The following is a 55,521-nucleotide window of genomic DNA, read 5'->3' as shown; positions in this document are numbered from 1 at the left end:
AGCCACATCTTCTGCCCGTTCAGGACGTACTCGTCGCCGTCCCTGACCGCCTTCGACGTGATCGCGGACACATCCGAACCGAGCGCCGGCTCCGACATGGAGAAGGCGCCGCGGATGTCTCCCGCCGCCATCCTCGGCAGGAAGGTGTCCTTCTGCTCCTGCGTGCCGTGCTGCTTGAGCATGTACGCCACGATGAAGTGGGTGTTGATGATGCCGGACACCGACATCCAGCCGCGGGCGATCTCCTCCACGCACAGCGCGTACGTGAGGAGCGACTCACCCAGACCCCCGTACTCCTCGGGGATCATCAGGCCGAACAGGCCCAGCTCCCGGAGGCCGTCGACGATCGCCTGCGGGTACTCGTCGCGGTGCTCCAGCTCGGTCGCGACCGGAATGATCTCCTTGTCCACGAAGTCGCGGACGGTGGACAGGATCTCCTGCTGGACGTCGGTCAGACCGGCGGTCTGGGCGAGTCGCGCCATGGCTACTTCTCCGTGTTCTTTTCCGCGGGGGCGGACAGCTCAGGGCGGCCGGGCTGCTCGCCGCCGCGCTCCTTGATGTACGTCTCGGTCGGCACCATCACCTTGCGGCGGAACACGCACACCAGCGTGCCGTCCTGCTTGTAGCCCTTGGTCTCGACGTGGACGATGCCGCGGTCGTTCTTCGACTTCGAGGGCCACTTGTCGAGCACGGTCGTCTGGCCGTAGATCGTGTCGCCGTGGAAGGTCGGCGCCACGTGCTTGAGCGACTCGACCTCCAGGTTGGCGATCGCCTTGCCGGAGACGTCCGGTACCGACATGCCGAGCAGCAGCGAGTAGATGTAGTTGCCGACCACGACGTTCTTGCCGAAGTCGGTCGTCTTCTCGGCGTAGTTGCTGTCCATGTGGAGCGGGTGGTGGTTCATGGTGAGGAGGCAGAACAGGTGGTCGTCGTACTCCGTGACCGTCTTGCCGGGCCAGTGCTTGTACGTCGCCCCGACCTCGAACTCCTCGTAGGTGCGCCCGAACTGCATGCTCACGCCTCCGGAATCTCGAACGTGCTGGTGCGCCGCATGCCGGCGGCGCGCCCCTTGCCGGAGATGACCAGCGCCATCTTGCGGCTGGCCTCGTCGATCATCTCGTCGCCGAGCATCGCCGAGCCCTTCTTGCCGCCCGCCTCGGACGTGTAGTAGTCGTACGCGTCGAGGATCAGCTCGGCGTGGTCGTAGTCCTCCTGCGACGGCGAGAAGATCTCGTTGGAGGCCTCGACCTGGCCCGGGTGCAGCACCCACTTGCCGTCGAAGCCGAGGGCCGCGGCGCGGCCGGCGACCTCGCGGTACCCCTCGACGTTGCGGATCTGCAGGTAGGGGCCGTCGATCGCCTGGAGGTTGTTGGCGCGGGCGGCCATCAGGATCTTCATCAGGATGTAGTGGTAGGCGTCCGCCGGGTAGCCGGGCGGCTGCTCGCCCACGACCAGCGACTTCATGTTGATCGACGCCATGAAGTCGGCCGGGCCGAAGATGATCGTCTCGACGCGCGGGGAGGCCTGCGCGATCGCGTTGACGTTGTTGAGGCCCTGCGCGTTCTCGATCTGCGCCTCGATGCCGATCTTGCCGACCTCGAAGCCCATGGTCTTCTCGATCTGCGTCAGCAGCAGGTCGAGCGCCACGACCTGCTGGGCGTCCTGCACCTTCGGCAGCATGATGCAGTCGAGGTTGGGGCCCGCGCCCTCGACGACCGTGACGACGTCGCGGTAGGTCCACTCGGTCGTCCAGTCGTTGACGCGCACGACCCGCGTCTTGCCCGTCCAGTCGCCCTCGTTGAGGAACTTGACGATGGTGTGCCGCGCGTCGGGCTTGGCCAGCGGCGCGCACGCGTCCTCCAGGTCGAGGAAGACCTGGTCGGCGGGGAGGCCCTGGGCCTTCTCCAGGAAGCGGGGGTTGCTCCCGGGGACCGCGAGACAGGAGCGCCGCGGGCGCAGACGGTTGACGGGCGTGGTCATGCGGGGACCTCCAGGGGGTCGAGCTTGTTCGCTTTCCGGATCTCGTCGACGATGCAGCCGATGATTCCGGTGATGTCGAAGTCCTTCGGGGTGAAGACCGCGGCCACTCCGGCAGCTCGCAGCTGTTCGGCGTCACCATTCGGGATGATGCCACCAGCGATCACCGGAATGTCTGTGGCACCGGCCACACGGAGCCGCTCCAGGACGTCCGGCACCAGTTGCGCGTGCGATCCGGACAGGATGGACAGGCCGACCGCGTGCACGTCCTCGGCGACGGCCGCGTCCACGATCTGTTCCGGCGTCAGCCTGATCCCCTGGTAGACCACCTCGAACCCGGCGTCACGGGCCCGCACGGCGATCTGCTCGGCACCGTTGGAGTGCCCGTCCAGGCCCGGCTTGCCGACCAGGAAGCGGAGCTTGCCGACGCCGAGGTCGGCCGCCGTCAGGTCCACCTTGCGGCGGACCTCCGACAGGGCGGAGCCCGCCTCGGCGGGGATCGCCACCGGAGCGGAGGAGACCCCGGTCGGCGCGCGGAACTCGCCGAACACCTCGCGCAGCGCGCCGGCCCACTCGCCCGTCGTGACGCCGGCGCGGGCGCACTCCAGGGTGGCCTCCATGAGGTTGGCGGTGCCCTTGGCGGCCTCCTTCAGCTTCTCCAGCGCCTTGCACGGGCGCGGATGGTTGAAGGGCGGCTGGTAGCGGGTGTCGCGCCAGTTCTGCAGCGAGGCGACCACCCGGGCCTCGACGGCCGGGTCTACCGTCTGGATCGCCGTGTCCAGGTCGGCGGTGAGCGGGTTGGGCTCGGTCGTCTCGAAGATGTTGACGCCGACGATCTTCTCCGCGCCGGACTCGATCCGCGCCCGGCGCTCCGCGTGCGAGGAGACAAGCTGTGACTTGAGGTAGCCGGACTCGACGGCCGCCATCGCGCCGCCCATCTCCTCGATCCGGGCCATCTCCGCGAGGGAGTCCTCGACCAGCGCCTCGACCTTGCTCTCGATCACCTTCGAGCCCTCGAAGATGTCCTCGTACTCCAGCAGGTCGCTCTCGTAGGCGAGGACCTGCTGCATGCGCAGGGACCACTGCTGGTCCCAGGGGCGGGGCAGGCCCAGGGCCTCGTTCCAGGCGGGCAGCTGCACGGCGCGTGCGCGGGCGTCCTTGGAGAGGGTCACGGCCAGCATCTCCAACACGATCCGCTGGACGTTGTTCTCCGGCTGCGCCTCGGTCAGACCGAGGGAGTTGACCTGCACGCCGTAGCGGAAACGGCGCTGCTTGGGGCTCTCGATGCCGTAACGCTCGCGGGTGACCTGGTCCCAGATGCGGCCGAAGGCCCGCATCTTGCACATCTCCTCGACGAAGCGGACGCCCGCGTTCACGAAGAAGGAGATCCGGGCGACGACGTCACCCATGCGCTCCCGCGGCACCTGGCCGCCGTCGCGCACCGCGTCCAGCACGGCGATCGCCGTCGACATCGCGTACGCGATCTCCTGGACCGGCGTGGCGCCCGCCTCCTGCAGGTGGTAGCTGCAGATGTTGATCGGGTTCCACTTCGGCATGTGGGAGACCGTGTACGCGATCATGTCGGTCGTCAACCGGAGCGAGGGCACCGGCGGGAACACGTGCGTGCCCCGCGACAGGTACTCCTTGACGATGTCGTTCTGGGTCGTGCCCTGGAGCAGGGTGATGTCCGCGCCCTGCTCCTCCGCGACGACCTGGTAGAGCGCCAGGAGCCACATGGCGGTGGCGTTGATGGTCATCGAGGTGTTCATCTGCTCCAGGGGGATGTCCTGGAACAGCCGGCGCATGTCACCGAGATGGGCCACCGGCACGCCGACCCGGCCGACCTCGCCGCGGGCGAGGACGTGGTCGGAGTCGTAGCCGGTCTGCGTCGGCAGGTCGAACGCGACCGACAGGCCGGTCTGGCCCTTGGCGAGGTTGCGCCGGTACAACTCGTTGGACGCCTCGGCCGTGGAGTGACCGGCGTACGTGCGCATGAGCCACGGCCGGTCCCGCTCGTTGCGCACCTGCTGCGTCTGGCGCTCAGTCATCTCGTGAACCTCCGCTTTCCTCAGACGTTCCGGAAGCGGTTGATGGCGTCGACGTGCTGGGCGCGCTTCTCCGCGTCGCGCACGCCCAGGCCCTCCTCGGGGGCCAGGCACAGCACGCCGACCTTGCCCTGGTGGAGGTTGCGGTGCACGTCGTAGGCCGCCTGGCCGGTGTCCTCCAGGGAGTACACCTTGGAGAGCGTCGGGTGGATCTTGCCCTTGGCGACCAGCCGGTTGGCCTCCCAGGCCTCGCGGTAGTTGGCGAAGTGCGAGCCGATGATCCGCTTCAGGGACATCCACAGGTAGCGGTTGTCGTACTCGTGCATGTAGCCCGAGGTCGAGGCGCAGGTGGTGATGGTGCCGCCCTTGCGGGTGACGTAGACGGACGCGCCGAAGGTCTCGCGGCCCGGGTGCTCGAAGACGATGTCGATGTCCTCGCCGCCGGTGAGCTCGCGGATACGCTTGCCGAAGCGCTTCCACTCCTTGGGGTCCTGGGTGTTCTCGTCCTTCCAGAACGCGTAGCCCTCGGCGTTCCGGTCGATGATCGCCTCGGCGCCCATGGCGCGGCAGATGTCCGCCTTCTGCGGACTGGAGACGACACAGATCGGGTTGGCGCCGCCGGCCAGCGCGAACTGCGTGGCGTAGGAGCCGAGTCCGCCGCTGGCACCCCAGATCAGGACGTTGTCGCCCTGCTTCATGCCGGCGCCGTTGCGGGACACCAGCTGCCGGTAGGCGGTGGAGTTGACCAGGCCCGGGGCGGCGGCCTCCTCCCAGCTGAGGTGGTCCGGCTTGGGCATCAGCTGGTTGGACTTGACGAGCGCGATCTCCGCGAGCCCGCCGAAGTTGGTCTCGAAGCCCCAGATGCGCTGCTCGGGGTCGAGCATCGTGTCGTTGTGGCCGTCCGAGGACTCCAGCTCGACGGACAGGCAGTGTGCGACGACCTCGTCCCCGGGCTTCCAGGCGTTCACGCCCGGCCCGGTGCGCAGGACCACGCCCGCGAGGTCGGAACCGATGATGTGGTACGGCAGGTCGTGCCGCTTGCTGAGCTCGCTGAGCCGGCCGTAGCGCTCCAGGAAGGAGAACGTCGACACCGGCTCGAAGATCGAGGTCCACACCGAGTTGTAGTTGACCGAGGAGGCCATCACGGCGACCAGGGCCTCGCCCGGGCCCAGTTCGGGCAGGGCCACCTCGTCCAGGTGGATCGACTTGCGCGGGTCCTTGTCGCGGGTCTCCAGACCCGTGAACATCTCCGTCTCGTCCTTGTGCACGGTGATCGCGCGGTACGACTCGGGGAGGGGCAGTGCGGCGAAGTCGGCCGGCGTCGATTCCGGCGACTGGATCGCGTCCAGGATGTCCTTCACGGTCACGGTGTTGCCTCCGGCGGTGAGCGCCCTGAGGGAGGGGCGCTGAGGGTTACGTCGGTGCTTGCTGCTGAGGGTGGGTGGAACGGTGCCGTCGGTTCGGCGGAGGGTGTTTCGGCAGCGCGTGGTGGCGCGGGAGGGTGCCTGTGACGCAGGCGTCCGGGCGCGCGAACCGATGGTTTGCGGGGACAGCCGGCGTACGAATGGTCTCTGCACGCCGGCCGCCCGGACTCCTTCAACGTATGACACCGCGTGTCACCTCGCAAGGCACTGAGTGCCAGAACTTGCTCTCAGGTGAAATCTTTACGTAACAAATGAGCGATGATCGATCGAACGGGGCGTGAAAGGTGCCTGAAAAGGTGCCCTGACATGGCAAAACGGCCACCCCGAGGGGTGGCCGTCGTCACAGGGTGGCGCCGGGATCAGCGGTCCCTGAGCGCCTCCTCGATGGTCCGCATGACCTGGTCCAGCGGGGCGTCGGTGCGCGCCACGGTCACCAGCACCTCGCCGTGGGCGGACACCGTCGCGGCCGCCGGCTGTGCGCCCGGGCCGCGCCCGGCCCCGATGCCCGTGCCGAACGTCTTGCGCACGATCCCGAAGGCGTGGTCCAGCTGCGCCTCCACGTCCCCCTGGCCGCCCGCCCGCAGCCAGCGCCGCAGGACGTGGTTGTGGGCGGTGACCACGGCGGACGCGGCGACCTCCGCGAGCAGCGGGTCGTCGTTGGCGTCGTCGTCGTGGGCGTGCTCGTCGAAGTGGCCGAGGAGGTAGCGGGTGAACAGACGCTCGTAGCGGGCGACCGACGCGATCTCCGCCTCCCGCAGGGTGGGCACCTCACGTGTCAGCTTGTAGCGGGCGACCGAGATCTCCGGCCGCGCCGCGTACATGCGCATGACCTCCTTGATGCCGCGGCACACCGTGTCCAGCGGGTGCTCGTGCGCGGGGGCCGCGTTGAGCACGGCCTCCGCCCGGATCAGGGTGTCGTCGTGATCGGGGAAGATCGCCTCTTCCTTGGAACGGAAGTGGCGGAAGAACGTACGCCGGGCCACCCCGGCCGCGGCCGCGATCTCGTCGACGGTGGTCGCCTCGTACCCCTTGGTCGCGAACAGCTCCATCGCGGCGGCCGCCAGCTCACGGCGCATCTTGAGCCGCTGGGCGGCGGCGCGACTGCCCGCGGCACTTTCCGGTGCGTCGGGCGCGGCTGGCGTACGTGAGGACTTGGCGGCCTGGGGCATGACCTGAACGTACTGCATGTGCGCAGGGGGACGGGCATGGCCAGGACTTCCCCCGCCCCGCACGGGCGGGGGAGTGCCGGGCACCGGGAACGGGGCGGGCCTGCCCGGGTCGAGCAGCCCGCCCCAGTCCTCGTTCGCCCCGAACCGCTCGCCGTCGCCCGTGAACCGGTCGCCCGGTCGCTCAGCGGCGGGCATATTCGCGGAAGCCGCGGCCCGTCTTGCGGCCGAGGCAGCCGGCGGCCACCAGGTGCTCCAGCAGCGGGGCCGGGGCCAGGCCCGGGTCGCGGAACTCGCGGTGCAGCACCTTCTCGATGGCCAGGGAGACGTCGAGACCGACCACGTCCAGCAGCTCGAAGGGGCCCATCGGGTAGCCGCCGCCCAGCTTCATCGCCGCGTCGATGTCGTCGAGGGACGCGTAGTGCTCCTGCACCATCTTGATCGCGTTGTTGAGGTACGGGAACAGCAGGGCGTTCACGATGAAGCCGGCCCGGTCCCCGCAGTCCACGGCGTGTTTCCTGATCCGGGCGCAGACCTCGCGGACGGTCGCGTGCACGTCGTCGGCCGTCAGGACGGTACGGACGACCTCCACCAGCTTCATCGCGGGCGCCGGGTTGAAGAAGTGCATGCCGATCACGTCCTGCGGACGCGAGGTGGCCCGGGCGCACGCCACCACCGGCAGCGAGGAGGTCGTGGTCGCCAGCACGGCACCCGGCTTGCAGACCTTGTCCAGCGTCGCGAACAGCTGCTGCTTGACCTCCAGGTCCTCGGCGACCGCCTCCACCGCCAGGTCGACGTCGGCGAAGGCGTCGTAGGAACCGGCCGGAGTGATCCGCTCCAGGGTCTCGGCGGCGGCCTCGGCGGTCAGCCGGCCCTTGTCGACGGAACGCGCCAGCGACTTGCCGACGCGGGCCTTGGCGACCTGGGCCTTCTCCTCGCTGCGGGCGGCCAGCACGACCTGGTAGCCGGCCTTGGCGAAGACCTCGGCGATACCGGAGGCCATGGTGCCCGAGCCCGCGACACCGACGGTGTGGACCGGGCGCCCGGCCGCCCCGGCGCCCGTGGCGACCGGCGTCGGACCGTCCGGGACGACCGTGGCGGCGCCGGGGGCCTCGTAGGTGTAGAACCCGCGCCCCGCCTTGCGGCCGGTGAGCCCGGCCTCGCTGAGCTGCTTGAGGATCGGGGCGGGGGCGTGCAGACGGTCGTGGGACTCGGTGTACATGGCCTCCAGGACCGTGCGCGCGGTGTCCACACCGATCAGGTCCAGCAACGCCAGCGGCCCCATCGGCAGCCCGCAGCCGAGCCGCATCGCGGCGTCGATGTCCTCGCGGGAGGCGTACTTCGCCTCGTACATCGCGGCGGCCTGGTTGAGGTAGCCGAACAGCAGGCCGTCCGCGACGAAGCCCGGACGGTCACCGACCGCCACCGGCTCCTTGCCGAGCTCCAGCGCCAGGTCCGTGACGGCGGCGACGGCCGCGGGCGCGGTCAGCACCGAGGACACCACCTCGACCAGCTTCATCGCCGGCGCCGGGTTGAAGAAGTGCATTCCGAGAACGCGCTCCGGACGGGCCGAGTCGGCGGCCAGACGCGTGACGGACAGGGCGTTGGTGCCGGTCGCCAGGATCGTCTGGGGCCGCACGATGCCGTCGAGTTCACGGAAGACCTGGTGCTTGATCTCGTACGACTCCGGGACCACCTCGATCACCAGGTCGGCGTCGGCCGCGGCACGCAGGTCGGTGGAGGTGCTGACCCGGGCGAGGGCGTCGGCGCGCTCCCGCTCGGTCAGCCGGCCGCGCTCCACGGCGCGGGCGGTCGCGGTCTCCAGGGCGGCGAGGGCCTTCGCGGTCGCCGCCTCGCTGAGGTCGATGCCGACGACCGTGCGGCCGGCCCTCGCCAGGACCTCGGCGATACCGGTGCCCATGGTGCCGAGGCCGACGACGGCCACGGTCGTGAGCGGGGACAGAGGGGTGTCGGACAGGGGAGCGGCCATCGCGGGACTCCAGGAATGAGGGTGACGACTGGAAGCGCGCCCGGGTGCGCCGTGGGGCGCACCGGGGTGCGAGAGGAGTGCGGGTGTTTCCGGGCTGCGAGCGCACACGCCCGGTGCCGTGGTCCTGGGCGTGCACACGCCCGGAGAACGGTGGAAGCCGACCGGCCCTGTCCCGGAGCCGGGTCGTACCGCGGTACGTGAAGTACCGAACCGACCAGCACTCGCGGTGGCTGCGTCACCAGGCCACCGCAAGCAGATGCGAGTGGGTAACTCGCTCGTCTGAGCTTAACCCGTCGGTAACGAGCGCGCCAGCCCCCGAGTTTGTGATGTAGGTCCCGGGCGCCGGACCGCACCCCTAATCTCGGTTTCATGGACGAAGAGTTGCGATCGCTCACGGAGCGCTTACGGCAGGAGTCGGGTGCGCCGCCCGGCTATCACCGTCTCGTGGCCACCGGGGACCTCGACGAACTCGCCGGAGTGCTCACCGAGCCCGGGCAGCCGCTGTGGGCCCGGGAACTGGCCGCCTTCCGGCTCGGCCTCGCGGGCGACCGGCGCGCCTTCGAAGCCCTCGTCCTGCTCCTCAACCACCGTGACCCGCAGCGGTGCGCCTCCGCCGCGTACGCCCTGGCCCGGCTCGCGGACCCGCGCACCGCCCGCGCGGCGGCCACCCTCGCCACCAACGAACTGCGGGTCGCCTACGCCCTGTACCCGGTCCGGCTGCTGGTGCGGCTGCGCGCCCCCGAGTCGGTGCCGGCGCTGATCACCACCCTGGAACGGCGCCTGCGCCCGCACGACCCGTACCGGCGCGTGGCGCTGGCCTGCGTGGAGGGCCTCGGCACGCTGGGCGACGCGCGGGCCGAGGCCGTGCTCGACGAGGCGCTCGCCCACCCGGCGCTGGCGGAGGCGGCGGTGCGGGCGCTGGCCAGGATCCCGCGCCGGCGCTGAGCTGTCCCGCGCCGGCGCCGGCCCGGATCCCCCGTCAGCGCCGGGCTACAGGGCCGGTGGCGTCAGATCGCGCACGTACCGCACCTCGGGCACCGGGACGCCGTCCACCTCGTAGGGCTCCTCGGCGCCGTCCGCGCGGAAGCCGGCCCGTTCGTAGAAGCGCCGGGCGCGGGTGTTGCCCTCCAGGACCCACAGGTACACGCGGTCGTGCCCGGCGGCGGCGCAGTGCCGCACCGACGCCTGGAGCAGGGCGTGTCCGATGCCGCCGCCGTACCGGTCGGGGTCCACGTAGATGGCGTACAACTCACCGTCCGCGGTGCGGACTTCACCGTCCCGGTAGGGCCCGGTGCAGGCCCAGCCGACGACTTCGCCGTCCTGCTCGGCGACGAGGTCCAGCACGCTGCCGTCCCCCCGTGCGAGTGCGGCCCGGCGCCGCTCGGCGTCCGCCGGCACGCTGAGTCCGTCGAGATGGGACTGTGGCATCAGCCCCCGGTACGCGCTCTGCCAGCCGCGGACGCGGATCTCCGCCACACGGTCGCAGTCGGGCAGGGTCATCGCGCGGATGCGGAGGCGTTCGTCGTCCATGGCGGCACCCTAGGGGCCCGCCCCGGCGCCCGGCCTCCGGTTTTCGGTCCGCCCGGCACACGGGTGCCGGGCGGACCCCGAGGGCTCAGCCGCGGAAGCCGAGCAGCCCGTGCAGTGCCGAGCCGCGTGCCGACGTCGACGCGGTCTTCGCGCTCAGCGGCTCGGGATCGGGCAGTGTCCGGCACACCGCGTCGACCCCGTGGTGACCGCGCGGCACCGTGCCGTCGGTCAGGTACGCCGAGAGGTACCCGTCGAGACAGGCGTTGCCGCTCAGCGTGATGCCGTGGTTCCCGCCGCCCTGCTCGACCACCAGACGGGAGCGCGCGAGCATCCGGTGGACCGTCGCGCCACCCTCATAGGGGGTGGCCGCGTCGTCCGTCGCCTGGAACAGCAGCACCGGCGGCAGCTTGCCGTTGGCGATGTTCACGGGCTTCTCCGACTCCGTCGGCCAGAACGCGCACGGCGCGTTGTACCAGGCGTTGTTCCAGGCCATGAAGGGCGCCCGGTCGTACACCGCCCAGTTGTCCTTGCGCCACTGGCCCCAGTCGCGCGGCCAGGAGGCGTCCCGGCACTGCACCGCGGTGTAGACGCTGTAGCCGTTGTCCCCGGAGGCGTCGACGGCGGCGAAGTTCTCGTACGCCTCGACCAACGGGTCGGCGTTCTTGTCCTTCACGTACGCGGCGAACGCCTCGGCCAGGTAGGGCCAGTAGCCGTTGTAGTAGCCGCCCGGGATGAAGGTGTCCTCCAGTTCGGAGGCGCCGACCTTGCCGTCCGCGGGCTTCCTGGCCAGCGCGGCCCGCATGGCGTACCACTTGGCCTCGATCTTCTCCGGATCGGTGCCGAGCCTGTACGTCGCGTCGTGCTTCGCGATCCACGCCATGAGCGCGCGGTGGCGGTCGTTGAAGGCGTAGTCCTGGGAGATGTTGTCGTCGTACCACACGCCCGTGGGGTCGACGATCGAGTCCAGGACCAGGCGGCGCACCCGCTCGGGGTAGAGCTTGGCGTAGACGGCGCCGAGGTACGTGCCGTACGAGTAGCCGAAGTAGTTGATCTTCCTGGCGCCCAGGGCGGCGCGGATCGAGTCCATGTCCCGTACGGCGGCGACCGTGTTGATGTACGGCAGCAGGCTCGCGTACTTCTTGCCGCAGGCACCGGCGAAGGACTTCGCGCGCTTGAGGTTCGCCTTCTCGATCGCGCGGGTGACGGGCACGGAGTCGGGGCGGACCGGGTTGAAGTACCCCGGCTCGCAGTTGAGGGCGGGCTTGCTCGCGCCCACCCCGCGCGGGTCGAAGCCGATGACGTCGTACTGGGCGGCGACGGCCTTGGGCAGTGCGGAGGCGACGAACCCGGCGAGTGACAGACCGCTGCCGCCGGGGCCGCCGGGGTTGACCAGCAGCGGTCCCTGGTACTTCTTCGCGGTGTGCGGGACACGGGACAGCGCCAGGGTGATCTGCCGTCCGCGCGGGTTCGCGTGGTCGAGCGGCACCTTCAGGGACGCGCACTGGAGCGTCGGATAGTCGGTGGTGCCACATTTCTTCCAGCTGGGCCTCGCGGCCGGAGCGAGGTCCGCGGTCCGTGGGGCGCTCGCGTCGGCGGGGACGGCCGTGAGGGTTCCGGCCACGACGACGACGGCACCGCACAGCACGGCTGCGCGTTTTCTCAAGAAGTCCTCCCAGGACGGAGGTGTCCGGACCGCACTGTCACGGTCCCCGCCGCATAGTCCCGGAAAGCGCACCCGGAGGAACCCGTTCCGCCGATTCTTGACCCAATTGGGCCGCGCGATGCGCTCGGATGCCCCGAGATCTCCATCGGTCCCTGTCGGTCCCTGTCGATCCCCCGGGGGCCGGCTCAGATCAGCGTGAGCTGGGTGGGGCCGGGCACCGGCTCGTCGGCGGGCTCGGGCTCGGGCTCCCTGATCCGGCGCGGCATTCCCGCGCCCGCGGGGCCGATGCCGTACTCCCGTGCCAGGTCGTGGACCTGACGGGTGATCCGGCGCTGGTACCACTTCGGGGCGTAGGAGCCGTCGGCGTACAACCGCTCGTAGCGGCGCACCAGGTGGGGGTGGTGGTGGGCCAGCCAGGCCATGAACCACTCCCGGGCCCCGGGCCGCAGGTGCAGCACCAGCGGGGTGACGGAGGTGGCTCCGGACGCCGCGATCGCCCGTACGGTGGCGCGCAGTTGGGCGGGCCGGTCGCTCAGGAACGGGATCACCGGGGCCATCAGGACACCGCAGTCGACGCCGTGCTCGCCGAGGGTCCGCACCACGTCCAGACGGCGTTCCGGCGCGGGTGTGCCCGGCTCGACCGTGCGCCACAGCTCGGTGTCGGTGAAGCCGACCGAGACCGAGATGCCGATGTCCGTCACCCGCGCGGCCTGGGTGAGCAGGTCGAGGTCGCGCAGGATCAGCGTGCCCTTGGTCAGGATCGAGAAGGGATTGGCGTGGTCGCGCAGGGCGGCGAGGATGCCCGGCATCAGCCCGTAGCGGCCCTCCGCCCGCTGGTAGCAGTCGACGTTCGTGCCCATCGCGACATGCTCCCCGTGCCAGCGGGAGGAGGCGAGCTGGCGGCGCAGCAGCTCCGGCGCGTTCACCTTCACGACGATCTGGGAGTCGAAGCCGAGGCCGGTGTCCAGGTCCAGATAGCTGTGCGTCTTGCGGGCGAAGCAGTAGACACACGCGTGCGAGCAGCCGCGGTAGGGGTTGACCGTCCACTCGAAGGGCATCCGCGAGGCCCCCGGCACCCGGTTGAGGATCGAGCGGGCCCGGATCTCGTGGAAGGTGATCCCGCGGAACTCGGGCGTGTCGAAGGTACGGGTGGTCACCGCGTCCGCGCCGAACAGCGCGGCGTCGGCCGGACGGCCGGCGGACTCCGCCGTGAGGTTCTCCCAGCGCATGAGGCCTCCTCGGGTAGCACTGGCCACAGAATAGAACACATGTTCCCTTGATCGTGCGAGCGCCTGTTCTGATCGCCTGGCGACCGCTTCCGGCACCCCGATTTGGGTGGCCGGGGACCGGGGTGGTTGGCTTGCTCCCGCCCCGAGAAGCCAGGTCCTGGAGGAAGTCAATGGCGCAGGTCGAAGCCACTACGGAGCGGGTCGTCACGGCGGACGCGGAGAAGGTGTTCGACGCTCTCGCCGACTACAGCGGCACGCGCGCGAAACTGCTGCCCCAACACTTCAGCGAGTACGAGGTGCGCGAGGGCGGCGACGGCGAGGGCACCCTCGTCCACTGGAAGCTCCAGGCCACCAGCAAGCGCGTGCGGGACTGCCTGCTGGAGGTGAGCGAACCCACCGACGGCGAGCTCGTCGAGAAGGACCGCAACTCCTCGATGGTCACCACCTGGCGGGTCACCCCGGCCGGCGAGGGCGCCTCCCGGGTCGTCGTCACCAGCGTCTGGAACGGCGCGGGCGGGGTCGGCGGCTTCTTCGAGCGCGCCTTCGCGCCCAAGGGCCTCGGCCGGATCTACGACGAGGTGCTCGCCAAGCTCGCCTCCGAGGTGGAGAAGTAGCCGCAACGGGCCGGTCCCCGCGAGGCGTTGGCCACCCCCTCCGGTCCGCTCACCGGTTCGGGTGGATCTTCTCGCTGTCCGGCGTGACGCCGTAACTCGTCGCACCTGTTCGTGGTTGTCGCTCAACGCGGGAATCGTGACAGGTGCGACGAGGGGAGCGGTACGTGCGCGGGACGACTCCGGTGCAGGACGACCCGGTCACGGCGCCCCCGGATCCGGCCCCGGCACCCGCCCCGCCCGTCGTCCTCGGGCCGCGCCGGGTGCGGCTGGTCTTCCTCGCGCTGACGCTGGCGCTGCTGCTCGCCGCGCTGGAGCAGATGATCGTCGCCACCGCGCTTCCGAAGATCGTCGGTGAGCTGCACGGCCTGGACCGGATGTCCTGGGCGATCACCGCCTACCTGCTCACCGCCACCGTCGGACTGCCGGTCTACGGCAAACTCGGCGACCTCCTCGGCCGCAAGGGCGTCTTCCAGTTCGCGATCGTCGTCTTCGTCGCCGGCTCCGCGCTCGCCGGCCGGGCGACGACCATGGACCAGCTGATCGCCTACCGCGCGGTGCAGGGTGCCGGCGCCGGCGGTCTCATGATCGGCGTTCAGGCGATCTTGGCGGACATCGTGCCGCCCCGGCGGCGCGGCCGCTACATGGGCCTGATCGGCGCCGCCTTCGGACTCGCCTCCGTCGCGGGCCCCCTGCTCGGCGGCTACTTCACCGACCATCTCACCTGGCGCTGGTGCTTCTACGTCAACGTGCCCTTCGGCCTGCTCACACTGGCCGTCGTCACCGCCGTGCTGAAACTGCCGAAACCCGCGGTGCGGGCGCGGCTCGACCTGCTCGGCGCGCTGCTGCTCGCCGCCGCCTCCACCTGCCTCGTCCTGCTGACCAGTTGGGGTGGCACCGAGTACGCCTGGGACTCGCGTGTCGTCCTCGGCCTCGGCGCGGGCGCCGCTGCCGCCGCCGCGCTGTTCGTCCTCGCCGAGCGCTTCGCCGCCGAACCCCTCATCCCGCTGCGGCTGTTCAGGGACTCCGTCTTCAACGTCACCGGCCTGGTGGGCCTGGTGATCGGCGTCGCCCTGTTCGGCGCCGCCAGCTACCTGCCGACCTTCCTCCAGATGGCCGGCGGGGCCTCGGCCACCGAGTCGGGCCTGCTGATGCTGCCGATGATGGGCGGCATCGTCGGCGCCTCGATCATCGCCGGACAGCTCATCACCCACACCGGCCGCTACAAGGTCTACCCGGTCCTCGGCAGCGCCCTCGCGGCCGCCGGCATGTGGCTGCTGTCCCACCTGGAGGCCGACACGCCCCGGCTCCAGTACAGCGTCTGGATGGCCGTCCTCGGCGCCGGCATCGGCATGGTGATGCCGGTCCTCGTCCTCGCCGTGCAGAACTCCGTGCTCCCCGCCGACCTCGGCACCGCCACCAGCGCCGGCAACTACTTCCGGCAGATCGGCGGCAGCGTCGGCGCCGCCGTCTTCGGCACGCTCTTCGCCGACCGGCTCGCCCGCGCCCTGGCCGACCGCCTCCCCGCGGGCGCCGTGCTGCCCGACCCCGAGTCCGTCACCCCCCAGCTCGTCCGCACCCTGCCGCCCGCGCTGCGCGAGGCCTACGTCCACGCCTACGCCGACGCGATGCCGCGGATCTTCCTCTACCTCGTGCCGGTGCTCGTCCTCGGTCTGCTGATCGCCTGCTTCCTCAAGGAGAAACCCCTGGTGTCCCACAACGCCCCGGCCCAGACGACACCGGTCGCGCCCCCGAGCGCCCAGGTGCCGCAGGCACGCCCCGGGGGAACCCCCCTCCCGCCCCGCTCGCCCCATGCCGCCGGCACCCCGGTCTCCGGCACCGTGCAGCACCCCGACGGGACCGTCGTGCCGCGTGCCGCGCTCACCCTCATCGACGTCACCGGCCGGCAGATCGGGCGGGGCGCGAGCGGCGAGGACGGGCGGTACGCGCTGGCCACGCCCGGCGCGGGGTCGTACGTGCTGATCGCCGCGGCGGGCGGGCACCAGCCGCAGGCGGTCTCCGTCACGGTCGGCGAACGTCCGGTGGAGCTGGACGTCGTGCTCGGCGGCGCCGGCCGGCTCGCGGGGAGCGTGCTGACCGCCGACGGCACACCGGTGCGGGACGCCGTGGTCACCCTCACCAACGTGCACGGCGAGGTCGTCGCCGGCGCGCGCAGCGGGCGCGAGGGCGGCTACGCCCTCACCGAGCTGGTGGCCGGCGAGTACACCCTCGCCGTCGGCGCGCCCGCGTTCCGCCCGGCCGCGCTGCCGGTCACCGTGCAGGCCGCCCGGGAGACCCGCCAGGACGTCGAGCTCGCCGGCGGAGCGGTCCTGCGCGGCACCGTGCGGGCCGGTGGCGGACGGCCCGTCGAGGACGCCCGGGTGACCCTGCTGGACGCGGCGGCCAACGTGGTCGACACGCTCACCACCGGGGCCGACGGCACGTTCCGGTTCGTCGACCTGTCCTCCGGCGAGTACACCGTCATCGCCTCCGGTTACCCGCCGGTCGCCACCGTGCTCCGGATGGCGGGAGGAGGCCGGACCGAGCGGGACCTCCAGCTCGGACACGAGGACTAGCAGGGCCTGGTGGGTCTGGTGGGCCTGGTGGGCCTCCCGCTCGGATCAGGCCGGGCTGCGGGCCCCGGTGCCGCGCCGCCGCGCCGCCGCGCCGTCGTCGGTCGCCCGGGGCCCGCCCTGACTCCCCGCTCCGCCGTGCGACGCACCACACCGGCCCCCGCTCCTGATCCGGCCTGATCCGGCCTGATCCAGACGAATGCCCTGGTCGCTTCCTCGCGCGGTCCCGTGCGCCGGTGCACGCCGCCGCGGGTAATTACCGTATTGCCGCACATGGTCTCCGGCGGGCGCCGTACGGTGGTGACGGCGGCACAGATCTTGCCGAGCCGTGGGGAGAGAAAGCCTTGGCCATGGACCGTGGCACCGAGAGGGACGCGCCTCCCCGCCCCGGAGCGGAAACCGGTGAGACGACGGATGCCGCCGCGGCCGGCCGTGTCCCGCTCGCCGTGGTCGTCGTGGACCGTGACGGCCTGGTCTCCCACTGGAGCAGCGGTGCGCGCCGTCTGTTCGGCGCCGCCAGGGACGAGGCGATCGGCCGGCCGGCCGCCGACCTGCTGCCGGTCTCCGGGGTGCTCCCCGACCCGCAGGACATCGGCCGGTACGACGGGTACGCCGCCTACGACGGTCTCGGCCCCGACCTGGAGTCCTCCCTCGACGGCAGGCTGGCCTACCCGGCCGCCGGCCGCGCCCGCGTCGGCGGACCGGGGCGCGGACCACACCCGACGGCGGGCCCGCCGCCCGGCGGGACGGACCGGGTGGACGTGCTGTGGTGGGCCTATCCGCTGGTGGGCCCGGGGCGGGAGCGGCTGCTGGTCCTCGCCGCCGACGCGGGCAGACTGCGGACCGAGGACCCCGAGGGCACCGGCGCGGGTGATCAGGACGCCGGCTTCCAGCGGATCGCGCCCGCCTTCGCCCTGCACACCGACTTCCCCGGCGCCGACGACCTGGCGAGGCGCCTCCCGGAGATCCTGCCCAGCATGAGCGTCGACGAAGGCGCCCGGATCGTCGGCCAGGTCCTCGAACTGGGCTACCCGGTACTGGAGTTCAGCCAGAACGACCGGGTGCCCGTCACACCCGACTGGGGCGTGCCCCGGCGTGCGGAGCGCAGGGCCCGGAGGGAGCGCGCCGCGCGCGCCCGCGCCCAGGGACTGCCCGTGCCGCAGGACCTCGGTGACGAGGCTGAGGACCTCGAGTACGCCGCCGTGCGCGAGCGCCTGGAGTTCCTGACCGAGGTCAGCGGCCGCATCGGCACCTCGCTCGACCTGGCCACCACCATCGTCGAGGTCAGCAGGGCGGTCGTGCCGCGCTTCACCGACGTCGCGGGCACCTATCTGCGCGAGCAGGTCGTCGCGGGGGAGGGCTTCCCCGAGGGCGTGCCCGACACCACCACCATGTGGCACCGGGTGGCCCTGGAACACACCGACGAACCCGGCCGCTGGGACGACGTGGTGCCGGTCGGCGAGGCCATGCCGTTCCCGGCGCACACCCCGTTCTTCCAGTGCATGACCACCGGCGAGCCCGTCCTGGTGCCGCGCATCAGCGAGCGGATGGGACACGCCATCGCCTCGCAGTTCGAGAAGCGGGACATCCGGCCCCTCATCACGGGCCGCTCCATGCTGGTCGTCCCGCTCAAGGCGCGCAGCGTCGTCCTCGGGTTCATGATCCTGCTGCGGCACCCCGAGCGCGTCGAGTTCAACGACATGGACCGCGTCACCGGCGCCGAACTCGCCGCCCGCGCGGGCCTGGTGCTCGACAATGCGCGGATGTACACCTACCAGGAGAGCGTCGCAGAGACCCTCCAGGACAGCATGCTGCCGCACATCCCGCCGCGCATGGCGGGCTGCGACATCGCCACCCGCTACCTGCCCGGCACCCTCCTCGGGCGGGTCGGCGGCGACTGGTTCGACTCCGTCAAGCTGCCCGGCGCCCGCACCGCCCTGGTCGTCGGCGACGTCATGGGTCACGGGCTCAACTCGGCCGCGATGATGGGCCAGTTGCGTACGGCCGTACAGACCATGGCCGCGCTCGACCTCCCGCCCGCCCAGCTGCTGCGCAAGCTCGACGACCTCGCCCAGCGGCTCGGCGACTCCTACCTCGCGACCTGCCTGTACGCGGTCTACGACCCGATCGCGGGCGAGCTGGAGATCGCCAACGCGGGACACATCCCGCCGGTGCTCGTGCGTGCCGCCGATGGCCGCAGCGAGCTGCTCGACCTGCCCACGGGCGCGCCCGTCGGCGTCGGCGGGGTGCCCTTCGAGTCGCTGCGGGTGCGGGTGGCGCCCGGCGACCGGCTGGTGATGTGCACCGACGGCCTGGTGGAGGTGCGCGGCGAGGACATCGGGGTGGGTCTGGCGACGCTCTGCGAGTCCGCCGCGCATCCCGCCGCCTCCATGGACGACGCCTGCGACACCATCATCCGGGCGCTGAACACCCGAGGCGGCCGCAAGGACGATGTGGCGCTGCTGATGACCCGCCTCACCGGCATCTCACCCGGTGACGTGGCCGAATGGCGGCTGGCCCGCGACCCGGCCGAGGCCGGCCGGGCGCGCGCGGCGGTCCGCGAACAGCTCCACACGTGGGGGCTGGCCGCGCTGGCGGACAACGCCGAGCTGATGGTCGGCGAGCTCGTCGCCAACGCCGTACGGCACTCCCACAGCCGCCCCGTCGACCTGCGCCTGGTGCGCGGCGACACGCTGCTGTGCGAGGTGGACGACGACGACCCCGAGCTGCCGGCCCTGCTGAGCGCCGGCCCCGGTGACGAGTCCGGGCGCGGTCTCCGGGTGGTCAGCACGCTGGCCCGTGAGTGGGGGACCAGCCGTACGAAGGCCGGCAAGACCGTCTGGTTCGAGCTGACCCTGCCGCGGCACTGACGGGCGCGTGGGGCGAGAGGGGCGCACGACCGCGCACTGCGGGTCGAACGCGGGGTGAAGGTGTGCGCCGCGCGCTTGTCGGCGGTCGCGGGGCGCGATAGACCGTACTGGCCCGTGACGTGCGGCGGGCGGCGGTCGCGACCTGGGGAGTGGGCATGAGCGTGACGAGTCGGTACCGGGACGCCTGGGAGGGCTTCTGGCGCGAGGCCCCCGACGGACAGGGGGCCGTGTTCTGGGACGCGGAGCCGGCCCTGACCGCGGGCCCGCACCTCGCCCTCTTCGAGCCGCATCTCACCGATCCGGACCTGCCCATGGTGGACCTCGGCTGCGGCAACGGCACCCAGACGCGGTTCCTCGCCGACCGCTTCCCGCACGTCATCGGCGCCGACCTGTCCGCCGCCGCCCTCGACCACGCCCGGCGTGCCGACCCGGCGGGACAGGCCGGCTACCGGCTGCTGGACGCCGCCGAGAAGGGCGAGGCGCATACCCTGCACGCCGAGATCGGCGACGCCAACGTCTATGTGCGGGGCGTGCTGCACCAGGCCGACCCCGACGACCGGCAGCCGCTGGTGGACGGCCTCGCCGCACTCGCCGGGGACCGCGGCCGGGTCTTCCTGGTCGAATTGTCCGAGGCCGCCAAGCCCGTTCTGATGGGCCTGGCACAGAGCCCGGCGGGGCCGCCGCCCAAACTCGCCCCCGTCTTCCGGCACGGCATCGCCCCGGGCGAGGTGGCCGACGTCGTCGTCCCCGCCCTGCTGCGCGCGGCCGGGCTCACCGTCCTGGCCGCCGGCGAACTGCCCCTCACCACCACGGAGTACCGGCCCGACGGAAGCCGTATCGTGCTGCCCTCGAAATGGCTGGTGGCGGGGCGTACGGACTGACCGGACGACGGTCGCCGCCCCGGTGCGCGGGACCCGGACGCACCGGGCCCGGCGGCGTCCTGGCCGATCCCCGGCCAGGCGGGTGAGCCTGCCGGAACGGCGGGTGCGGGCCACCTTGGCCGGTTCCCGCAGCGGCGCGTAACGTGACGCAGCATGAAGATCCTCATCAGCGCCGACATGGAGGGCGCCACCGGCGTGACCTGGCCGGCCGACGTGCTGCCCGGCACCCCGCAGTGGGAGCGGTGCCGGTCCATGTTCACCTCCGACGTCAACGCCGCCGTGCTGGGGTTCTTCGACGGCGGCGCGGACGAGGTGCTCGTCAACGAGGCGCACTGGAGCATGCGCAACCTGCTCCTGGAACACCTCGACGAGCGGACCGAGATGCTCACCGGCCGCCACAAGTCCCTCTCCATGGTCGAGGGCGTGCAGCACGGCGATGTCGACGGCATCGCCTTCGTCGGCTACCACGCGGGCGCCGGCGCGGAGGGCGTCCTCGCCCACACCTACCTCGCCAACTCGATCACCGGCGTGTGGCTCAACGACGTACGCGCGAGCGAGGGCCTGCTCAACGCGCACGTCGTCGCCGAGTACGGCGTGCCCGTCGTGCTGGTCACCGGCGACGACGTGGCCTGCGAGGACGCCCTCGGCTACGCGCCCGGGGCGCTGAAGGTCGCCGTCAAGGACCACGTCTCGCGGTACGCGGCCGTGTGCCGCACCCCGGCCAGGACCGCCGCCGACATCCGGGCCGCGGCCAGGGAGGCGGCCGGGCTGGCGGTGCGGTACGAGCCCACGCCCGGCGGACCGTACACCGTGGCGCTGGAGTTCGACGCCGAGCACCTCGCCATGGCCGCCACCGTCGTGCCCGGCGTGGGCCGCGTCGGCGAGCGCAGGGTGGCGTACACCAGCGACACCATGTACGAGGGGATTCGTACCTTCAAGGCGGTCACCACGATCGTCTCGGCCGCAGTGGAGGAGCAGTATGGCTGACCGGCAGGCCCTGGAGGAGGTCGTGACCTTCACGTCCGACCTCATCCGCATCGACACGACGAACCGGGGCGGCGGCGACTGCCAGGAACGGCCGGCCGCCGAGTACGCCGCCGCGCTGCTGGCCGATACGGGACTCGAACCCACCCTCCTGGAGCGGACCAGGGGCCGGACCAACGTCGTCGCCCGGATCGAGGGCACCGACCCGTCGGCGGACGCCCTGCTCGTCCACGGTCACCTCGACGTGGTGCCCGCCGAGGCCGCCGACTGGACCGTGCACCCGTTCTCCGGGGAGATCCGGGACGGGGTCGTGTGGGGCCGGGGCGCGGTCGACATGAAGAACATGGACGCGATGATCCTCGCGGTGCTCCGGTCCTGGGCGCGGGAGGGCGTACGGCCCCGCCGGGACGTGGTGGTCGCGTTCACCGCGGACGAGGAGGCCAGCGCGGAGGACGGCTCCGGGTTCCTCGCCGACCGGCACCCCGGGCTGTTCGAGGGGTGCACCGAAGGCGTCAGCGAGTCGGGGGCGTTCACCTTCCACGACGGCGCCGGCCGACAGCTATACCCGATCGCGGCCGGTGAACGCGGCACCGGCTGGCTGAAGTTGACCGCCCGCGGGCGGGCCGGGCACGGCTCCAAGGTGAACCGGGAGAACGCGGTGACCCGCCTGGCCGCCGCCGTCACCCGGATCGGCGAGCACGAGTGGCCGCTGCGACTGACCCCGACCGTGCGCGCCGCCCTCACCGAACTCGCCGTGCTCTACGGCATCGAGCCCGACCTGAGCGACGTGGACGTGCTCCTGGACAAGCTCGGCCCGGCGGCCGCGCTCGTCGAGGCCACCGTCCGCAACAGCGCCAACCCGACCATGCTGGACGCCGGTTACAAGGTCAACGTCATTCCGGGAGAGGCCGTCGCGCACGTCGACGGGCGCTTCCTCGCGGGCGGCGAGGACGAGTTCCGCGCGACCCTCGACCGGCTCACCGGTCCGGACGTGAGCTGGGAGTTCGTGCACCGGGAGGTGGCCCTCCAGGCGCCGGTGGACTCGGTGACGTACGCCAGGATGGCCGATGCCGTGCGGGAGTTCGCGCCCGAGGGGCACGTGGTGCCGTACTGCATGTCCGGCGGCACGGACGCCAAGCAGTTCTCGCGCCTCGGCATCACCGGCTACGGGTTCGCGCCGCTGAAGCTCCCCGAGGGCCTCGACTACCAGGCCCTCTTCCACGGTGTCGACGAGCGGGTGCCGGTCGAGGCGCTGCGTTTCGGCGTGCGGGTACTCGACCGCTTCCTGCGCACGGCCTAGAGGGTGGAGGACGACATGCGGACGCTGGCCTACGGTTCCTGGCCCTCACCGGTCGACGCGGCGCTCGCCGCCGCGCACGAGGGGCACCCCGAGTACGTGGGGTTCGTCGGCGACGAGGTGTGGTGGACCGAGCCGCGCCCCGCCGAGGGCGGCCGTCGCGCCCTCGTGCGCCGGCACGGCGACGGCCGGGAGGAGTCGGTGCTGCCGGCCCCGTGGAACGTGCGCAGCCGTGTCATCGAGTACGGCGGAACCCCCTGGACGGGGGTCACGGACGAGGACGGACCCCTCGTCGTGTTCGTGCACTTCCCCGACCAGCGGCTGTACCGGTACCGGCCGGGCGGCGAGCCGCTGCCGCTCACCCCGGTGTCCCCGGTAGGCGGCGGACTGCGCTGGGCACAGCCGCAGGTGCGTCCCGCCGACGGCGAGGTCTGGTGCGTCCTGGAGGAGTTCACCGGCGACGGGCCCTCCGACGTGCGCCGCGTCCTGGCCGCGGTGCCGCTGGACGGATCGGCGGCCGACGACCGCGGCGCCGTGCGTGAACTCACCGACGACCGGCACCGGTTCGTCACCGGCGCCCGGCTCTCACCCGACGGCCGGCGCGCGGCCTGGCTCGCCTGGGACCACCCGCGCATGCCGTGGGACGGCACGGAACTCCTCGTCGCCGAGGTCGCCGCCGACGGCACCCTCGGCGAGCCCCGGACCGTGGCCGGCGGCCCCGACGAGTCGATCCCGCAGGCCGAGTGGGCGCCCGACGGCTCCCTGCTGTACGCGAGCGACCGCACCGGCTGGTGGAACCTCCACCGCGACGGACAACCGCTGTGCCCGCGCGAGGAGGAGTTCGGCGGACCCCTGTGGAAGCTCGGCCAGCGCTGGTTCGCGCCGCTGGACAACGGTCTCGTCGCCGTCGTCCACGGTCGCGGCGCCACCACCCTCGGGATCCTCGACCCGGAGACCGGCGAGGTCGTCGACACGGCCGGACCCTGGACGGAGTTCTCACCGACCCTCGCGACGTACGGTGAGCGGATCGTCGCCGTCGGGGCGAGTCCGCGCAGCGCGTACGAGGTGGTCGAACTGGACACCAGGACCGGCCGGTCCCGGGTGATCGGCGCCGCGCGCGACGACGCCGTGGACCCCGCCTACTGTTCCGAACCGCTGATCCGCACCTTCACCGGCCCGGACGGACGAGAGGTGCACGCCCACGTCCACCCGCCGCACCACCCCGGCTGCACGGCGCCCGGCGGCGAACTGCCGCCGTACGTGGTGTGGGCGCACGGCGGCCCCACCGGGCGCTCCCCGCTCGTCCTGGACCTGGAGATCGCCTACTTCACCTCGCGGGGCATCGGGGTCGCCGAGGTCAACTACGGGGGCTCGACCGGGTACGGCCGGGAGTACCGCAACCGGCTGCGCGAACAGTGGGGGGTCGTCGACGTCGAGGACTGCGCCGCGGTCGCGCTGGCCCTCGCCGACGAGGGCGCCGCCGACCGCGACCGGCTCGCCGTGCGCGGCGGCAGCGCGGGCGGCTGGACCGCGGCCGCGTCGCTCGTCACCACCGACGTCTACGCCTGCGGCACGATCAGCTACCCGATCCTCGACCTGGCGGGCTGGGCCACCGGGGAGACCCACGACTTCGAGTCGCGGTACCTGGAGACCCTGATCGGGCCGTACGCCGAGGTGCCCGGCCGGTACGCGGAGCGCTCGCCCACCGAACACGCCGACCGCGTCACCGTGCCCTTCCTGCTGCTCCAGGGCCTCGACGACGTGATCTGCCCGCCCGCGCAGAGCGAACGCTTCCTGGCCCGGATGGCCGCACGAGGCGTCCCGCACACCTACCTCGCCTTCGAGGGTGAGGGCCACGGATTCCGCCGGGCCGACACCATGGTCCGCGCCCTGGAGGCCGAACTCGGCCTGTACGCCCACGTCTTCGGGCTGAACCCGCCCGGTGTCCCGGCCTGGGAGCCGACCACGTGAGGCCCCTGCTGCGGCCGCCCCGGCTCGTCCCCGGCGCCCGCGTGGCCGTCGTCGCGACCAGCGGACCCGTGGCCGAGGAACGCCTCCAGGCAGGCCTCGACCTGCTGCGCGGCTGGGACCTCGACCCGATCGTGGGCCCCCATGTACTGGACCGGCACGGCGAGTTGGGGTACCTGGCGGGCTCGGACGCCGACCGGGCCGCGGACCTCCAGCGCGCGTGGTGCGACCCGTCCGTGCGGGCCGTGCTGTGCGCGCGGGGCGGCTACGGCGCGCAGCGGACGGTGGATCTGCTCGACTGGGACGCGATGCGCGCCGCCGGGCCGAAGGTCCTGGCCGGCTTCAGCGACATCACCGTGCTCCACCAGGCGTTCGCCGCCCGGCTCGGCCTGGTCACCCTGCACGGGCCCGCGGCGGCCGGCGTGGACTTCGTGAAGAACACGCGGGCCCGTGAGCACCTGCGCGCCACGCTCTTCACGCCGGAGTCGGTCCGCGCCCTCACCGCCACGGGCGGCGGCGCCCTGGTCGGCGGCCGGGCGCGCGGGGTCACGTTCGGCGGCTGCCTGAGCATGCTCACCTCCGACCTGGGCACCCCGTACGCCCTGACCGCCGCCCGGGGCGGGCTGCTCCTGCTGGAGGACGTCGGCGAACCGGCGTACCGCGTCGACCGCATGCTGACCCAACTGCTGCGCAGCGGCCTGCTGGACGGGGTCGCGGGCGTCGCCCTCGGCTCGTGGGCGCGCTGCGGCCCCTACGACGCGGTGCGCGCGGTCCTCGCCGACCGGCTCGGCAGCCTCGGCGTGCCCGTCGTCGAGGAGTTCGGGTTCGGCCACTGCGAGGGCGCGCTGACGGTCCCGCTCGGCGTGAGCGCCGAACTCGACGCGGACGCGGGCACGTTGACGCTGGACGAAGCCGCACTGCGCTGACGGGCGGCCGGCGCGGGCGGGCGGTGCCACGGGTCGGGATGCCATGAGGGGGCGGGGGCGGCCCGGGTGGCCGAGGCGCGACCCACGCGCCGCGGGACGGCCCCGCGGGTCCGCGGTGCCACTCGTACGGCCCAGTCTCCCGCTCCACGGACCGGCGCTCACCGCGCGGGACCGGCAGGGGCCGACCATGCTGGTCGTATGAGTCCGAAGACCTCCGGCAGCGGTGGCCGGACCGGTGAGGGCAGGCGGACCCTCACGCCCGCCAGGGTCGCCGTGCTGCTGCTCGCCGTACTCGCCCTGGTCCTCATCTTCGAGAACACCCGCGCCACCAGGATCAGGCTGCTGGTGCCCGAGGTGACGACGCCCCTGTGGGCGGCGCTGCTCGCCACCGGCGCCATCGGCGCGCTGTGCGGGGCGTACTTCGGGAGACGGCGGAGCTGAGCGCCAGGCCGGACGGGCGCCGTAAGGTGATCAGGTGCCTCATCACGCTTCCCGCTATCTCGCCGAAGGCCCCCGGGTGGGCATACGGCCCTTCACCTTCGAGGACGGCGCGGAGTTCACCGCCCGCGCCCGGGAGAGCAAGGACCTGCATCACCCCTGGCTCTTCCCGCCGGACCGGGTCGCCGCCTACACCGCGTACGCCGGCCGGCTGATCGACGACCCCGCCAGGGCGGGGTTCCTGGTGTGCGAGAAGGACAGCGGCGGCATCGCCGGGTTCATCAACATCAACAACATCGTCGAGGGTGGCTTCCAGTGCGGGGCGCTCGGCTACGGCGCCTTCGCGCACGCCGCCGGGCGCGGGCTGATGCGCGAGGGGCTGGGTCTCGTGGTGCGCCACGCGTTCGGGCCGATGCGGCTGCACCGGCTGGAGATCAACGTGCAGCCCGGCAACGCCGCCTCCATCGCGCTCGCCCGCGCCTGCGGGTTCCGGCTGGAGGGCTTCTCGCCCGCCATGCTCTTCCTCGACGGCGCCTGGCGCGACCACGAGCGCTGGGCGATCACCGTCGAGATGACCGGCCCGCGGACCTCCGGTTGAACGACGGACGCGGGCCGCGCCGGCCGGTCACCCTCTGCGGTCCACGTACTCGTAGACCGCGCCGTCCGGGTGCATCGCGATCAGGTTGCGGCCCACCGGTGTCGCGACCGGGCCCGCGATGATGCGCGCGCCCAGTTCGCTCAGCACCTCGTGGGCCTCCTCGACGTCCTTGACGGCGATCGTCGCGGCGACCTTGCGCAGCAGCTCCAGTTCGGCTGCCGGACCGCTCATCAGCAGAAAGCAGCCGACCGCGGCCACTTCGACGCCGCCGCGCTCGAAACGCAGGGCCGTGCCGCCCGACAGGCGCTCGTAGAACGGGACCGCGGTCTCCAGGTCGTCGACGCATACGCGCAGCGTGGCTCCCAGAATGTCCATGCGCACAAGCCTAGTTGGGGTGATCGGCGCGGGGGAGGAAAAGGCGTCGGGAAAGGGCGGGACGGGGAAAGGGGGGCCTCACGCGTCGAAGTGCGGGTAGCCGGACGTCATGGACCGCTTGGAACACCTGGAGCATCCGGACCGCGAACTCGTCGACGAACTGGCGCGGGTGACGCGCGAGACCGTGCGCGACGAACTGCGCGAGCAGACCCGCAAGCAACGCCGTACGGCCGCCCTGTACGCGGCGTCCGGCGCCGCCGCCCTGTACGCGGGAGCGGCCGTCGCCCTCGCCGTCGGCCTCGCCCTGGCCCTCGGCCTGCCCGACTGGGCGGCCGCACTGATCACCGCGGTGATCCTGGGCGCCGTCGCCTACGCGCTGCGCGAGGCGGCCCGGCCCGGCGGGTCACTCGCGGGACGGCTCGGCACGGGCCACGGTGCCGTCGCCGGTGACGAGCGGGGCGCGGACGGACAGCCCGTCCCGGACGGGGCGGAGCCCGCCGCGGCCACCGTCCCGGACGGGGCGGCACCCGCCGCGGCCGCCGGCGGACCGGGCGTCCCCGTCCCGCCCATGCCCTCCGTGCCGCCCGCCGCGAGCCCGGCGGCCGCCGCCCGCCCGGACGACACCGGCCCCCGGCCGCCGCACCGGCCGGCGTGACGCGGCGCGGGCGGTCAGGACGACCGAAGGCGCGGCGGGACGGTGACAACCGCCCGCCGCGCCTTTCGGATATGCGCCTCGCCCGCGCCCGCCCGGACGGCACCGCCGCGCCTTCCGGGTACCCGCCTCACCCGTGGGCACCTCTCCGGGGAGCGCCCCGCTCGTGCGGCGCGGGTGTCCTCGCGGCCGCCGGTGCGCAAACCTCACCCCCGAAGCCGCGGCAGCACCTTCGTGCGGTAGAAGTCGAAGAAGCCGCGCTGGTCGGGGCCGATCTGGCTGACGTAGATCCGGTCGAAGCCCGCGTCGGCGAAGGCGGTCAGCGCGGCGACGTGTTCCTCGACGTCGTCCCCGCACACCGCGTTCTCCCGCACCATGTCCTCGGTGACCAGCGGCTCCAACTGCTCGAAGTGACGCGGGGAGGGCAGGATCTGGGCCATCTCGCCCGGCAGTTGCTCGTTGTACCAGAGCTTGCGCACGGTACGGACGGCCTCGTCGCGGTCCGTGCCGTAGCAGACCTTGGTGCCGCCGCTCACCGGCTTGGCGCCCCCGCCGCCCTTGCGGAACTGCTCGACCATGGACGCCTCGGGCATCATCGTGACGTAGCCGTCGGCCACCCGCGCCGCGAGTTTCGTCGCCGCCGGACCGAAGCCCGAGACGTCGATCGGAACGGGCTCGTCGGGGACCGTGTACAGGCGGGCGTTCTCCACCTTGTAGTGCGTGCCGTAGTGGCTGACCTCCTCGCCCGTGAACAGTCGGCGCATCACCTGGATCGCCTCCTCCAGCATCTCCAGGCGGACGTTGGCGGGCGGCCAGACATGGCCGAGGATGTGCTCGTTGAGGGCCTCGCCGCTGCCGACGCCCAGCCGGAAGCGGCCGTTGGTCATCACGGCGGCCGTCGCCGCGGCCTGGGCCACCACCGCGGGATGCATCCGCACGGTCGGGCAGGTCACGGCCGTGCCGATGGGCAGCGACACCGCCTCCGAGATCGCGCCGATCACCGACCAGACGAACGGGCTCTGTCCCTGGGCGTCGTTCCACGGGTGGTAGTGGTCCGAGATCCACAGCGACTGGAAACCGGCCTGTTCGGCCATCCTCGCCTGCTCGACCAGGTCGGCGGGGCCGAACTCCTCGCACGACAGGAAGTAGCCGTATTCGGGCATGGGGGTACCTCCGGTGACTCCGCCGCGGAGGCGGATCGGGGGCGCCGCGGCGGGGGGCGGATCGGGTCGACGCCCGGGTACCCGGAGTCCGGGACGGAAACCGGGCCACGTTTGGGCGCTCCGGCCAGGGGGACGCGGAAGGCTCCCGAGCCATGCGACAGCGCCGGGGGCCGACCGTGAGCGGTGCACCCGCCGAGGCTCACGACCCTGCCACGCGATCCGGCGGCGCGCCGGACGCGCCCGCGGAAGGAGATTCATGAACACCGCTGAACTCGTCGAACTGGGACAGCAGTTGCGCGTGGACAGTGTGCGTGCCGCGGCCGCGGCGGGCTCAGGACACCCGACCTCCTCGATGTCGGCCGCCGACCTGATGGCCGTACTCCTCGCCCACCACCTCCACTACGACTTCGAGCGCCCCGACCACCCCGGCAACGACCGCTTCATCCTCTCCAAGGGGCACGCCTCGCCCCTGCTGTACGCCGCCTACAAGGCGGCCGGCGCCCTCGACGACAGCGAACTGCTCACGTTCCGCAAACTGGGCAGCCGCCTGGAAGGACACCCCACGCCCCGGCGGCTGCCGTGGGTCGAGACGGCCACCGGCTCGCTCGGCCAGGGACTGCCCGTCGGCGTCGGCATCGCGCTGTCCGGCAAGCGGCTGGAGCGCACCGGCTACCGCGTCTGGGTGATGTGCGGGGACAGCGAACTGGCCGAGGGCTCCGTCTGGGAGGCCGCCGAGCACGCCGGGCACGAGCACCTCGACAACCTGACCGCGATCGTCGACGTCAACCGGCTCGGTCAGCGCGGCCCCACCCGGCACGGCCACGACCTCGACGCCTACGCCCGCCGCTTCCAGGCGTTCGGCTGGCACACCGTCGAGATCGACGGGCACGACGTCGACGCGATCGACCGCGCCTACGGCGAGGCCGCGTCGACGACCGGCCAGCCGACCGCGATCCTCGCCCGCACCCTGAAGGGCAAGGGCGTCGCCGCGGTCCAGGACCGGGAGGGTCTGCACGGCAAGCCGCTGCCGGACGCCGACGAGGCGATCGCCGAACTCGGCGGCCCGCGCGACCTGGCCGTCCGGGTGCAGGAACCGCCGGCCGCACGCCTGCTGCACGCCGTACGGACCGGCGACGACGCGGAGCTGCCCCGCTTCGACCGGGACGAGGACGGCAAGGGTGTCGCCACCCGGGACGCCTACGGGCAGGCGCTCGCCGCGCTCGGCGGGGCACGCGGCGACGTCGTGGTCCTGGACGGCGAGGTCGGCGACTCCACCCGTTCGGAGCTCTTCGCGAAGGACCACCCCGACCGCTACTTCGAGTGCTACATCGCCGAGCAGCAGATGGTCGGCGCCGCGGTGGGCCTCGCGGCGCGCGGCTGGGTGCCGTACGCCGGCACGTTCGCGTCCTTCCTGACCCGCGCCCACGACTTCATCCGCATGGCCGCGGTCAGCGGCTCCGGCATCAACCTCGTCGGGTCGCACGCGGGCGTGGCGATCGGCGAGGACGGGCCGAGCCAGATGGGCCTGGAGGACCTCGCGATGATGCGGTCGGTGTACGGCTCGACCGTCCTGTACCCGTGCGACGCCAACCAGACCGCGAAGCTGGTGGCGGAGATGGCCGGCCTGGAGGGCGTCCGCTACCTGCGCACCTCGCGCGGTGCCGCACCGGTCCTCTACGGGCCCGACGAGCGGTTCCCCGTCGGCGGCAGCAAGGTGCTGCGCTCCTCGGAGCAGAACCGGCTGACGATCGTCGCCGCGGGCGTCACCGTGCACGAGGCGCTGAAGGCCGCCGACGCCCTGCTGGAGGAGGGCATCCGGGTGCGGGTCGTCGACCTGTACTCGGTCAAGCCCGTCGACCGGCCCACCCTGTGGCAGGCCGCCGAGGAGACCGGCTGCCTGCTGACCGTGGAGGACCACCACGCGGAGGGCGGGATCGGCGACGCCGTCCTCGACGCGTTCACCGACGGGCGTCCCGTGCCGCGGCTCGTGCGTCTCGCCGTCCGGACGATGCCCGGCTCCTCCTCACCGGACGAGGCGCTGCACGCCGCGGGTATCGACGCCGAGGCCGTCGTCGCGGCGGGCCGGCTGCTGGTGGAGGAGGCGGTCGTGCGGTGAGCGGGGACGACACCCGCTCGGTGCGGGCCGGGAAGCGGACGGTGCGTGTGCACCGGCCCGGCAAGGTGCTCTTCCCCGGCGGCGGGGACGCGAAGGAGTACACCAAGGGCGACCTCGTCGACTACTACCGGGCCGTGGCCCCGTTCATGGTGCCGCACCTGCGTGGCCGTCCGCTGATGCTGGAGCGGCACCCGGACGGCGTCGACGGCCCCCGTTTCATGCAGAAGAACACCCCGGACAGCTACCCGGACTGGATCACCCGCGTCGAGGTCCCCAAGGAGGGCGGCACCGTCTGCCACCCGGTGTGCGACGACACCGCCACGCTCCTGTACCTCGCCGACCAGGCCGCGCTCACCCTGCACCGCTGGCTGTCGCGCACCGGGCGGCTGGAGCGGCCCGACCGGATGGTGTTCGACCTCGACCCGGCCGGGGACGACTTCGAGGCGGTGCGCTCGGCGGCCCGGCTGCTGGGCGAGCTGCTCGACGAACTCGCCCTGCCCTCGTGGCTGATGACCACCGGCTCACGCGGTCTGCACGTCGTCGTCCCGCTCACCGGGAGCGACGACGTCGACACGGTGCGCGCGTTCAGCCGGGCCGTCGCCGACACCCTCGCCGAGGCGCACCCGGCCGCGCTGACCACCGCCGCCCGCAAGAAGGAACGCGGTGACCGGCTCTACCTCGACGTGGGCCGCAACGCCTACGCGCAGACAGCCGTCGCGCCCTTCAGCGTCCGCGCGCTGCCCGGCGCTCCGGTCGCCACCCCGATCACCTGGTCCCAGCTGGACGACCCGGACGTCCATGCCCGCCGCTGGAGCGTCGCCGACGCCGTCGAGCAGGCGCGCACCCGCCCCTGGGCCGGCCTGTCGCGCGGCGGCCGCGCCCTCGGACCGGCTCGGCGCAGGCTCGACAGACTGCGCGGCTGACCGGCCCGGCCCGGAAGGTTTGCCGACCGACATCGAGGCCACACGAAGTGGAGAGGTGACGATGTCGAACACAAAGAACACATCAAACTCTCACGATTCACAGAATGCACCCGAAGAGGACGAAGAAGGTACGGAAGACACCGTGACGGATGACCGGCCCAGCCCCATGGACGTGCTGCGCGGCGCTCGCTCGCAGCTCGCGGAGCTGACAGGCATGGAAGCCGAGAGCGTCTCGTCGTTCGAGAAGACCGCGGACGGCTGGTCGCTCGACGTGGAGGTCCTGGAGCTCTCCCGCGTGCCCGACACGATGAGCCTGATGGCCAGCTACCAGGTGGACCTCGACCGGGACGGACAGCTCACCGGTTACCGCCGTGTCCGCCGCTATGAACGCGGCCGGTCCGACGCACGCAGGTCCGGCGGCCGCTAGGCCGTCCGGAACCGCGACCACACCCACACCCGAAGCCAGAGAGAAGGAGGCACGGTCGGCATGACCGTAGTTCCGGCACAGCAGGGCGGCGGCGGAGGCGGCAGCAGCGGCCTTTACGACGTTCTTGAGCTCATTCTCGACAGGGGGCTGGTGATCGACGCGTTCGTGCGGGTCTCCCTCGTCGGCATCGAGATCCTGAAGATCGACGTACGTGTCGTCGTGGCCAGCGTCGACACCTATCTGCGCTTCGCCGAGGCGTGCAACCGGCTCGACCTGGAGTCCGGACCGCACAAGAGCCCCGGTCTGCCCGACCTCGTCGGCGAGATGACCGAGTCCGGCGCGCGCGGCAAGTCCAAGGGAGCGCTGTCCGGCGCCGCCGAGACCATCTCGGGCGCCTTCAAGGAGGCGCGTGAGGAGAGCCGGCCCGAGCCCCGGCCCCGGGCCCGGAAGTCCACGGCTTCCCGCAGGAAGGAGGAGGCGGAGTGAGTACCTACGTCTACGGCATCACGGCCGCCTCGCACCCCGCGCTGCCCGACGGGATGGACGGTGTCGGAAACCCGGCGCGTCCCGTGCGCATCCTCAAGGCGGGCGAGCTCGCGGCCGTCGTCAGCGACGCGCCGGAGGGACTGCGCCCCAAGCGCAAGGACCTCCTCGCGCACCAGAACGTACTGACCGAGGCGGGTGCCGACGCCTGCGTGCTGCCCATGCGGTTCGGCAGCGTCGCCCCCGACGACGCGTCGATCACCCAGGTGCTCACCGAGCGCGCCGAGCACTACAAGGAGCGCCTGGCGACGCTCGACGGCAAGGTCGAGTACAACGTCAAGGCCGTGCACGACGAGGAGGCCGTGCTGCACCGCGTGATGTCCGAGAACTCGGAGATCCGCGCGATGACGGAGGCCAACCGGCAGTCCGGCGGCGGCTCCTACGAGCAGAAGCTGCAGCTCGGCGAGATGGTCGTGGCCGCGGTCCAGGCCCGGGAGGCCGAGGACGCGGCCGAGGTGCGCAGTGCCCTGGAGTCCGTGGCCGCCGCCGTGAGCGTGGGGCCCGAGTCCTCGGGCTGGCTGGCGAACGTCTCCTTCCTCGTCGACCGCGACGAGGCAGAGCAGTTCCTCGCCGCCGTGGAGCAGGTCCGCGCCGCCCATCCGCACGTCGACCTGCGGATCAACGGCCCGCTGCCGCCCTACAGCTTCGTCGAGCCCGGCCCCGCCGAGCCCGCGGGCACCACGATCGGGGCGGACGCCGGCAAGGAGTGATCCCGTGGGACTGATCTCGGAGGTGCTGTTGCTGCCGTTCGCTCCGGTGCGCGGCAGCGGATGGGTGATCAAGCAGGTGCTGAGTGAGGCGGAGCGCCTCTACTACGACCCGGCCACGGTCAGGGCTGAACTCGGCCAGCTGGAAGAGCAGTTGGAAGCCGGTGAGATCGACGAGGAGACGTTCGACCGCAAGGAGGACGAACTCCTGGACCGGCTGGAGATCGGACTGCGCGGTGGCGCGGGGACAGGCGACGGGACGACACTATGAACCGAGTGGGAATGGGCCTCGCGGTAGGGGCCGGATACCTTCTGGGACGCACCAAGAAGCTCAAACTGGCCTTGGCCGTCGGCTCGATCGTGGCGGGCAAGCGCCTGAACCTCACGCCCAAGGGGATAGCGGAACTGGCCTCCCAGCAACTGCTGAAGAACCCGCAGTTCAAGGAGATCGGGGACCAGCTCCGCCAGGACCTGCGCGGGGTCGGCAAGGCGGCCTCGGGCGCGATGGTGGAGCGGCAGGTCGAGGCACTCGCCGACCGTCTGCACGGCCGTACCGCCGAGGTCCGCGACCAGCTCTCGGGCGTGGTGCCGGACAAGGGCCGCGGGTCCCGTGACGAGGACGACGACGAGCGCGACGAGGACCAGGAGCCCGAGGAGGAGTACGACGAGGAGGTCGAGGACTCCGAGGACGAGGAGCCCGAGGACTCCGAGGAGCCCGAGGACTCCGAGGAGGACGAGGCCACCGACGAGGACGAGGCCGAGGACGAGGCCGACGCGGAGGACGACTCCGACGCGGAGGACGACGAGGACGCGGAGGAGGACGAGGAGCCCGAGCCGCGCCGCAGGCCGGCGAAGAAGGCTCCGTCGAAGCAGTCGCAGGCCCGCAAGGCGCCCGCGAAGAAGACCGCGGCCCGCAAGGCCCCCGCCAAGAAGGTGGCCGCCAAGAAGACCGCGGCCAAGAAGACGGCCGGCAAGAAGACGGCCGGCAAGAAGACCGCGTCGTCGGGCGGCGCGGCCCGTGACGCCGGGCGCCGGACGTCGAAGGGAGGCGGTGAGCGATGAGTGACTCGCTCGGATCGGCCCGCGAGGCCACCGACAAGGCCAAGAGCAACCCGCTCACCGACATCGCCAAGAGCGACGCCGTGGAACGGCTGAAGGGCGAGGCGCAGGACTACCTCGCCGCCCAGGCCCAGCGCCTGCTGGTCGGGGTGGGGCACAAACTCGGTGAGACCACGGGCAAGCTGAACGACATCGCCGAGGGCAACAGCCCCGGCTTCGCGAAACTCGCGCTCGACGGCGGACGCAAGCTCGCCGAGGGCAAGGGGCCGCTGCGCAGCGCCCTGGAGGTGGGGGCCACCCGCGCAAAGGACAACGTGATGGGCGCTCTCAAGAACCTCGGCGGCAAGGGCAAGAACAAGGGCAGTTCGGGCAACAAGCCCACCGTCATCATCGAGCACATCGACGTGGGCGTGCCACTGCGCACGGCCTACGACCAGTGGACCCAGTACCAGGACTTCAGCACCTTCGCGAAGGGCGTCAAGAGCGCGAACCGCGCCGACGACGTCACCTCCGACTGGCAGATGAAGATCTTCTGGTCCACCCGCAGCTGGAAGGCGCACACCACCGGCCAGATCCCCGACCAGCGGATCTCCTGGACCTCGGAGGGCGCCAAGGGCACCACGAAGGGCGTCGTCACCTTCCACAGCCTGGGCGACAACCTCACCCGCGTCCTGCTGGTGATCGAGTACTACCCCAAGGGCCTGTTCGAGAAGACCGGCAACATCTGGCGCGCCCAGGGCCGCCGGGCCCGGCTCGACCTCAAGAACTTCGCGCGCTTCATCACGTTCAAGGGCGAGGCGGAGGACGGCTGGCGCGGCGAGATCAGCGACGGCGAGGTCGTCCGCAGCCACGAGGACGCGGTCGCGGAGGAAGAGGAGGAGCAGCAGCAGGAGGGGCAGGACGAGGAGGAGGAGGGGCAGGACGAGGCGACCGCGGAGGACGGCGAGGAGGAGGCCGCCGACGAGGAGCCCTACGACGAGGACGAGGAAGAGGAGTACGACGAGGACTCCGAGGAGGCCCCGGCCGCCGAGGACGAGACGGGCGAGGAGAGCGGCGAGTACGAGGAGGAGGAGCCGGAGGAGGAAGAGGAGCAGGAGGGCGAGTACGAGTACGCCGACGGTGGTAGCCGGCGATGAGCATGGCAGGGCGCATGCCCGAGCCCTACGGGCAGGGCGGCGGCGCCAACCTCGCCGACATCCTGGAGAGGGTGCTCGACAAGGGGATCGTCATCGCGGGCGACATCCGCATCAACCTGCTCGACATCGAACTCCTCACGATCAAGCTGCGGCTCATCGTCGCCTCCGTCGACAAGGCGAAGGAGATGGGCATCGACTGGTGGGAGGACGACCCCGCGTTGTCCTCCCGGGCCCGCCGCGACGAACTCGCCCGTGAGAACGCCGAGTTGCGTGAGCGGCTGGCCCGGCTGGAACCGGACCGGGCGCTGGAGCCGAACCGCGAGAAGAAGAAGGAGCAGGAGGAGCCCGGATGACCGGACTGCGGTACGTGTACGCCGTCTGCCACCCGCTCGGCGCGCCCCTCCAGGCGCAGCTGACCGGCGTGGCGGGCGACCCGCCCAGGCTGCTGACCCACCACGGTCTGGTCGCCGTCGTCAGCCACGTGCCGGAGCGGGACTTCGCCGAGGAGGCGCTGCACGCCCACCTGGAGGACCTGGACTGGCTGACCGACACCGCCAGGGCGCACCAGGGCGTGATCGACGCCCTCACCGTCGTCACCACCCCGCTGCCGCTGCGGCTCGGCACCGTCTTCCGGGACGACAGCGGCGTACGCGTGATGATGGAGGAGCGGGAGGCCGGCTTCCGGCGCACCCTCGACCGCCTCGCGGGGCGGGTGGAGTGGGGCGTCAAGGTGTACGCGGAGGCCGAGCCGGAGAAGGCCGCCCGGCCGGCCGCGAAGCCGGCGTCGGGCCGGGACTACCTGATGCGGCGGCGTCAGCAGGCCCGGGCCGGCGAGGACCTGTGGCAGAAGGCGGAGGAGTTCGCGAGCCGGCTGCACGGCGGGCTCGCCTCCTTCGCCGAGGACGCCCGGCTGCACGCGCCGCAGAACCCCGCGCTGTCCGGCGCGTCGGGCCGCAACGTGCTCAACGCCGCCTATCTCGTGCCGCGTGAGGGCTCCGAGGAGTTCGTGGAGCTCGTCGACCGGACGAAGGACGACGTCCCGGGGCTGCGGGTGGAGCTCACCGGGCCCTGGGCGGCCTACTCCTTCGCGGGGGACTCGGAGGCCGGGGCATGACCGTCGTGGAACGCCGGGAGATCGCCCTCGTCGACCTGCTCGACCGGCTGCTCGCCGGCGGGGTCGTCATCAAGGGGGACATCACCCTGCGCATCGCGGACGTCGACCTCGTCCGTATCGACCTCAACGCGCTGATCAGCTCGGTGAACGAGCAGGTGCCGTCACCCTGGGGGAACTGACGTGACTGACAGCCGCAACCGCATGGACCTCGAACCGGACACCGTCGAGCGCGACCTGATCAAGCTCGTCCTGACCGTGGTGGAGTTGCTGCGCCAGCTCATGGAGCGGCAGGCGGTGCGCCGGTTCGACACGGGCGACCTCAGCGAGGAGCAGGAGGAGCGCATCGGGCTCACCCTGATGCTGCTGGACGACCGGATGACGGAGCTGCGGGAGCGGTACGGTCTGCGGCCCGAGGACCTCAATCTGGACCTCGGGCCGCTGGGACCGCTGCTTCCCCGGGAGTGAATCCCGGCCCTCACCACCTGTACCAGCGACCCCTCCCTCCGGATCCGCTCGTGCCGCGGACCAGGAATCCCAGCAACCACACGACGAGGACCGCCAGGGCGATCCACCAGAGCAGCTTCACCGCGAACCCGGCGCCGAAGAGGATCAGCACCAGCAGCAGTACGAGCAGAAGTGGAATCATGATCTGAACCTCCTGCTCTCCGGGTTTCCCGTAAGCAGCGGTTCAGGCGTCCTTGCGGCAGAGAATCTCGCCGTGCAGGACGCTGAACCAGCCGTCCTCGCGCGTCCCCCACTCCCGCCAGGCCTCCGACACCGCCCGCAGGTCGGCCGCGGTCGCGTGGCCGCCCGCGGTGGCCCGCTCGGCGTACGCCGACGCCACCGTGCGGTCCGCCCACAGACCGCTCCACCAGGCCCGCTCCTCGGCGGTGGCGAAGGTCCAGGTGGCGGAGGTGGCCGTGATGTCCGTGAACCCCGCCCGCACCGCCCAGGACTTCAGCCGGCGTCCGGCGTCCGGCTCACCGCCGTTGGCGCGGGCCACCCGGTGGTAGAGGTCCAGCCAGTCGTCCATCCCCGGTGAGCCGGGATACCAGGTCATGGCCGCGTAGTCCGCGTCACGCACCGCGACGAACCCGCCCGGCTTCGTGACCCGGCGCATCTCGCGCAGCGCCCGCACCGGGTCGCCGACGTGCTGGAGCACCTGGTGGGCGTGCACCACGCAGAACGTGTCGTCCGGGTGGTCCAGGGCGTGCACGTCGGCGACCGCGAAGTCGGTGTTCGTCAGGCCGCGGCCGGCGGCCTCGGCGCGGGCCCGCTCCAGGACGTCGGGCGCGTGGTCGACGCCGGTGACGTGCCCGTCCGGGACCAGCTCCGCCAGGTCGGCCGTGATCGTCCCCGGGCCGCAGCCGATGTCCAGGACGCGCATGTGCGGCTTCAGCGAACCGAGCAGGTAGGCCGCGGAGTTGGCGGCGGTGCGCCAGGTGTGGGAGCGCAGCACGGACTCGTGGTGCCCGTGCGTGTAGACGGCCGTCTCCCGTGATGTCGGCGACGGCGTCCCCTGTGGCTCAGGCATGACCGGTTCCCCTCTCGACGTACCGGCTCGCGGGTCCTCGCGGCCCCTTCCGGCGATACGCGTCACGCTACGCCCGCATGTCGCATGATGAGATACATGTATTGTATAGTGGACTGACGCCCCGTCAGACGTGTCGCGTCCCACGCGGCGGGCGCCGAAAAGCGCTTGTCGACGGGGGCCTCCGACCGCAGACTGACTCCTTATGGGACATCTGGAAGCCGCGCACCTCGAGTACCACCTTCCCGACGGGAGGGCGCTGCTCGGCGATGTGTCGTTCCGGGTGGGCGAAGGGGCCGTCGTGGCCCTCGTCGGGCCCAACGGAGCCGGCAAGACGACCCTGCTCCGACTGATCTCCGGCGAGCTGAAACCGCACGGCGGGACCGTCACCGTCAGCGGCGGCCTGGGCGTGATGCGCCAGTTCGTGGGGTCCGTACGGGACGAGACCACCGTCCGCGACCTGCTGGTGTCGGTCGCGCCGCCCCGCATCCGCGAGGCCGCGCGGGCCGTCGACAAGGCCGAGCACGCCATGATGACCGCGGACGACGAGGCGGCCCAGCTGACCTACGCGCAGGCCCTCTCCGACTGGGCCGAGGCGCGCGGCTACGAGGCCGAGACGCTGTGGGACATGTGCACCATGGCCGCGCTCGGCGTCCCCTACGACAAGGCGCAGTGGCGCCAGGTGCGCACCCTGTCCGGCGGCGAGCAGAAACGGCTGGTCCTGGAGGCGCTGCTGCGCGGCACGGACGAGGTGCTGCTGCTCGACGAGCCCGACAACTACCTCGACGTACCCGGCAAGCGCTGGCTGGAGGAGCGGCTGAAGGAGACCCGTAAGACGGTCCTGTTCGTCTCCCACGACCGCGAGCTCCTCGCCCGCGCCGCCGAGAAGATCGTCTCCGTCGAACCCTCGCCCGCGGGCGCCGACGCCTGGGTGCACGGCGGCGGCTTCGACACCTACCACGACGCCCGGCGTGAACGCTTCGCCCGCTTCGAGGAGCTGCGCAGGCGCTGGGACGAGAAGCACGCCCAGCTGAAGAAGCTGGTCCTCAGCCTCCGGCAGGCCGCCTCCATCAGCCACGAGCTGGCCTCCCGCTACCAGGCCGCCCAGACCCGGCTGCGCAAGTTCGAGGAGGCCGGCCCGCCGCCGGAACCGCCGCGCGAGCAGGACATCAGGATGCGCCTGAAGGGCGGCCGCACCGGAGTAAGAGCCGTGACCTGCAAGGGACTTGAGCTCACCAGCCTGATGAAACCGTTCGACCTGGAGGTCTTCTACGGCGAGCGGGTCGCCGTCCTCGGCTCCAACGGCTCCGGCAAGTCGCACTTCCTGCGGCTGCTCGCCGGCGACGACGTCGCGCACACCGGCGAGTGGAAGCTCGGCGCGCGGGTGGTGCCCGGGCACTTCGCCCAGACGCACGCCCACCCCGAGCTGACCGGCCGCGCCCTGCTCGACATCCTGTGGCAGGAGCACTCCCAGGACCGGGGCGCCGCCATGTCCCGGCTGCGCCGCTACGAGCTCACCCAGCAGGCCGAGCAGAGCTTCGAGCGGCTGTCCGGCGGCCAGCAGGCCCGTTTCCAGATCCTTCTCCTCGAACTGGAGGGCGTCACGGCCCTGCTGCTGGACGAGCCGACCGACAACCTCGACCTGGAGTCCGCCGAAGCTCTCCAGGAGGGCCTGGAGGCGTTCGACGGCACGGTCCTCGCGGTCACCCACGACCGCTGGTTCGCCCGCTCCTTCGACCGCTACCTGGTCTTCGGCAGCGACGGCCGCCTCCGTGAGACGCCCGAGCCGGTCTGGGACGAACGCAGGGTCGAGCGGGCCCGCTGACCGGCCCCGGGCGGCTTCCCGTCGCGCGCGGCCGGGATGTTCGTAGAGTGGATGCGGAAGGCGGAACGCAGCCGGTCCTCCCGGAAACCGTCCGGGGAGGCGGCCGACGGCTGGGTACCCGCACCGCATGAACGCACATGACGAGCGGGACACCACCATGACCGGAGTCGACGCCAGCCGGCTGGACGACCAGCAGCTCATCAAGGAACTGGAGACCATCCACCGCACCCGCCACGACACACTGCTGCACGGGTCGAGCGGCGCCCTGCGCGCCCACAACGACCGCATGGCACAGTTGGAGGGCGAGTACCTGCGCCGCAACCCGGACCGTCCGGTCGCCGCCGGCCGTACCCGCGAAGGCGCCCGGGAACGCGGAAGCGGGGAGTCGGCGACTCCCCGCACCTGAGCCGCGCCGCTCTCTCGCCGCGCCGCTCTCCAGCCGCGCCGGCGGCCGGGCCGCCGGCGGTCAGCGCGCGCCGGCCTCCTGGGCGAACACGTCGAGGAACGCCTCGCCGAACGCCTTCAGGTCGTCCGGCTTGCGGCTGGTGACCAGCTTGTTCGGGCCGTGGTCGCAGATCTTGACCTGCTCGTCGACCCAGGTCCCGCCCGCGTTGCGGATGTCCGTCCGCAGGCTGGGCCAGGAGGTCAGCACCCGGCCGCGTACGACGTCCGCCTCGACCAGCGTCCACGGGGCGTGGCAGATCGCGGCGACGGGCCGGCCCTGGTCGAAGAAGTCCGCCACGAACGCCACGGCCTTCTCGTCCGAGCGCAGGAAGTCCGGATTGGCGACGCCGCCCGGCAGGACGAGCCCGTCGAAGGAGTCGGCGGAGGTCTCACCCACCACCTCGTCCACGGGGAACGTGTCCGCCTTGTCGAGATGGTTGAACGCCTGGACCTCGCCGGGCTCCGTCGACACCAGCACGGGCTCGTGGCCGGCGTCCTTCACCGCCTGCCACGGCTCGGTCAGTTCGACCTGCTCGACACCCTCGGGTGCGGTCAGAAAAGCGATACGCATGGTGTCAACGTCCCTTCTCGTACAGCGTGTTCACGACGCTCGTGGTCGCGGCTCGGCAGGTGCCGCGCGGTCCCGTGACCGGCGGCACCGTGCGGGTGCGGGTGCGGGTGCGGGTGCCGGTGCCGGTGCCGGTCGCCCGGCCCCGGTTCACAGGCCGCTCCTGAGATCCGGTTCGGGCAGGTCGTCCGCCGCCGCGCCGCTGTCCGGCTCGGCACGGCTGATCTCCGCGAGCACCGAACCCGGATCGTCGGCCTCGGCCAGATCGCCGAGGCTCACCATCCCGACCGGCAGCCCGTCCTCCACCACCGGCAGCCGGCGCACCGCGTGGGCGCGCATCAGGGCCACCGCGGCCGACAGGGGATCGCCGGGAGCGACGACCACGGGATCGGGCGTGCACATGGAACGGACACTCACCGTCTGCGGGTCGATGCCCTCGGCGACCGCCCGCACCGTGATGTCCCGGTCGGTGAGCACACCGACGACGCGCTGTCCCTCGGCGACCACGACGTCGCCGATGTCCTGCCTGCGCATCAGCTGCGCCGCCTCCACCAGCGAGGCGTCCGGGCGTACGGCGACCACGCCCGCGGTCATCACGTCCTTCACGAACTCGGCGGTCACCGCGGGGCCTCCCGTTCGCCGGACCTGTGCCTCGTCTCCTTCTCGGGCCGGACGCCGCCGCGCCGGACACCGGGCCGGTCACTGCCTGGCCGCATGTCACCCTCCAGTTCCTCGGGTGGCCACCGCGTACCCGAAGAGGCGACGCCGACACCGGGTCCGTCCGCCGTCCGGCGGAACCGGCCGGCGGACGGACCCGGAGCTGTTTGCCCCGGAGGGCCCGGGGCAGGCGCACGTGAGGTGCTTCGGACCGGAGGCACGCCAGAGGAGTCATCCGCCCGCCCGCACGGCCACGTCCGTCCGGCAGGGCACCGGCGCACCACGCGCGCCCCGCGGTGACCGCCCGACCCACAGCACTCCAAGGGAGTTGCGACGCCCCATGGCGACCCGAGCCGGCGCTGAGCGCCACCCGCACGACGACGCCCCCGACACCGCGCAGGACTTCCGCACCCTGGCCGCCCTCCCCGCGGGACCGCAGCGCGACACCCTGCGCGCCCGCATAGTCGAGGCATGGCTGCCCATGGCCGACCGGCTCGCGGGCCGGTTCCGCAACCGCGGCGAGAGCGGCGACGACCTGCGGCAGGTCGCGGCCCTCGGCCTGCTCAAGGCCGTCGACCGGTACGACCCCGAGCTGGGCAACGCGTTCGAGAGCTACGCCGTCCCCACCATCACCGGGGAGATCAAGCGGCACTTCCGCGACCACATGTGGACCCTGCACGTACCGCGCCGGGTCCAGGACCTGCGCAACCGCGTACGGCGCGCCCGCCAGGAACTCTCCCAGACCGTCCCGGGACGCGAGCCGACCGTCGCCGAGATCGCGGAGCACGCCCGGATGACCGAGGACGACGTCCGCGCCGGACTGGAGGCGCTGGAGAGCTTCAGCGCGCTGTCGCTGGACGCGGAACTGCCCGGCGGCGAGGACGGCTACTCGCTGAGCGACGCGCTCGGGGCGGCCGATCCCGCGCTGGACACGGTGGTGGACCGCGCGGCGGTCGCGCCGCGCCTTGCGGCCCTGCCCGAGCGGGAACGGGCCATCCTGTACATGCGGTTCTTCGCGGACATGACGCAGAGCCGGATCGCCGAGGAGCTCGGGATCTCGCAGATGCACGTCTCCCGGCTGATCAGCCGCTGCTGCGGCCGGGTGCGGGAACAGGTCATGCGGGACGCGGGCACACGGCTCTGAGCGAGCGGCGGGCGGCGAGCGGTGGGCCCGGAAGGCGGGGCGGTGGGCCGGATGCCTGGTCGGCGGGGCAACAGGGCCGGTGACCGGGGCGGTTGAGGCGACGGCTCGCGGGGCGGCGGTCGTACGACGTCGCGAGGGCGTGGGCCGTGAAGGTGTACGGGGGTTCGCGGGCTGGGCGCGGCCGGCGCGGGTTCCCCGGGGCAGGCGGGAGTCCGGCGGGACGCGGCCCTGCGGGGGCGTTCCGCGGGTCCGGCCGGGCGCGGGACGCACGGGGGACTCCCGGGGCCCGCGGGAGTCCCCCGTGCCCGAGGAGTTCCGGGGCTCGTGGGAGGCCGTCGGGTCACCCACTCGGCCGTCCCCTTCCCGCGAATGGGGTCCGGCCGCGCGCGACCCGGCGCCCGGCGGGCTGTGATGGCCGCAGGGGCACGAACGCCGTGTCCCGCAGCCGTCGGCCGAAGGAGCCCACCTCATGCGCCGCACCGTCCGTGCCCTGTCCGTCGCAGCCCTGGCCAGTGTCGTCCTGGGCTTCGCCGCCTCGGCCGCCCTCGCGGACCCGGCCGCGGAGGTCGGTCCGAGCAGCGTCCCACCCGGTGGCAGCGTCACCGTCTCGGTCTCCTGCGACGCCACGACCTCCGCCGCGCCCGCCGCCATCGACGCCAGCTCCCCGGCCTTCGAGCAGGGCACCGTCCAGCTCCAGCAGGTCCCCGGCGGCGACAGCCAGGCCCCCGCGCTCGCCTACAGCGGCACCGCCCGCATCTCGCCCACCACGAGCCTCGACGGCGACGCCGACGCGGCCGGCCGGGACTCGCCGTGGACCGTCGACGGCGCCTGCCCCGCGCCCACCGGCGGGAAGGGCAAGCAGTGGAGCGCCAGCTTCGACGTGCCCCGCGACGGCACCAAACCGTGCGCGGAGGCGGTACCCGGCCCCTGCGACACCGGGAAACAGTGCACCGGCGCGACCGCCCCCACCTGCGACAGCGACACCGGCGAGCGGTGCGCCGAGAAGTCCGGGGACGACTGCGGGGGCGCGGTGGTCCAGCGCGGGGTGCGGGCCGGCGAGGGGGGTTCCCTCACCGGCTCCGTCCCGGCCCTCGTCGCCGGTGGCCTGCTGATCGCGGGCGGACTCGGCGCCGCCGCCCACCGTCTCCGCCACCGCGACTCCGGTCCGGTCCGCTGACCATGTCCCTCGCCCGTCACCGCGACTCCGGTCCGGTCGGCTGACCCCGGCCGCAAGTCCTGCCACCGCGGCGCCGGTCCGATCCGCTGAGCCCGTCTCCGTCTCCGTCTCCGTTTCCGTCCCCGTTCGTCACCCCCCTTCGGCACCCGTGTGACCGGCACAACGCCGACCGGCGCCCATGAGGTGCCGTACGGCGGGGTACTCAGACCCCCGAGGACCCGCCTGACCCGTACGACCCACGCGATCGGCGGCCACGGCCGCGCCGGCGGTCGCGCACGGGGGACGGACGACAGCACCGCCCGCACCGGTCTCATCCCCGAAGCCGCACCGGAGGTACGGATGCCGCGGACCGCCCCCCAGGGACACGGCCCCGTCCGCTACGGCCCGCCGCTCCCCGAGGACGGGCTGCCCGTGCTCCCCGAACTGGCCGCCGTACTGGCCGAGTCCGCGTCCCGCCCGCAGAGCGAACCCGTCGGCGGGGGCCCCGCGCTGCTGGCCGCCGCGTGCGGCTACTGGGACCGGCGCGGTCTGCCCGCCGAACCCGACCGCGTGGTGGCCGCCCCCGGTGCCCCCTCCTTGTTGGTCGCGCTGACCGCGGCGCTCGGCGGTGACGTGCTGGTGCCCCGGCCCTGCGCCGCCTGGTGGGCGCCGTACGCGCGCCTGTTGGGGCGGCCCGTCTTCCACGTGGCGACCCCCGCCGAGTCCGGCGGGGTGCCGGACGCGTACGCCCTGCTGGAGACCGTCCGCCGCATCAGGACCGAGGGCGGCGATCCGCGGCTGCTCGTGCTGTCCCTCGGCGACGACCCGACCGCCACCGTGGCGCCGCCCGAGGCGCTGCACGCCGCCGTCGAGGCCGCGGCCGCCGAGGGGCTCTACCTGGTCAGCGACGAGACCTGGCGCGACACCCTGCACACCCCGCACGACACCGTGCTGCTCAGTCCCGCCGAGATGCTCCCCGACCGCGTCACCGTCGTCAGCGACCTGGCCGGCGCGTTGCTGGCGCCGGGCTGGCCGGCCGCGGCCGCCCGTTTCCCCGCGGACGAGGGCGGGGCCGCCCTGCGCGCCCAGGTCCTCGACGTGCTCACCGCGCTCGGCGCGCGGGTCGCCGCCCCGGTCGCCGCGGCGGCCGCGTACGCCCTGTCGGAGCCCGGGCCGGTCACCGCGCGCGTGGCCGCCACGGTCCGCCTGCACGCGCCGCTGTCGGCCGCCGTCCACCGCGCGGTCGTCGCGGCGGGCGCGGTGGCCCGGCCGCCCAGGTCGGGCCGCCACCTCTACGCCGACCTCGGCCCCCTGCGGGGCGCGCTCACCGCGCACGGCGTCGGCGACGCGCAGGAACTGGAGGACTTCCTCACCGCCCGGCTCGGCATGCCCGCGCCCGGCGGACACCGCTTCGGCGACGACCTCGGCGCCCTGCGGGTCCGGCTGTCCACCGGGCCGCTGCTCGGCGACACGGACGAGGAACGAGCGGAATGCCTCAGGGCCCCCGCGCCGTTGGAACTGCCACACGTGCAACGCGCGTTGATCCGACTGGAATCGGTCTTCGACGATCTCCGCGACGACGCTCAGCGATGGGAGCCTCCTCGATGACGCAGCAGTCCGAGTCGACCACCACGAGCGGCGCCACGAGTTCGGACACGGACACAACCGCCACCACCAGCGCGACGACGACCGACACGGCCATCCCGGGCACCGCGACCCCGAGTTCGCCCACCACCGGTACGACGACCACCGGCACCCCCACCACCGGCACGACGAGCACCGGTACGACGAGCACCGGTACGACGACCGTAGGCCCGCCGTCCACCGCCCCGGTCACGCACGGCGCGGGTCGTGCGCGGCCGGGGCCGGCCGCCGTGCCGCCGCTCGCCGAACCCCGGCCGCTGGGGGAGCGGCGGGTGTGGCCGCGCACCTTCCACGACCGTCTCACCGCCCCGCTGCCCGGCCTCAAGGCCATGGCCCGCTTCGCCCGTGAGGGCGCCGTGCGCCCGGGGCGGGAGGGCCTCGCCGACATTCCCCGGCTGCCCTTCGCGCCGGGGCCGCTGCCCCGGGCCGGCGCCGACACCGTCGCCGTCTCCTGGGCGGGCCACGCCAGTTGGGTGGTGCGGATCGGCGGACTGACGGTCCTGACTGACCCGGTGTGGTCCCGTCGTATCCTCGGCACGCCCGCCCGTATCACCCCCGTCGGCATCGCCTGGAGCGCCCTGCCGCCCGTCGACGCGGTGGTCATCAGCCACAACCACTACGACCACCTGGACGCCCCCACCCTGCGCCGACTCCCGCGTGACACACCGGTGTTCGTGCCGGCCGGGCTCGCCCGCTGGTTCCGCCGCCGCCAGTTCACCGCCGTCACCGAACTCGACTGGTGGGAGGGCGCGGAACTGGGCGGTGTCCGCTTCGACTTCGTGCCCGCCCACCACTGGTCCAAGCGCAGCCTCACCGACACCTGCCGCACCCTGTGGGGCGGCTGGGTCCTCACCGCCCCCGACGGGCAGCGGGTCCACTTCGCCGGCGACACCGGGTACGGCCACTGGTTCGCCCGCATCGGACAGCGCTACCCGGGCATCGACCTCGCGCTGCTGCCCATCGGGGCGTACGACCCGCGCTGGTGGCTCAGCGACGTCCACTGCGACCCGGAGGAGGCGGTGCGGGCCGCCCAGGATCTCGGCGCCCGCCGGATGGCCCCCATGCACTGGGCCACGTTCGTGCTGTCCGCCGAGCCCGTCCTCGAACCGCTCACCCGGGTACGGGCCGCCTGGGAGAAGGCGGGTCTCGCCGCCGAGGACCTGTGGGACCTGCCGGTGGGCGGTTCACGCGTCCTGCCCCGCGACGGGTCGTAGACCGGGCGACCCGGGACCGCCCGCCGAGCAGCACGTCAGGCCGCCGCCGTACGTCTACGCCCTGCCCCGGATCCCGGAGGTCCGGCGGAGCCGCCGCCACAGGCTCGGCGCCGCGCTCACCCCCACCGTCAGCAGGATCGCCGCGAGCACGCCCTCCCAGGGCTCGTCGAACAGGGAGCCGCCCAGGATGCCGATCAGCTGGTACGTCACGGTCCAGGCCAGACAGGCCGGCAGGTTCCCGCGGGCGAAGCGGCGCGGCGGCCACTCCGCCATCAGACAGGCCAGCATCACCGGGATGCGGCCCGCCGGCACCAGCCGCGACAGCACGAGGACCGCCACCCCGTGGTCGCCGAGCTTCTCCTGCGCCTGGGCGAGGCGGTCCTCCGGGGCGCGTCTGCGTATCGCCTCCAGCCAGCGCGACCCGTTCTTCGACCGCATCCCGCGCCGCCCCAGCCAGTACAGCGTGCCGTCGCCGAGGAACGCGGCCAGCGAGGCCGTCACGAAGATGAGGCCCAGGTCCACGGGTGACGTCCGGTGGAAGGCCACCACGGACGCCGTGCTCACGAGCGCTCCCGTCGGCACCACCGGCACCAGGGCCCCGATCAGCACCAGCAGGAACAGCGAGGGATAGCCGAGTGCCTGCTGCGTGTACTCGGGAGTGACCGACGCCGGGGCGATGGCGAACCAGCTCACCGCGCGACCGCCAGGCGCACGCTCTCGCCGTGCCCGAGCCGGTGCACGTCCACCCCGGGCGCGCGCTCCGCCGCGAGCCGCACGAACTCCTCGCCCGGCGCGTGGAACTCGTGCGGGCGCACGGCGTCCATCCCGATCGGCCAGTACGTGCCGTAGTGCACCGGCACCGCGCTGCGCGGCGCCAGCCGGGCCAGCGCCTGGGCCGCGCGTCCCGCGTCCAGATGCCCCTCGCCGAGATGCGGACCCCAGCCGCCGACCGGCAGCAGCGCCACGTCGACCGGGCCGACCTCAGCCGCCATCGAGTCGAACAGACCGGTGTCCCCGGCGAAGTAGGTGCGGGCCTCGCCCTCCACGACGTAGCCGAGGGCGGGGGAGCGGTGCCGGCCGAGCGGCAGCCGCCGCCCGTCGTGCCGGGCGGACACCGCCCGGACGGCCAGCGGCCCGACCGTGGTCTCCTCGCCCGGCGCCAGCTCGCTGATCCGCAGATGCGCGAGCCGGCGCAACCCCGGCACGGCCCTGGGCGCACCCCGGGGCACGAGCACCCGGGTGCCCGGCGCGAGCCCCGCCAGCGAGGGAACGTGCAGGTGATCGGCGTGCAGATGGGACACGAGCACCACGTCCGCGCGCCGGGCGCCGGGCGGCGGCAGCGCCCCGCGGCGCCGGCGCAGGTGGGCGAGCCGGCGGGCGAACAGGGGGTCGGTGAGCACACGTACGTCCGAGTCCTCGACCGTGCAGGTGGCGTGCCCCCACCAGGTGATCTCCACCGGCACCTCTTTGCCTCCTTCGCGCGACTCCCCGAAGCCTACGGGCAGGAGTAGGGTCGGCGGCGAAACCCGGAGGTGAGGGGGGACGCCATGGGACCGGTTCGCGTCACGGCGATCGCGAGTCTGACGCCGCTCGAGGAACTGGACGCCGATCCCTTCCTGGTGGACTCCCGCAGCCAGCACGCCATGTGCGCCCGTTGGGCGGCCGAGCGCGGCTACGTCGTCGGCCGGGAACTGCTGGTGCGGGGGCTGCGCCCCGACCACTGCGTGCTGTGGGACGGTGTCCGGCCCGGCCTCGACCTCTTCGTGGCGCCCAGCCGCCGCGTGCTGGAGAGCGCCCTGTCCTCCGTGGAGGAGTTCACCGCGGAGTGCGCCCGCCGGGGCGTGGGCGTCGAGACGGTGGGCCACGCCGAACCGTCCTACGACGCCCAGATGAAGGCCCGGGTGCACCGCAGACTGTCGATGCCGACAGCGGGCTACGACGGACGGTAGCCCGCCCCCCACCGGCGAGGGCCGGCCACCCCGCCCCTCGGGCCGCCCGGGGCCCCCGCCGCGCGTTGTGACAGGGTGAGTGCAGGCGCCCGCACCGACGACGGGCGGGGAGAGGTGGGCGGGGCGTGCGGGGCGTGTGGTGGCGGCGGACCGCCAGTCAGATCGGGCGGAGCGTCACGGTGTGGGCCGCCTCGACGGTCACCATGCTGGTGCTCGCCGGCATCCTGCCGGACTTCCAGATCCAGTCCCCGGACGGCGACAGCGCCACCCGGATCGCGGTCACCGCAGCGGTCGGCGCCGGCGCCTTCGGTCTGCTGTCGGCCCTGGTCTGGCCGCTGCTCGTACGGCTCCTGCTGCTGGTGCCCGCCCTCGTGCTCGGACTCCTCGTGTTCGTGCTCAACGGGTCTCTGCTGCTGATCGCCCTGCGCGTCAACCCCTCCGGACGCGGCGAGGTGGCCCCCGAGACCGCCGTCGTCGTCGCCGCGGTGATGTCCGCCGTCGCCTCCGCCACGGGTGCCGCCCTCGCCGTACGCGACGACGACCCGTACCGCCGCAGGCTCTACCGCCTCGCCGACCGCCGCCGCGGCGCCGGCCCGGCCTGTCCCACCACGCACGGCACGGTCTTCCTCCAGCTCGACGGCGTCGGCCACGACACCCTGCTCGCGGCGGCCGCCAAGGGCCTGATGCCGACCGTGGCCGGCTGGCTCGGCGACCGGCCGACCCACCGGCTCACCCCCTGGCGCACCGACTGGTCCAGCCAGACCGGCGCCAGCCAGCTCGGCATCCTGCACGGCAGCAACCACGACGTCCCCGCCTTCCGCTGGTACGAGAAGGACCGGGGCGAGATCATGGTCTGCAACCGCCCCACCAGCGCCGCCGAACTCCAGCACCGCGCCGTGCGGCGGACCGGCGAGGGCGGGCTGCTCGCCGTCGACGGCGCCAGCCGCGGCAACCTGTTCAGCGGTGGCGCCGAGGAGCAGGCCCTCGTCCTGTCGATCGCCACCCTGCGGCGCGGCCCCGAGAACCGCTCCCGGGCCGGCTACTTCGCCTACTTCTCCGACCCGGCCAACGCCGTGCGCACCGTCATGTCCTTCGTCGCCGAGGTCGGCCGCGAGATGGGCCAGTCCACCCGCGGCCGTATCGAGCGGGTCCGCCCGCGGGTGGCCCGCGCCGGCCTCTACCCCTTCGTCCGCGCCTTCGCGACCGTCGTCGAACGGGACGTCGTGGTCGCCGCCGTCATGGGCGACATGTTCGCCGGACGCACCGCCGTCTACGCCGACCTCGTGGCCTACGACGAGGTCGCCCACCACTCCGGACCGCGCAGCCGCGACGCCGAGAAGGTCCTCGCACGTCTCGACCGGTCACTCGCCCTGATAGCCGACGTCGCCGAACACGCCCCCCGTCCGTACCGGATCGTCGTGCTCTCCGACCACGGTCAGAGCCCCGGCGAGACCTTCCGCGCCCGCTACGGACTCGGCCTCGGCGACCTCGTGCGGGCCGGCTGCGGCCTGCCCGTGCCGCGCCGGGCGCAGCGCACGCACAGCGGGGCCGAGGCCCGCGCGGCGGTGCGGGCCGCGCTGCGCCGGCCCGTGGAGGAGGGCCGTGAGCGCCACCGGCCCGCGCACCGCCCGTCCGAACCGCTCGTGCTCGCCTCCGGCAACCTCGGCCTGATCTCCTTCCCGGACGTGCCCCACCGGATGAGCAGAGAGGAGATCGACGCCCGCCACCCGGCCCTGCTGACGACCCTCGCCAACCATCCCGGCATGGGCTTCCTCCTGGTGCGCAGCGAGGAGCACGGCGGACTGGTGCTCGGCGCGCACGGCGTCGCCGTCCCGCTCGACGAACTCGACGACGAACACCCAGGCCCGCTCGCCGACTTCGGCCCCGGCGCCGCCGACGCCGTCCGCCGCACCCACTCCTTCCCGCACACCGCGGACATCATGGTCAACTCCTGGTACGACCCGTCCGAGGGCGAGGTCCTCGCCTTCGAGGAGCAGATCGGCTCGCACGGCGGGCTCGGCGGCGCGCAGGCGAAACCGTTCCTGCTGTCGCCGCTCGACTGCTCGGCGCCGGTCGGGGATGCGGAGGAACTGGTCGGCGCGGAACAGGTCCACCGCGTCCTGCGCCGCTGGCTGGAGGAGTCGAACGGGCCCCAGGTGCCGCTCCCCGCCCAGGAGGAGAGCGCGGCCTGAGTACCCCGGCCCGGCCCGCGCACCGCCGCGAAGTCCACCCCCGTCCCGGAGTTCGCGCGGACGTCCGGGCCGCCGTCCACCGCACGGGGACGGGTCTTGCGGGTGCGGTGCGCCGGAGTGTGATCGGATGGGGTGGGCAGCCCGTCACCGGGACCACTCGTGAAAGGAATGACCGTGGCTACCACGCGTACCGCACACACCGTCTGGGAAGGCAACCTGCTCGAGGGCAACGGTGTCGTCACCTTCGACTCCTCCGGCATCGCTCAGCAGCCGGTCACGTGGGCCTCGCGCGCCCAGGACGCGAACGGCAAGACCAGCCCCGAGGAGCTGATCGCCGCCGCCCACTCCAGCTGCTTCTCCATGGCCCTCTCGCACGCCCTGGCCGGCGCCGGCACCCCGCCCACCCGGCTGCAGACCAACGCCGACGTCACCTTCCAGCCCGGCGAGGGCATCACCGGCATCCACCTCACCGTGCGCGGCGAGGTGCCCGGCCTGGACGCCGCCGGCTTCGCCTCGGCCGCCGAGGACGCCAAGAAGAACTGCCCCGTCAGCCAGGCCCTCACCGGCACGACGATCACGCTGACCGCGGAACTCGCCTGACGTCCGGTCCTCGCGCGGCCCGCCGGTCCGGGGCGGCCGCGCGAGGACGGGAGCACGACTTCCGTGCCACGTCCGGGAGTTGCGCGGCTGTCACGAACACCCCCTGACCCGCGGCCGCCGGGTCAGGGCTTGCGGGCGACTCCCGCGTACACCGGCACGATGCCCTCCGCCTGGGCCGCCACGTCCTCGGGCCCCGGACGCCACCCGGAGACGGGGATCACGCCCGGCCCCAGCAGCTCCAGACCGTCGAAGAAACGGGCGAACCCGGCCAGCGGACGCGGGTGGAACGCGGTCCCGCCGCGGCGGAAGTGCTCCGCGGCCCGCCCGACGGCCTCCGGACTGAGGTCGGGGGTGACCTGCGACAGGATCAGGTGACTGCCCGGGGCGAGCGCGGCGACGTACCGCGCCAGCAGTCCGTACACGTCGTCACCGGCCGGCTCGTCGTCGAGGTAGTGGGTCAGCGCCACCAGCGACAGGGCGATGGGCCGGGTGAAGTCCAGGAACTCGCCGGCCCTGCGCAGAATGGTGCCGGGGTCCCGGACGTCGGCGTGCACATACGTCGTCAGGCCCTCGGCGCGGCCGTGCAGCAGCGCCTCGGCGTGCCGCAGGACGATCGGGTCGTTGTCCGCGTACACCACCTTCGCGTCCGGCGCGACCTCCTGGGCCACCTGGTGCAGGTTGGGCTCCGTGGGGATGCCCGTGCCGATGTCCAGGAACTGGCGCGTCCCGGCCTCGGCGACGGTGCGCACGGCCCGGTGCATGAAGCGGCGGTTGGCGCGCGCCCCGCGCACGGCGGCGGGGTCCGAGGCGAGGATGCGGCGGGCCAGCTCCTCGTCCACCGGGTAGTTGTCCTTGCCGCCCAGCCACCAGTCGTACACCCGGGCCGGATGCGGCCGGCTGGTGTCGACGCGGAGGGGCGTGGGCCGTAAGCCGGTCATGCGGTGTCGTCTCCTCGGGCTTCGGGTACGGGGCGGGTGGTGCCGGTTCAGAAGTCCTCGCGGCGCTCGCGCAGGAGTTCCTTCGTGCGTTCCGCCGACGCGGCCTGCGCCGACATGTGGTCGAGTACCTCCAGGTGTGCCGCGACCTCCCTGCGGGAGTCCAGGTAGAGCGCCCCGGTCAGGTACTCGGTGAAGACCATGTCGGGCAGTTCCGGCTCCCCGAAGCGGAAGAGCGAGAACGGCGCGTACGTCCCCGGGTGCGGGCCGTCCCGGAACTCCGCGACCTGGAGTGTGACCCGGTCGCGCTCGGCGAACTCCAGCAGCTTGTCCAACTGCTCGCGCATCACCTCGCCGTGGATGCTCACCGGGCGCCGCAGCACCGTCTCGTCCATGATCACCCACAGGTGGGGCGGGTTGCCGCCCTCCAGCAGCCGCTGTCGGGCCAGGCGCAGCGACACATGCCGCTCGATGGCGTCCCCACCCGACTGCCCGATGGTCCCGGCCTGCATGACGGCGCGCGCGTACGCCTCGGTCTGGAGCAGCCCGGGGACGAAGTGCGGCTCGTAGGACCGGATGATCCGGGCGGCGCCCTCCAGGCTCACGTACATGCTGAACCACTCCGGCAGCACGTCGTGGAACCGCTGCCACCAGCCCGGCTCGTTGGCCTCCTCGGCCAGCGCGACGAAGGCCGCCGTCTCGTCGTCGGCGACGCCGTACGTCTCCAGCAGCACCTGCACGTAGGGGATCTTCAGCGCGACCTCGGCCATCTCCATGCGCCGTACGGTCGTCGCGGCCACCCGCAGCACGCGTGCGGCCTCCTCGCGCTTGAGGCCGGCCGCCTCCCGCAGTTCCTGCAGGCGCCTGCCGAGTACCACCTGTCCCACCGTGGGCGCGGGCCGCCGCTCACTCACGCCACGCCTCCCCATACGCGCCGAAGTACGCGAGCAGTGTGACATGCCGTGCCGCCGGTCTCACAGGGGCGGCGGTGAGGAAAAGTGCCTGACGGGGCCTGACGGGTCACGACAGCGCCGACCGAAGGTACTTGGCGGTGGCCGGGTCGGCCGGGAGGAAGGTCTCGATGGCGAGTTCGGCGACGGTCACGTCCATCGGGGTGTTGAAGGTGGAGATGGAGGAGACGAAGGACAGCGTCCGCCCCTCGTGCTCGATCCGCATCGGCAGCGCGAAGTACGGTACGGAGCCGTCCGGTTCCTCCGGGTCCGGGGCCGCCGGCACCGGATAGGCCGCGACCTCCTCGTACAACTCCCGCAGCGGGCGCGAGCGGTGCAGGGCGATCTGCCGTTCCATCTGGGCGAGCAGATGGCCGCGCCACTCGTGGAGGTTGCGGATGCGCGGCGCGAGTCCCTCGGGGTGCAGGGTGAGCCGCATCGCGTTCAGCGGTGGCGCCAGGAGCGACTCCGGGACGCCGTCGAGGAGGAGCGTGATCCCCCGGTTGGCGGCCACCACTCGGTAGGTGGCGTCGACCACCAGCGCCGGATACGGCTCGTAGCCCCGGATCAGCCGTTCCATGCCCTCGCGCAGCGCGTCGAGTGCCGGGTCCTCCAGCGGGGTCTCGGGGTAGTGCGGGGCGTGACCGGCCGCCAGCAGCAGCGCGTTGCGCTCGCGGACCGGGACGTCCAGGTGCTCGGCCAGCCGCAGCACCATCTCCTCGCTCGGCCGGGAACGGCCCGTCTCGACGAAGCTGATGTGCCGGGCCGAGGAGCCGGCACGCAGGGCCAGCTCCAGCTGACTGACCCGCCGCCGCTCCCGCCAGGCCCGCAGCAGCGGGCCGACCCCCTGGCTCGCGGAGGCGGTGGCGGGCGCGGCGGTTCCGGAGGCGGCAGTGGTCATACGCCCGACCGTAGCCGAGCGCGGCGCCCGACCCGCGGCACGCCGGTGACCAGGGCCGCGGCGGCACGCTTGTGGCAGGCTGAAGGAGTACCCGGCACCCCGGAAGGAGCGCGGCCATGTCCGTCGTACCGCTGTCGCAGAAGGAGATCGAGGACCGGCTCGCGGAGCTGCCGGGCTGGTCGCTCGACGGCGACCGCCTCACCCGTTCCTACCGGCTCGGCTCCCACTTCGCGGCCACCGCGATGGTCATCCACATCGCCCAGGTGCAGGAGGAGCTGGACCACCACTCCGACCTCACCCTCGGCTACGACACCGTGTCCCTGTCCGTGCACACCCACAGCGCGGGCGGCGCCGTGACCGAGCTGGACGTCGAGCTCGCCCACCGGGTCGCGGCGCTCGCCCCGGGACACGGGGCGGCCTGAGCAGAGCACGGGACCCCCGTTCGGCCCGGCTGCTGAGGCCGGTCCCCGGTGCCCCCGGGCGGGGCGGCGGGGAGTCCGCCAAGTACCCCTCAGGGTCGGGCACTTGGGGGGGGGGATGGCAGCTGTCGTACCCAGGCGTCCCGCTCGTGCCGGCCGGGCGGCAGTTCCCCGACGCAGCCGATCCACGGCAGGTCCGGGGTGACGAAGTGGGCCGGGTCGCGGTCCGGGCAACCCAGGACCGGATCACCCGGACGGTCACGGAACTGGCCGTCCGGTACGGCAACTCCCGTGCGGGTGACGGCAACTGACAGGACGCAACCCGCCGTTCTCCCAGGAGGTACGTCCCGTGCAGCACCCGCACCCCCGCACACGGCCCCGCCCGCCTCTTCGTCCACGCCCGCGTCCGCGTCCGCGCGGGCGTCGCGGACGAACGGCCGTCCTGTCCGCACTGGCCGCCGCGGCGGCCCTGGTCGGCGCCGGACTGACCGCGCTCACCCCCGGCACCGCCGAGGCGGCCACCGCCCGCCAGGTCGAGAAACGGACGGCACCCACATCGACAAGTACGGCACCTCGTCCGACACCCGGCTGCTGACCGGCGCCTCGGTCCACTCCGACAACGGCACCAAGGCGACCCCGGCGCTGTCCGGTGACATCCTCGGCGACTGGCGCGAGGAGGTCGTCTGGCCGACCAGCACCAACACGGCACTGCGGATCTACTCCACCCCGCTGGAGACGACCAGAAGGATCACGACCCTCCTGCACGACACCCAGTACCGCACCGCCCTGGCCTGGCAGAACACCGCCTACAACCAGCCGCCGCACCCGAGCTTCTTCATCGGAGACGGCATGCCGACCCCGCCCCGCCCGACGGTGTACACACCGTGAACGACGGTGGGGGGGGGGGGGGGGGGGGGGAGCAACCCCCCGGTTCGGGGGAGAGGGCGGCCCCGTTGTACAAGAGGGAAGGGGTCCGGTTTGGGTTGGGGGGCCACCAGCCTCTTATT

At 72.9% G+C, this 55,521-nt stretch carries 56 protein-coding genes and 1 pseudogene (1 of these 57 cut by a window edge); 35 read left to right on the top strand and 22 right to left on the bottom strand.

All coding sequences use genetic code 11. The features are described 5' to 3' along the window. The 7 genes from AC07AZ_RS00775 to AC07AZ_RS00745 all read right to left on the bottom strand — a co-directional run. Positions 1-482 carry the start of an acyl-CoA dehydrogenase family protein gene (locus tag AC07AZ_RS00775; protein WP_478842320.1) on the bottom strand. It extends 724 nt beyond the left edge of the window, so 482 of the gene's 1,206 nt are visible here — the first part of the coding sequence; the start codon lies at positions 480-482; the stop codon falls past the left edge of the window. A 2-nt stretch (positions 483-484) separates the two neighbouring features. Then, entirely contained in the window at positions 485-1,012 is a 528-nt protein-coding gene (locus AC07AZ_RS00770) for a MaoC family dehydratase (protein WP_478843399.1), read from the bottom strand. A gap of 2 nt (positions 1,013-1,014) precedes the next feature. Next, positions 1,015-1,980 carry an HpcH/HpaI aldolase/citrate lyase family protein gene (locus AC07AZ_RS00765; RefSeq protein WP_478842318.1) on the bottom strand — a complete coding sequence of 322 codons (966 nt, stop codon included), beginning with the start codon at positions 1,978-1,980 and terminating at the stop codon, positions 1,015-1,017. Continuing rightward, positions 1,977-4,025, bottom strand: a complete 2,049-nt coding sequence (locus AC07AZ_RS00760; RefSeq protein ID WP_478842316.1) for a protein meaA — start codon at positions 4,023-4,025, stop codon at positions 1,977-1,979. Before AC07AZ_RS00760 ends, AC07AZ_RS00765 begins: the two co-directional genes overlap by 4 nt. Positions 4,026-4,045: 20 nt before the next feature. After that, the gene (gene ccrA / locus AC07AZ_RS00755; protein ID WP_478842314.1) at positions 4,046-5,389 is read right to left on the bottom strand and encodes a crotonyl-CoA carboxylase/reductase; all 1,344 of its coding nucleotides are present in this window, start codon (positions 5,387-5,389) and stop codon (positions 4,046-4,048) included. Positions 5,390-5,805: 416 nt separating this feature from the next. Next, complete coding sequence (locus AC07AZ_RS00750) at positions 5,806-6,633, bottom strand: TetR family transcriptional regulator (protein WP_478842312.1); 828 nt, start codon at positions 6,631-6,633, stop codon at positions 5,806-5,808. Positions 6,634-6,796: 163 nt separating this feature from the next. Beyond that, a complete protein-coding gene (locus tag AC07AZ_RS00745; protein ID WP_478842310.1) occupies positions 6,797-8,602 on the bottom strand; it encodes a 3-hydroxyacyl-CoA dehydrogenase family protein in 1,806 nt (601 codons plus the stop codon). A 369-nt stretch (positions 8,603-8,971) separates the two neighbouring features. Here AC07AZ_RS00745 and AC07AZ_RS00740 point away from each other — a divergent pair, with 369 nt between their 5' ends. After that, positions 8,972-9,547, top strand: coding sequence for an adenylosuccinate lyase (locus AC07AZ_RS00740; protein ID WP_478842308.1), 576 nt, complete (start codon positions 8,972-8,974; stop codon positions 9,545-9,547). A gap of 45 nt (positions 9,548-9,592) precedes the next feature. Here the strand turns inward: AC07AZ_RS00740 and AC07AZ_RS00735 are convergent, their stop codons facing one another. The 3 genes from AC07AZ_RS00735 to AC07AZ_RS00725 all read right to left on the bottom strand — a co-directional run bounded on the left by AC07AZ_RS00735 (position 9,593) and on the right by AC07AZ_RS00725 (position 13,024). Beyond that, positions 9,593-10,132 carry an N-acetyltransferase family protein gene (locus AC07AZ_RS00735; RefSeq protein WP_478842306.1) on the bottom strand — a complete coding sequence of 180 codons (540 nt, stop codon included), beginning with the start codon at positions 10,130-10,132 and terminating at the stop codon, positions 9,593-9,595. Positions 10,133-10,217: 85 nt separating this feature from the next. Beyond that, positions 10,218-11,795, bottom strand: coding sequence for an alpha/beta hydrolase (locus tag AC07AZ_RS00730; protein WP_478842304.1), 1,578 nt, complete (start codon positions 11,793-11,795; stop codon positions 10,218-10,220). A gap of 185 nt (positions 11,796-11,980) precedes the next feature. Next, positions 11,981-13,024 carry an Rv2578c family radical SAM protein gene (locus tag AC07AZ_RS00725; protein ID WP_478842302.1) on the bottom strand — a complete coding sequence of 348 codons (1,044 nt, stop codon included), beginning with the start codon at positions 13,022-13,024 and terminating at the stop codon, positions 11,981-11,983. 170 nt (positions 13,025-13,194) lie between these two features. Between AC07AZ_RS00725 and AC07AZ_RS00720 the strand changes: the two genes are divergently transcribed. From AC07AZ_RS00720 to AC07AZ_RS00675, 10 genes are all read left to right on the top strand, one after another. Beyond that, positions 13,195-13,638, top strand: coding sequence for an SRPBCC family protein (locus AC07AZ_RS00720; protein WP_478842300.1), 444 nt, complete (start codon positions 13,195-13,197; stop codon positions 13,636-13,638). Positions 13,639-13,802: 164 nt separating this feature from the next. Beyond that, complete coding sequence (locus tag AC07AZ_RS00715; protein ID WP_478842298.1) at positions 13,803-16,211, top strand: MFS transporter; 2,409 nt, start codon at positions 13,803-13,805, stop codon at positions 16,209-16,211. 347 nt (positions 16,212-16,558) lie between these two features. Beyond that, a complete protein-coding gene (locus tag AC07AZ_RS00710) occupies positions 16,559-19,078 on the top strand; it encodes an ATP-binding SpoIIE family protein phosphatase (RefSeq protein WP_478842296.1) in 2,520 nt (839 codons plus the stop codon). 155 nt (positions 19,079-19,233) lie between these two features. Then, positions 19,234-19,959, top strand: a complete 726-nt coding sequence (locus AC07AZ_RS00705; protein ID WP_478842294.1) for a class I SAM-dependent methyltransferase — start codon at positions 19,234-19,236, stop codon at positions 19,957-19,959. 153 nt (positions 19,960-20,112) lie between these two features. After that, positions 20,113-20,946 (top strand): M55 family metallopeptidase, encoded by an 834-nt coding sequence (locus AC07AZ_RS00700; RefSeq protein WP_478842292.1) that lies wholly within the window; start codon positions 20,113-20,115, stop codon positions 20,944-20,946. Next, positions 20,939-22,243 (top strand): M20/M25/M40 family metallo-hydrolase, encoded by a 1,305-nt coding sequence (locus AC07AZ_RS00695; RefSeq protein WP_478842290.1) that lies wholly within the window; start codon positions 20,939-20,941, stop codon positions 22,241-22,243. The genes AC07AZ_RS00700 and AC07AZ_RS00695 overlap by 8 nt, the downstream gene beginning before the upstream one ends. Before the next feature lie 15 nt (positions 22,244-22,258). Then, positions 22,259-24,211, top strand: coding sequence for a prolyl oligopeptidase family serine peptidase (locus AC07AZ_RS00690; protein ID WP_478842288.1), 1,953 nt, complete (start codon positions 22,259-22,261; stop codon positions 24,209-24,211). Continuing rightward, on the top strand, positions 24,208-25,134 hold the full coding sequence (locus tag AC07AZ_RS00685; protein ID WP_478842286.1) for a S66 peptidase family protein: 927 nt from the start codon (positions 24,208-24,210) through the stop codon (positions 25,132-25,134). Before AC07AZ_RS00690 ends, AC07AZ_RS00685 begins: the two co-directional genes overlap by 4 nt. Before the next feature lie 198 nt (positions 25,135-25,332). Next, positions 25,333-25,575, top strand: coding sequence for a DUF1049 domain-containing protein (locus AC07AZ_RS00680; protein WP_478842284.1), 243 nt, complete (start codon positions 25,333-25,335; stop codon positions 25,573-25,575). Between the two features lie 34 nt (positions 25,576-25,609). Further along, the gene (locus AC07AZ_RS00675) at positions 25,610-26,170 is read left to right on the top strand and encodes a GNAT family N-acetyltransferase (protein ID WP_478842282.1); all 561 of its coding nucleotides are present in this window, start codon (positions 25,610-25,612) and stop codon (positions 26,168-26,170) included. 27 nt (positions 26,171-26,197) lie between these two features. Here AC07AZ_RS00675 and AC07AZ_RS00670 read toward each other — a convergent pair whose 3' ends face one another. Next, entirely contained in the window at positions 26,198-26,545 is a 348-nt protein-coding gene (locus tag AC07AZ_RS00670; protein ID WP_478842280.1) for a VOC family protein, read from the bottom strand. Between the two features lie 109 nt (positions 26,546-26,654). On the opposite strand from AC07AZ_RS00670, the gene AC07AZ_RS00665 reads away from it, so the two are divergent. Beyond that, a complete protein-coding gene (locus AC07AZ_RS00665) occupies positions 26,655-27,200 on the top strand; it encodes a phage holin family protein (protein ID WP_478842278.1) in 546 nt (181 codons plus the stop codon). A 203-nt stretch (positions 27,201-27,403) separates the two neighbouring features. Here the strand turns inward: AC07AZ_RS00665 and AC07AZ_RS00660 are convergent, their stop codons facing one another. Beyond that, positions 27,404-28,360: an LLM class F420-dependent oxidoreductase gene (locus AC07AZ_RS00660; protein ID WP_478842276.1), complete on the bottom strand. Its 957-nt coding sequence runs from the start codon at positions 28,358-28,360 to the stop codon at positions 27,404-27,406. A 256-nt stretch (positions 28,361-28,616) separates the two neighbouring features. On the opposite strand from AC07AZ_RS00660, the gene AC07AZ_RS00655 reads away from it, so the two are divergent. The 12 genes from AC07AZ_RS00655 to AC07AZ_RS00600 all read left to right on the top strand — a co-directional run bounded on the left by AC07AZ_RS00655 (position 28,617) and on the right by AC07AZ_RS00600 (position 36,850). After that, on the top strand, positions 28,617-30,476 hold the full coding sequence (locus AC07AZ_RS00655; protein WP_478842274.1) for a transketolase: 1,860 nt from the start codon (positions 28,617-28,619) through the stop codon (positions 30,474-30,476). Further along, positions 30,473-31,399 (top strand): non-homologous end-joining DNA ligase, encoded by a 927-nt coding sequence (ligD, locus tag AC07AZ_RS00650; RefSeq protein WP_478842272.1) that lies wholly within the window; start codon positions 30,473-30,475, stop codon positions 31,397-31,399. The genes AC07AZ_RS00655 and ligD overlap by 4 nt, the downstream gene beginning before the upstream one ends. A 61-nt stretch (positions 31,400-31,460) precedes the next feature. Next, positions 31,461-31,826, top strand: a complete 366-nt coding sequence (locus AC07AZ_RS00645; protein WP_478842270.1) for a gas vesicle protein GvpO — start codon at positions 31,461-31,463, stop codon at positions 31,824-31,826. 60 nt (positions 31,827-31,886) lie between these two features. After that, on the top strand, positions 31,887-32,312 hold the full coding sequence (locus AC07AZ_RS00640) for a gas vesicle structural protein GvpA (protein WP_478842268.1): 426 nt from the start codon (positions 31,887-31,889) through the stop codon (positions 32,310-32,312). Then, positions 32,309-33,079, top strand: coding sequence for a GvpL/GvpF family gas vesicle protein (locus tag AC07AZ_RS00635; protein WP_478842266.1), 771 nt, complete (start codon positions 32,309-32,311; stop codon positions 33,077-33,079). Before AC07AZ_RS00640 ends, AC07AZ_RS00635 begins: the two co-directional genes overlap by 4 nt. A gap of 4 nt (positions 33,080-33,083) precedes the next feature. Then, entirely contained in the window at positions 33,084-33,347 is a 264-nt protein-coding gene (locus AC07AZ_RS00630) for a gas vesicle protein GvpG (RefSeq protein WP_478842264.1), read from the top strand. Next, positions 33,344-34,138 (top strand): DNA primase, encoded by a 795-nt coding sequence (locus AC07AZ_RS00625; protein ID WP_478842262.1) that lies wholly within the window; start codon positions 33,344-33,346, stop codon positions 34,136-34,138. Before AC07AZ_RS00630 ends, AC07AZ_RS00625 begins: the two co-directional genes overlap by 4 nt. Continuing rightward, positions 34,135-35,271 (top strand): SRPBCC family protein, encoded by a 1,137-nt coding sequence (locus tag AC07AZ_RS00620; RefSeq protein ID WP_478842260.1) that lies wholly within the window; start codon positions 34,135-34,137, stop codon positions 35,269-35,271. Before AC07AZ_RS00625 ends, AC07AZ_RS00620 begins: the two co-directional genes overlap by 4 nt. Then, positions 35,268-35,624, top strand: coding sequence for a gas vesicle protein (locus tag AC07AZ_RS00615; protein WP_478842258.1), 357 nt, complete (start codon positions 35,268-35,270; stop codon positions 35,622-35,624). The genes AC07AZ_RS00620 and AC07AZ_RS00615 overlap by 4 nt, the downstream gene beginning before the upstream one ends. Next, a complete protein-coding gene (locus AC07AZ_RS00610) occupies positions 35,621-36,385 on the top strand; it encodes a GvpL/GvpF family gas vesicle protein (RefSeq protein WP_478842256.1) in 765 nt (254 codons plus the stop codon). The genes AC07AZ_RS00615 and AC07AZ_RS00610 overlap by 4 nt, the downstream gene beginning before the upstream one ends. Then, positions 36,382-36,564: a gas vesicle protein gene (locus AC07AZ_RS00605; protein WP_356041409.1), complete on the top strand. Its 183-nt coding sequence runs from the start codon at positions 36,382-36,384 to the stop codon at positions 36,562-36,564. Before AC07AZ_RS00610 ends, AC07AZ_RS00605 begins: the two co-directional genes overlap by 4 nt. Before the next feature lies 1 nt (position 36,565). Next, positions 36,566-36,850 (top strand): gas vesicle protein K, encoded by a 285-nt coding sequence (locus tag AC07AZ_RS00600; RefSeq protein ID WP_478842254.1) that lies wholly within the window; start codon positions 36,566-36,568, stop codon positions 36,848-36,850. 10 nt (positions 36,851-36,860) lie between these two features. Here AC07AZ_RS00600 and AC07AZ_RS00595 read toward each other — a convergent pair whose 3' ends face one another. Further along, positions 36,861-37,031: a hydrophobic protein gene (locus AC07AZ_RS00595; protein ID WP_356041407.1), complete on the bottom strand. Its 171-nt coding sequence runs from the start codon at positions 37,029-37,031 to the stop codon at positions 36,861-36,863. A 42-nt stretch (positions 37,032-37,073) separates the two neighbouring features. After that, positions 37,074-37,919, bottom strand: coding sequence for a class I SAM-dependent methyltransferase (locus AC07AZ_RS00590; protein ID WP_478842252.1), 846 nt, complete (start codon positions 37,917-37,919; stop codon positions 37,074-37,076). Between the two features lie 202 nt (positions 37,920-38,121). On the opposite strand from AC07AZ_RS00590, the gene AC07AZ_RS00585 reads away from it, so the two are divergent. Both AC07AZ_RS00585 and AC07AZ_RS00580 read left to right on the top strand, forming a co-directional pair. Further along, a complete protein-coding gene (locus AC07AZ_RS00585; protein WP_478842250.1) occupies positions 38,122-39,741 on the top strand; it encodes an ABC-F family ATP-binding cassette domain-containing protein in 1,620 nt (539 codons plus the stop codon). Between the two features lie 127 nt (positions 39,742-39,868). After that, the gene (locus AC07AZ_RS00580) at positions 39,869-40,147 is read left to right on the top strand and encodes a DUF6158 family protein (RefSeq protein WP_478842248.1); all 279 of its coding nucleotides are present in this window, start codon (positions 39,869-39,871) and stop codon (positions 40,145-40,147) included. A 60-nt stretch (positions 40,148-40,207) separates the two neighbouring features. On the opposite strand, the gene AC07AZ_RS00575 is transcribed toward AC07AZ_RS00580, so the two are convergent. The 3 genes from AC07AZ_RS00575 to AC07AZ_RS00565 are packed head-to-tail and all read right to left on the bottom strand — an operon-like array spanning position 40,208 to position 41,374. After that, entirely contained in the window at positions 40,208-40,756 is a 549-nt protein-coding gene (locus AC07AZ_RS00575) for a type 1 glutamine amidotransferase domain-containing protein (protein WP_478842246.1), read from the bottom strand. Between the two features lie 4 nt (positions 40,757-40,760). Beyond that, entirely contained in the window at positions 40,761-40,907 is a 147-nt protein-coding gene (locus AC07AZ_RS00570) for a hypothetical protein (RefSeq protein WP_478842244.1), read from the bottom strand. Next, positions 40,904-41,374 carry a CBS domain-containing protein gene (locus AC07AZ_RS00565; RefSeq protein WP_478842242.1) on the bottom strand — a complete coding sequence of 157 codons (471 nt, stop codon included), beginning with the start codon at positions 41,372-41,374 and terminating at the stop codon, positions 40,904-40,906. The genes AC07AZ_RS00570 and AC07AZ_RS00565 overlap by 4 nt, the downstream gene beginning before the upstream one ends. Before the next feature lie 376 nt (positions 41,375-41,750). Here AC07AZ_RS00565 and AC07AZ_RS00560 point away from each other — a divergent pair, with 376 nt between their 5' ends. The 4 genes from AC07AZ_RS00560 to AC07AZ_RS00545 all read left to right on the top strand — a co-directional run bounded on the left by AC07AZ_RS00560 (position 41,751) and on the right by AC07AZ_RS00545 (position 46,568). Next, a complete protein-coding gene (locus AC07AZ_RS00560; protein ID WP_478842239.1) occupies positions 41,751-42,554 on the top strand; it encodes an RNA polymerase sigma factor SigF in 804 nt (267 codons plus the stop codon). 469 nt (positions 42,555-43,023) lie between these two features. After that, positions 43,024-43,731, top strand: coding sequence for a hypothetical protein (locus AC07AZ_RS00555; protein ID WP_478842238.1), 708 nt, complete (start codon positions 43,024-43,026; stop codon positions 43,729-43,731). A 339-nt stretch (positions 43,732-44,070) separates the two neighbouring features. After that, entirely contained in the window at positions 44,071-45,318 is a 1,248-nt protein-coding gene (locus tag AC07AZ_RS00550; RefSeq protein ID WP_478843397.1) for an aminotransferase class I/II-fold pyridoxal phosphate-dependent enzyme, read from the top strand. Further along, positions 45,315-46,568 carry an MBL fold metallo-hydrolase gene (locus AC07AZ_RS00545; RefSeq protein ID WP_478842236.1) on the top strand — a complete coding sequence of 418 codons (1,254 nt, stop codon included), beginning with the start codon at positions 45,315-45,317 and terminating at the stop codon, positions 46,566-46,568. The genes AC07AZ_RS00550 and AC07AZ_RS00545 overlap by 4 nt, the downstream gene beginning before the upstream one ends. A 54-nt stretch (positions 46,569-46,622) precedes the next feature. Here the strand turns inward: AC07AZ_RS00545 and AC07AZ_RS00540 are convergent, their stop codons facing one another. Next, on the bottom strand, positions 46,623-47,261 hold the full coding sequence (locus AC07AZ_RS00540) for a DedA family protein (protein WP_478842234.1): 639 nt from the start codon (positions 47,259-47,261) through the stop codon (positions 46,623-46,625). Then, on the bottom strand, positions 47,258-48,031 hold the full coding sequence (locus AC07AZ_RS00535) for an MBL fold metallo-hydrolase (protein WP_478842232.1): 774 nt from the start codon (positions 48,029-48,031) through the stop codon (positions 47,258-47,260). Before AC07AZ_RS00535 ends, AC07AZ_RS00540 begins: the two co-directional genes overlap by 4 nt. 84 nt (positions 48,032-48,115) lie before the next feature. Between AC07AZ_RS00535 and AC07AZ_RS00530 the strand changes: the two genes are divergently transcribed. From AC07AZ_RS00530 to AC07AZ_RS00520, 3 genes are all read left to right on the top strand, one after another. Then, complete coding sequence (locus tag AC07AZ_RS00530) at positions 48,116-48,517, top strand: hypothetical protein (RefSeq protein WP_356041387.1); 402 nt, start codon at positions 48,116-48,118, stop codon at positions 48,515-48,517. Positions 48,518-48,642: 125 nt separating this feature from the next. After that, positions 48,643-50,709 carry a phage holin family protein gene (locus AC07AZ_RS00525; protein ID WP_478842230.1) on the top strand — a complete coding sequence of 689 codons (2,067 nt, stop codon included), beginning with the start codon at positions 48,643-48,645 and terminating at the stop codon, positions 50,707-50,709. 174 nt (positions 50,710-50,883) lie between these two features. After that, positions 50,884-51,309, top strand: coding sequence for an OsmC family protein (locus tag AC07AZ_RS00520; RefSeq protein WP_478842228.1), 426 nt, complete (start codon positions 50,884-50,886; stop codon positions 51,307-51,309). 122 nt (positions 51,310-51,431) lie between these two features. On the opposite strand, the gene AC07AZ_RS00515 is transcribed toward AC07AZ_RS00520, so the two are convergent. The 3 genes from AC07AZ_RS00515 to AC07AZ_RS00505 form a co-directional block, all read right to left on the bottom strand. After that, the gene (locus tag AC07AZ_RS00515; protein WP_478842226.1) at positions 51,432-52,247 is read right to left on the bottom strand and encodes an SAM-dependent methyltransferase; all 816 of its coding nucleotides are present in this window, start codon (positions 52,245-52,247) and stop codon (positions 51,432-51,434) included. Between the two features lie 47 nt (positions 52,248-52,294). Beyond that, positions 52,295-53,158, bottom strand: a complete 864-nt coding sequence (locus AC07AZ_RS00510; protein ID WP_478842224.1) for a helix-turn-helix domain-containing protein — start codon at positions 53,156-53,158, stop codon at positions 52,295-52,297. 106 nt (positions 53,159-53,264) lie between these two features. Further along, positions 53,265-54,095: a helix-turn-helix domain-containing protein gene (locus AC07AZ_RS00505; protein WP_478842222.1), complete on the bottom strand. Its 831-nt coding sequence runs from the start codon at positions 54,093-54,095 to the stop codon at positions 53,265-53,267. A gap of 116 nt (positions 54,096-54,211) precedes the next feature. Here AC07AZ_RS00505 and AC07AZ_RS00500 point away from each other — a divergent pair, with 116 nt between their 5' ends. Together AC07AZ_RS00500 and AC07AZ_RS00495 are read left to right on the top strand one after the other, a co-directional pair. After that, positions 54,212-54,517 carry a 4a-hydroxytetrahydrobiopterin dehydratase gene (locus tag AC07AZ_RS00500; RefSeq protein ID WP_478842221.1) on the top strand — a complete coding sequence of 102 codons (306 nt, stop codon included), beginning with the start codon at positions 54,212-54,214 and terminating at the stop codon, positions 54,515-54,517. Between the two features lie 540 nt (positions 54,518-55,057). Further along, positions 55,058-55,402, top strand: a pseudogene (locus AC07AZ_RS00495) (rhamnogalacturonan lyase family protein); the annotation flags it as partial. Positions 55,403-55,521 lie beyond the last annotated feature (119 nt).

The organism is Streptomyces sp. NPDC043878, assembly GCF_056435735.1.
The sequence above is the reverse complement of the archived record's forward strand: the minus strand, read 5'-3'. Positions and strand labels throughout refer to the sequence as shown.

Bases quoted from the DNA above. Each gene is read 5' to 3' on its own strand.
- AC07AZ_RS00770 (WP_478843399.1), bottom strand. From the start codon at position 1,012: ATGCAGTTCGGGCGCACCTACGAGGAGTTCGAGGTCGGGGCGACGTAC.
- AC07AZ_RS00765 (WP_478842318.1), bottom strand. From the start codon at position 1,980: ATGACCACGCCCGTCAACCGTCTGCGCCCGCGGCGCTCCTGTCTCGCG.
- AC07AZ_RS00760 (WP_478842316.1), bottom strand. From the start codon at position 4,025: ATGACTGAGCGCCAGACGCAGCAGGTGCGCAACGAGCGGGACCGGCCG.
- AC07AZ_RS00750 (WP_478842312.1), bottom strand. From the start codon at position 6,633: ATGCAGTACGTTCAGGTCATGCCCCAGGCCGCCAAGTCCTCACGTACG.
- AC07AZ_RS00745 (WP_478842310.1), bottom strand. From the start codon at position 8,602: ATGGCCGCTCCCCTGTCCGACACCCCTCTGTCCCCGCTCACGACCGTG.
- AC07AZ_RS00740 (WP_478842308.1), top strand. From the start codon at position 8,972: ATGGACGAAGAGTTGCGATCGCTCACGGAGCGCTTACGGCAGGAGTCG.
- AC07AZ_RS00735 (WP_478842306.1), bottom strand. From the start codon at position 10,132: ATGGACGACGAACGCCTCCGCATCCGCGCGATGACCCTGCCCGACTGC.
- AC07AZ_RS00725 (WP_478842302.1), bottom strand. From the start codon at position 13,024: ATGCGCTGGGAGAACCTCACGGCGGAGTCCGCCGGCCGTCCGGCCGAC.
- AC07AZ_RS00720 (WP_478842300.1), top strand. From the start codon at position 13,195: ATGGCGCAGGTCGAAGCCACTACGGAGCGGGTCGTCACGGCGGACGCG.
- AC07AZ_RS00710 (WP_478842296.1), top strand. From the start codon at position 16,559: ATGGACCGTGGCACCGAGAGGGACGCGCCTCCCCGCCCCGGAGCGGAA.
- AC07AZ_RS00705 (WP_478842294.1), top strand. From the start codon at position 19,234: ATGAGCGTGACGAGTCGGTACCGGGACGCCTGGGAGGGCTTCTGGCGC.
- AC07AZ_RS00700 (WP_478842292.1), top strand. From the start codon at position 20,113: ATGAAGATCCTCATCAGCGCCGACATGGAGGGCGCCACCGGCGTGACC.
- AC07AZ_RS00695 (WP_478842290.1), top strand. From the start codon at position 20,939: ATGGCTGACCGGCAGGCCCTGGAGGAGGTCGTGACCTTCACGTCCGAC.
- AC07AZ_RS00690 (WP_478842288.1), top strand. From the start codon at position 22,259: ATGCGGACGCTGGCCTACGGTTCCTGGCCCTCACCGGTCGACGCGGCG.
- AC07AZ_RS00680 (WP_478842284.1), top strand. From the start codon at position 25,333: ATGAGTCCGAAGACCTCCGGCAGCGGTGGCCGGACCGGTGAGGGCAGG.
- AC07AZ_RS00670 (WP_478842280.1), bottom strand. From the start codon at position 26,545: ATGGACATTCTGGGAGCCACGCTGCGCGTATGCGTCGACGACCTGGAG.
- AC07AZ_RS00665 (WP_478842278.1), top strand. From the start codon at position 26,655: ATGGACCGCTTGGAACACCTGGAGCATCCGGACCGCGAACTCGTCGAC.
- AC07AZ_RS00660 (WP_478842276.1), bottom strand. From the start codon at position 28,360: ATGCCCGAATACGGCTACTTCCTGTCGTGCGAGGAGTTCGGCCCCGCC.
- AC07AZ_RS00655 (WP_478842274.1), top strand. From the start codon at position 28,617: ATGAACACCGCTGAACTCGTCGAACTGGGACAGCAGTTGCGCGTGGAC.
- AC07AZ_RS00645 (WP_478842270.1), top strand. From the start codon at position 31,461: ATGTCGAACACAAAGAACACATCAAACTCTCACGATTCACAGAATGCA.
- AC07AZ_RS00640 (WP_478842268.1), top strand. From the start codon at position 31,887: ATGACCGTAGTTCCGGCACAGCAGGGCGGCGGCGGAGGCGGCAGCAGC.
- AC07AZ_RS00625 (WP_478842262.1), top strand. From the start codon at position 33,344: ATGAACCGAGTGGGAATGGGCCTCGCGGTAGGGGCCGGATACCTTCTG.
- AC07AZ_RS00620 (WP_478842260.1), top strand. From the start codon at position 34,135: ATGAGTGACTCGCTCGGATCGGCCCGCGAGGCCACCGACAAGGCCAAG.
- AC07AZ_RS00615 (WP_478842258.1), top strand. From the start codon at position 35,268: ATGAGCATGGCAGGGCGCATGCCCGAGCCCTACGGGCAGGGCGGCGGC.
- AC07AZ_RS00610 (WP_478842256.1), top strand. From the start codon at position 35,621: ATGACCGGACTGCGGTACGTGTACGCCGTCTGCCACCCGCTCGGCGCG.
- AC07AZ_RS00605 (WP_356041409.1), top strand. From the start codon at position 36,382: ATGACCGTCGTGGAACGCCGGGAGATCGCCCTCGTCGACCTGCTCGAC.
- AC07AZ_RS00595 (WP_356041407.1), bottom strand. From the start codon at position 37,031: ATGATTCCACTTCTGCTCGTACTGCTGCTGGTGCTGATCCTCTTCGGC.
- AC07AZ_RS00590 (WP_478842252.1), bottom strand. From the start codon at position 37,919: ATGCCTGAGCCACAGGGGACGCCGTCGCCGACATCACGGGAGACGGCC.
- AC07AZ_RS00585 (WP_478842250.1), top strand. From the start codon at position 38,122: ATGGGACATCTGGAAGCCGCGCACCTCGAGTACCACCTTCCCGACGGG.
- AC07AZ_RS00580 (WP_478842248.1), top strand. From the start codon at position 39,869: ATGAACGCACATGACGAGCGGGACACCACCATGACCGGAGTCGACGCC.
- AC07AZ_RS00575 (WP_478842246.1), bottom strand. From the start codon at position 40,756: ATGCGTATCGCTTTTCTGACCGCACCCGAGGGTGTCGAGCAGGTCGAA.
- AC07AZ_RS00560 (WP_478842239.1), top strand. From the start codon at position 41,751: ATGGCGACCCGAGCCGGCGCTGAGCGCCACCCGCACGACGACGCCCCC.
- AC07AZ_RS00555 (WP_478842238.1), top strand. From the start codon at position 43,024: ATGCGCCGCACCGTCCGTGCCCTGTCCGTCGCAGCCCTGGCCAGTGTC.
- AC07AZ_RS00550 (WP_478843397.1), top strand. From the start codon at position 44,071: ATGCCGCGGACCGCCCCCCAGGGACACGGCCCCGTCCGCTACGGCCCG.
- AC07AZ_RS00545 (WP_478842236.1), top strand. From the start codon at position 45,315: ATGACGCAGCAGTCCGAGTCGACCACCACGAGCGGCGCCACGAGTTCG.
- AC07AZ_RS00530 (WP_356041387.1), top strand. From the start codon at position 48,116: ATGGGACCGGTTCGCGTCACGGCGATCGCGAGTCTGACGCCGCTCGAG.
- AC07AZ_RS00515 (WP_478842226.1), bottom strand. From the start codon at position 52,247: ATGACCGGCTTACGGCCCACGCCCCTCCGCGTCGACACCAGCCGGCCG.
- AC07AZ_RS00505 (WP_478842222.1), bottom strand. From the start codon at position 54,095: ATGACCACTGCCGCCTCCGGAACCGCCGCGCCCGCCACCGCCTCCGCG.
- AC07AZ_RS00500 (WP_478842221.1), top strand. From the start codon at position 54,212: ATGTCCGTCGTACCGCTGTCGCAGAAGGAGATCGAGGACCGGCTCGCG.